General features: G+C 60.2%; 43 protein-coding genes, 4 tRNA genes, 7 rRNA genes and 1 riboswitch (2 of these 55 running past the window's edge). Of the genes, 30 read left to right on the plus strand and 24 right to left on the minus strand.

Going from position 1 to position 57,671, the window contains the following annotated elements:
- Positions 1–1,167 (minus strand): 16S ribosomal RNA (locus tag KY495_RS05060) (it extends 362 nt beyond the left edge of the window).
- A gap of 530 nt (positions 1,168–1,697) precedes the next feature.
- Between KY495_RS05060 and KY495_RS05065 the strand changes: the two genes are divergently transcribed.
- Complete coding sequence (locus tag KY495_RS05065) at positions 1,698–3,806, plus strand: TonB-dependent receptor (RefSeq protein ID WP_219882658.1); 2,109 nt, start codon at positions 1,698–1,700, stop codon at positions 3,804–3,806.
- A 3-nt stretch (positions 3,807–3,809) separates the two neighbouring features.
- On the opposite strand, the gene KY495_RS05070 is transcribed toward KY495_RS05065, so the two are convergent.
- On the minus strand, positions 3,810–5,267 hold the full coding sequence (locus tag KY495_RS05070; RefSeq protein WP_219882659.1) for a DUF3482 domain-containing protein: 1,458 nt from the start codon (positions 5,265–5,267) through the stop codon (positions 3,810–3,812).
- Positions 5,264–6,703 (minus strand): DUF2868 domain-containing protein, encoded by a 1,440-nt coding sequence (locus KY495_RS05075; RefSeq protein ID WP_219882660.1) that lies wholly within the window; start codon positions 6,701–6,703, stop codon positions 5,264–5,266. Before KY495_RS05075 ends, KY495_RS05070 begins: the two co-directional genes overlap by 4 nt.
- 142 nt (positions 6,704–6,845) lie before the next feature.
- On the opposite strand from KY495_RS05075, the gene cobT reads away from it, so the two are divergent.
- The 15 genes from cobT to KY495_RS05150 all read left to right on the plus strand — a co-directional run bounded on the left by cobT (position 6,846) and on the right by KY495_RS05150 (position 21,520).
- Complete coding sequence (gene cobT / locus KY495_RS05080; protein ID WP_219882661.1) at positions 6,846–7,880, plus strand: nicotinate-nucleotide--dimethylbenzimidazole phosphoribosyltransferase; 1,035 nt, start codon at positions 6,846–6,848, stop codon at positions 7,878–7,880.
- 2 nt (positions 7,881–7,882) lie between these two features.
- On the plus strand, positions 7,883–8,650 hold the full coding sequence (locus KY495_RS05085; protein ID WP_219882662.1) for an adenosylcobinamide-GDP ribazoletransferase: 768 nt from the start codon (positions 7,883–7,885) through the stop codon (positions 8,648–8,650).
- Between the two features lies 1 nt (position 8,651).
- Entirely contained in the window at positions 8,652–9,191 is a 540-nt protein-coding gene (locus KY495_RS05090; protein ID WP_219882663.1) for a histidine phosphatase family protein, read from the plus strand.
- Positions 9,186–9,405, plus strand: a riboswitch (cobalamin riboswitch). (Overlaps the previous gene by 6 nt.)
- A 135-nt stretch (positions 9,406–9,540) precedes the next feature.
- The gene (locus KY495_RS05095) at positions 9,541–11,400 is read left to right on the plus strand and encodes a TonB-dependent siderophore receptor (protein ID WP_219882664.1); all 1,860 of its coding nucleotides are present in this window, start codon (positions 9,541–9,543) and stop codon (positions 11,398–11,400) included.
- Between the two features lie 10 nt (positions 11,401–11,410).
- The gene (locus KY495_RS05100; RefSeq protein ID WP_219882665.1) at positions 11,411–12,436 is read left to right on the plus strand and encodes an iron ABC transporter permease; all 1,026 of its coding nucleotides are present in this window, start codon (positions 11,411–11,413) and stop codon (positions 12,434–12,436) included.
- Positions 12,433–13,206: an ABC transporter ATP-binding protein gene (locus tag KY495_RS05105; RefSeq protein ID WP_219882666.1), complete on the plus strand. Its 774-nt coding sequence runs from the start codon at positions 12,433–12,435 to the stop codon at positions 13,204–13,206. The genes KY495_RS05100 and KY495_RS05105 overlap by 4 nt, the downstream gene beginning before the upstream one ends.
- Positions 13,203–13,805, plus strand: a complete 603-nt coding sequence (cobO, locus tag KY495_RS05110; protein WP_219882667.1) for a cob(I)yrinic acid a,c-diamide adenosyltransferase — start codon at positions 13,203–13,205, stop codon at positions 13,803–13,805. The genes KY495_RS05105 and cobO overlap by 4 nt, the downstream gene beginning before the upstream one ends.
- Positions 13,799–15,103, plus strand: coding sequence for a cobyrinate a,c-diamide synthase (locus KY495_RS05115; protein ID WP_219882668.1), 1,305 nt, complete (start codon positions 13,799–13,801; stop codon positions 15,101–15,103). The genes cobO and KY495_RS05115 overlap by 7 nt, the downstream gene beginning before the upstream one ends.
- Positions 15,100–15,666, plus strand: coding sequence for a bifunctional adenosylcobinamide kinase/adenosylcobinamide-phosphate guanylyltransferase (cobU, locus tag KY495_RS05120; RefSeq protein WP_219882669.1), 567 nt, complete (start codon positions 15,100–15,102; stop codon positions 15,664–15,666). The genes KY495_RS05115 and cobU overlap by 4 nt, the downstream gene beginning before the upstream one ends.
- Positions 15,651–16,595 carry an adenosylcobinamide-phosphate synthase CbiB gene (cbiB, locus tag KY495_RS05125; RefSeq protein WP_219882670.1) on the plus strand — a complete coding sequence of 315 codons (945 nt, stop codon included), beginning with the start codon at positions 15,651–15,653 and terminating at the stop codon, positions 16,593–16,595. Before cobU ends, cbiB begins: the two co-directional genes overlap by 16 nt.
- On the plus strand, positions 16,588–17,577 hold the full coding sequence (gene cobD, locus KY495_RS05130; RefSeq protein ID WP_219882671.1) for a threonine-phosphate decarboxylase CobD: 990 nt from the start codon (positions 16,588–16,590) through the stop codon (positions 17,575–17,577). Before cbiB ends, cobD begins: the two co-directional genes overlap by 8 nt.
- The gene (locus KY495_RS05135; RefSeq protein ID WP_219882672.1) at positions 17,574–18,458 is read left to right on the plus strand and encodes a cobalamin-binding protein; all 885 of its coding nucleotides are present in this window, start codon (positions 17,574–17,576) and stop codon (positions 18,456–18,458) included. Before cobD ends, KY495_RS05135 begins: the two co-directional genes overlap by 4 nt.
- A complete protein-coding gene (locus KY495_RS05140; protein WP_219884098.1) occupies positions 18,458–19,930 on the plus strand; it encodes a cobyric acid synthase in 1,473 nt (490 codons plus the stop codon). The genes KY495_RS05135 and KY495_RS05140 overlap by 1 nt, the downstream gene beginning before the upstream one ends.
- Before the next feature lie 246 nt (positions 19,931–20,176).
- Positions 20,177–20,902 carry a hypothetical protein gene (locus tag KY495_RS05145; protein ID WP_229518500.1) on the plus strand — a complete coding sequence of 242 codons (726 nt, stop codon included), beginning with the start codon at positions 20,177–20,179 and terminating at the stop codon, positions 20,900–20,902.
- Positions 20,903–20,926: 24 nt separating this feature from the next.
- The gene (locus KY495_RS05150) at positions 20,927–21,520 is read left to right on the plus strand and encodes a C39 family peptidase (RefSeq protein WP_219882673.1); all 594 of its coding nucleotides are present in this window, start codon (positions 20,927–20,929) and stop codon (positions 21,518–21,520) included.
- Between the two features lie 89 nt (positions 21,521–21,609).
- Here the strand turns inward: KY495_RS05150 and KY495_RS05155 are convergent, their stop codons facing one another.
- The 9 genes from KY495_RS05155 to KY495_RS05195 all read right to left on the minus strand — a co-directional run bounded on the left by KY495_RS05155 (position 21,610) and on the right by KY495_RS05195 (position 32,374).
- A complete protein-coding gene (locus KY495_RS05155; RefSeq protein WP_229518501.1) occupies positions 21,610–22,737 on the minus strand; it encodes an OmpA family protein in 1,128 nt (375 codons plus the stop codon).
- A gap of 23 nt (positions 22,738–22,760) precedes the next feature.
- Positions 22,761–24,104, minus strand: a complete 1,344-nt coding sequence (locus tag KY495_RS05160; RefSeq protein ID WP_219882674.1) for an ice-binding family protein — start codon at positions 24,102–24,104, stop codon at positions 22,761–22,763.
- Between the two features lie 336 nt (positions 24,105–24,440).
- Positions 24,441–24,553: ribosomal RNA gene (gene rrf / locus KY495_RS05165) — 5S ribosomal RNA — on the minus strand.
- Positions 24,554–24,713: 160 nt separating this feature from the next.
- Positions 24,714–27,587: ribosomal RNA gene (locus KY495_RS05170) — 23S ribosomal RNA — on the minus strand.
- Between the two features lie 238 nt (positions 27,588–27,825).
- Positions 27,826–27,901 (minus strand) — tRNA-Ala (locus KY495_RS05175).
- 19 nt (positions 27,902–27,920) lie between these two features.
- A tRNA-Ile gene (locus tag KY495_RS05180) sits at positions 27,921–27,997 on the minus strand.
- Positions 27,998–28,106: 109 nt separating this feature from the next.
- A 16S ribosomal RNA gene (locus KY495_RS05185) occupies positions 28,107–29,635 on the minus strand.
- Together the 16S, 23S and 5S rRNA genes with 2 tRNA genes alongside form the textbook arrangement of a ribosomal RNA operon.
- 431 nt (positions 29,636–30,066) lie before the next feature.
- Complete coding sequence (rtcA, locus tag KY495_RS05190) at positions 30,067–31,101, minus strand: RNA 3'-terminal phosphate cyclase (RefSeq protein ID WP_219884104.1); 1,035 nt, start codon at positions 31,099–31,101, stop codon at positions 30,067–30,069.
- Between the two features lie 37 nt (positions 31,102–31,138).
- The gene (locus tag KY495_RS05195; RefSeq protein ID WP_219882675.1) at positions 31,139–32,374 is read right to left on the minus strand and encodes an RtcB family protein; all 1,236 of its coding nucleotides are present in this window, start codon (positions 32,372–32,374) and stop codon (positions 31,139–31,141) included.
- Between the two features lie 169 nt (positions 32,375–32,543).
- Here KY495_RS05195 and rtcR point away from each other — a divergent pair, with 169 nt between their 5' ends.
- Together rtcR and KY495_RS05205 are read left to right on the plus strand one after the other, a co-directional pair.
- Positions 32,544–34,151 (plus strand): RNA repair transcriptional activator RtcR, encoded by a 1,608-nt coding sequence (gene rtcR / locus KY495_RS05200; protein WP_219882676.1) that lies wholly within the window; start codon positions 32,544–32,546, stop codon positions 34,149–34,151.
- 367 nt (positions 34,152–34,518) lie between these two features.
- The gene (locus tag KY495_RS05205) at positions 34,519–35,958 is read left to right on the plus strand and encodes a DHA2 family efflux MFS transporter permease subunit (RefSeq protein WP_219882677.1); all 1,440 of its coding nucleotides are present in this window, start codon (positions 34,519–34,521) and stop codon (positions 35,956–35,958) included.
- Between the two features lie 67 nt (positions 35,959–36,025).
- Here KY495_RS05205 and rrf (KY495_RS05210) read toward each other — a convergent pair.
- The 5 genes from rrf (KY495_RS05210) to KY495_RS05230 all read right to left on the minus strand — a co-directional run bounded on the left by rrf (KY495_RS05210) (position 36,026) and on the right by KY495_RS05230 (position 41,205).
- Positions 36,026–36,138 (minus strand): 5S ribosomal RNA (gene rrf, locus KY495_RS05210).
- Between the two features lie 159 nt (positions 36,139–36,297).
- Positions 36,298–39,171, minus strand: a 23S ribosomal RNA gene (locus KY495_RS05215).
- Positions 39,172–39,408: 237 nt separating this feature from the next.
- Positions 39,409–39,484, minus strand: a tRNA-Ala gene (locus tag KY495_RS05220).
- A gap of 19 nt (positions 39,485–39,503) precedes the next feature.
- Positions 39,504–39,580, minus strand: a tRNA-Ile gene (locus KY495_RS05225).
- A gap of 96 nt (positions 39,581–39,676) precedes the next feature.
- A 16S ribosomal RNA gene (locus tag KY495_RS05230) occupies positions 39,677–41,205 on the minus strand.
- A gap of 474 nt (positions 41,206–41,679) precedes the next feature.
- Here KY495_RS05230 and KY495_RS05235 point away from each other — a divergent pair.
- Positions 41,680–42,657: a DUF2157 domain-containing protein gene (locus tag KY495_RS05235; protein ID WP_219882678.1), complete on the plus strand. Its 978-nt coding sequence runs from the start codon at positions 41,680–41,682 to the stop codon at positions 42,655–42,657.
- Positions 42,654–44,246 (plus strand): GDYXXLXY domain-containing protein, encoded by a 1,593-nt coding sequence (locus KY495_RS05240; protein WP_219882679.1) that lies wholly within the window; start codon positions 42,654–42,656, stop codon positions 44,244–44,246. The genes KY495_RS05235 and KY495_RS05240 overlap by 4 nt, the downstream gene beginning before the upstream one ends.
- Positions 44,247–44,299: 53 nt before the next feature.
- Here the strand turns inward: KY495_RS05240 and KY495_RS05245 are convergent, their stop codons facing one another.
- Positions 44,300–45,076 (minus strand): enoyl-CoA hydratase, encoded by a 777-nt coding sequence (locus KY495_RS05245; protein ID WP_219882680.1) that lies wholly within the window; start codon positions 45,074–45,076, stop codon positions 44,300–44,302.
- 300 nt (positions 45,077–45,376) lie between these two features.
- On the opposite strand from KY495_RS05245, the gene KY495_RS05250 reads away from it, so the two are divergent.
- On the plus strand, positions 45,377–45,880 hold the full coding sequence (locus tag KY495_RS05250; RefSeq protein ID WP_219882681.1) for a MarR family winged helix-turn-helix transcriptional regulator: 504 nt from the start codon (positions 45,377–45,379) through the stop codon (positions 45,878–45,880).
- A gap of 159 nt (positions 45,881–46,039) precedes the next feature.
- Here KY495_RS05250 and KY495_RS05255 read toward each other — a convergent pair whose 3' ends face one another.
- On the minus strand, positions 46,040–47,281 hold the full coding sequence (locus KY495_RS05255; protein WP_219882682.1) for a murein transglycosylase A: 1,242 nt from the start codon (positions 47,279–47,281) through the stop codon (positions 46,040–46,042).
- A 22-nt stretch (positions 47,282–47,303) separates the two neighbouring features.
- On the opposite strand from KY495_RS05255, the gene KY495_RS05260 reads away from it, so the two are divergent.
- Entirely contained in the window at positions 47,304–47,456 is a 153-nt protein-coding gene (locus tag KY495_RS05260) for a hypothetical protein (RefSeq protein ID WP_219884419.1), read from the plus strand.
- Between the two features lie 9 nt (positions 47,457–47,465).
- Here KY495_RS05260 and apaG read toward each other — a convergent pair whose 3' ends face one another.
- Positions 47,466–47,840, minus strand: a complete 375-nt coding sequence (apaG, locus tag KY495_RS05265) for a Co2+/Mg2+ efflux protein ApaG (protein WP_219882683.1) — start codon at positions 47,838–47,840, stop codon at positions 47,466–47,468.
- 135 nt (positions 47,841–47,975) lie between these two features.
- Here apaG and rpe point away from each other — a divergent pair, with 135 nt between their 5' ends.
- The 4 genes from rpe to KY495_RS05285 all read left to right on the plus strand — a co-directional run bounded on the left by rpe (position 47,976) and on the right by KY495_RS05285 (position 50,746).
- Complete coding sequence (gene rpe, locus KY495_RS05270; protein WP_219882684.1) at positions 47,976–48,647, plus strand: ribulose-phosphate 3-epimerase; 672 nt, start codon at positions 47,976–47,978, stop codon at positions 48,645–48,647.
- A 303-nt stretch (positions 48,648–48,950) separates the two neighbouring features.
- Complete coding sequence (locus KY495_RS05275) at positions 48,951–49,241, plus strand: hypothetical protein (RefSeq protein ID WP_219882685.1); 291 nt, start codon at positions 48,951–48,953, stop codon at positions 49,239–49,241.
- Between the two features lie 12 nt (positions 49,242–49,253).
- Positions 49,254–50,141 (plus strand): DUF692 family multinuclear iron-containing protein, encoded by an 888-nt coding sequence (locus tag KY495_RS05280; protein ID WP_219882686.1) that lies wholly within the window; start codon positions 49,254–49,256, stop codon positions 50,139–50,141.
- A complete protein-coding gene (locus KY495_RS05285; protein WP_219882687.1) occupies positions 50,138–50,746 on the plus strand; it encodes a hypothetical protein in 609 nt (202 codons plus the stop codon). The genes KY495_RS05280 and KY495_RS05285 overlap by 4 nt, the downstream gene beginning before the upstream one ends.
- Here the strand turns inward: KY495_RS05285 and KY495_RS05290 are convergent.
- Positions 50,709–51,884, minus strand: a complete 1,176-nt coding sequence (locus KY495_RS05290; protein WP_219882688.1) for a hypothetical protein — start codon at positions 51,882–51,884, stop codon at positions 50,709–50,711. The two genes, KY495_RS05285 and KY495_RS05290, sit on opposite strands and share 38 nt — an antisense overlap.
- Before the next feature lie 210 nt (positions 51,885–52,094).
- Between KY495_RS05290 and KY495_RS05295 the strand changes: the two genes are divergently transcribed.
- Positions 52,095–52,496: a VOC family protein gene (locus KY495_RS05295; protein WP_219882689.1), complete on the plus strand. Its 402-nt coding sequence runs from the start codon at positions 52,095–52,097 to the stop codon at positions 52,494–52,496.
- Between the two features lie 179 nt (positions 52,497–52,675).
- Positions 52,676–53,962, plus strand: coding sequence for an MFS transporter (locus KY495_RS05300; RefSeq protein ID WP_219882690.1), 1,287 nt, complete (start codon positions 52,676–52,678; stop codon positions 53,960–53,962).
- A gap of 64 nt (positions 53,963–54,026) precedes the next feature.
- Here KY495_RS05300 and KY495_RS05305 read toward each other — a convergent pair whose 3' ends face one another.
- Positions 54,027–54,443, minus strand: coding sequence for a hypothetical protein (locus KY495_RS05305; RefSeq protein ID WP_219882691.1), 417 nt, complete (start codon positions 54,441–54,443; stop codon positions 54,027–54,029).
- Positions 54,444–54,735: 292 nt separating this feature from the next.
- Between KY495_RS05305 and KY495_RS05310 the strand changes: the two genes are divergently transcribed.
- Entirely contained in the window at positions 54,736–55,122 is a 387-nt protein-coding gene (locus KY495_RS05310) for a hypothetical protein (protein WP_219882692.1), read from the plus strand.
- Positions 55,123–55,137: 15 nt separating this feature from the next.
- Here KY495_RS05310 and KY495_RS05315 read toward each other — a convergent pair.
- A protein-coding gene (locus KY495_RS05315) for an IS3 family transposase (RefSeq protein ID WP_219882693.1) occupies positions 55,138–56,288 on the minus strand; the annotation gives its coding sequence in 2 pieces (ribosomal slippage) (positions 55,138–56,048 and positions 56,048–56,288; 1,152 coding nt in all).
- A gap of 275 nt (positions 56,289–56,563) precedes the next feature.
- Between KY495_RS05315 and KY495_RS05320 the strand changes: the two genes are divergently transcribed.
- Positions 56,564–56,995 carry a DUF1493 family protein gene (locus KY495_RS05320; RefSeq protein ID WP_219882694.1) on the plus strand — a complete coding sequence of 144 codons (432 nt, stop codon included), beginning with the start codon at positions 56,564–56,566 and terminating at the stop codon, positions 56,993–56,995.
- A gap of 257 nt (positions 56,996–57,252) precedes the next feature.
- Here the strand turns inward: KY495_RS05320 and KY495_RS05325 are convergent.
- Positions 57,253–57,671, minus strand: a protein-coding gene (locus KY495_RS05325; protein ID WP_219882695.1) for an IS3 family transposase (it continues 669 nt past the right edge of the window). Within the gene, positions 57,253–57,671 belong to an annotated coding region that runs on past the window's edge; the region does not span the whole gene.

The raw sequence follows: 57,671 nt of genomic DNA on the forward strand, positions 1-57,671 counted from the left end.
TTCCTCCGGTTTGTCACCGGCAGTCTCATTAGAGTGCTCTTTCGTAGCAACTAATGACAAGGGTTGCGCTCGTTGCGGGACTTAACCCAACATCTCACGACACGAGCTGACGACAGCCATGCAGCACCTGTGTTACGGCTCTCTTTCGAGCACACCTCGATCTCTCAAGGCTTCCGTACATGTCAAGGGTAGGTAAGGTTTTTCGCGTTGCATCGAATTAATCCACATCATCCACCGCTTGTGCGGGTCCCCGTCAATTCCTTTGAGTTTTAATCTTGCGACCGTACTCCCCAGGCGGTCTACTTCACGCGTTAGCTGCGTTACCAAGTTAATTAAAACCCGACAACTAGTAGACATCGTTTAGGGCGTGGACTACCAGGGTATCTAATCCTGTTTGCTCCCCACGCTTTCGTGCATGAGCGTCAATCTTGACCCAGGGGGCTGCCTTCGCCATCGGTGTTCCTCCACATCTCTACGCATTTCACTGCTACACGTGGAATTCTACCCCCCTCTGCCAGATTCTAGCCTTGCAGTCTCCATCGCAATTCCCAGGTTGAGCCCGGGGATTTCACGACAGACTTACAAAACCGCCTGCGCACGCTTTACGCCCAGTAATTCCGATTAACGCTTGCACCCTACGTATTACCGCGGCTGCTGGCACGTAGTTAGCCGGTGCTTATTCTTCAGGTACCGTCATTAGCAAGAGATATTAGCCCTCACCGTTTCTTCCCTGACAAAAGAGCTTTACAACCCGAAGGCCTTCTTCACTCACGCGGCATTGCTGGATCAGGCTTGCGCCCATTGTCCAAAATTCCCCACTGCTGCCTCCCGTAGGAGTCTGGACCGTGTCTCAGTTCCAGTGTGGCTGGTCGTCCTCTCAGACCAGCTACTGATCGATGCCTTGGTAGGCCTTTACCCCACCAACTAGCTAATCAGATATCGGCCGCTCCAGGAGCATGAGGTCTTGCGATCCCCCACTTTCATCCTTAGATCGTATGCGGTATTAGCGTAACTTTCGCTACGTTATCCCCCACTCCAGGGTACGTTCCGATATATTACTCACCCGTTCGCCACTCGCCGCCAGGTTGCCCCGCGCTGCCGTTCGACTTGCATGTGTAAGGCATGCCGCCAGCGTTCAATCTGAGCCAGGATCAAACTCTTCAGTTCAATCTCTGTTTGTCGGGCATTTCTGCCCGAATTCGTCCCATTGGTCCGAATTCGCTCACTCAAAATACTGACAGGCCACTACTTTCGTAGCGCCTATATTTCTTTCTTGTGAACATTTGATAATTTAAGTATTCAACATCGCTTGCGCTCTGTTGGCACCTTCATCAAACGCCCACACTTATCGACTGTTAATTTTTAAAGAACTTATTCGGTACTGCCTTGCTGCAGGCTACGAAGCGTTGTGTTCGTTGCAGCAGAGAGGTGAGATTATGCAGCGTTTCGCGATTCTCGTCAACTCCCTTTTTTACTACAGCGTCGTTTTCGACACTCCCTGACAGCTTGCTAACTACTTGATTTCGTTAACGTTTCGTTCGGGGAGGCGAACTATAGCAAAGCCGCATCAGCGTTGGCAAGCCCTTTTTGTGAACGGGAATAAATTTCCCGCACGCTACTTATTAGCCATAAACAACGCGATTTCCCGAGGCCAGTTATATTGCGGCAGGCATGACATTTCTATATCCGGAGATCCAATGAAGCATTCGCTACGGCGCAACGTTATCGCTGCGATGGTCACATCAGCTGGCACACCCTTTATTGCGGCGCAGTCGCAGCCTGTTGATGTGGTCGTGATCACTGGCAGCCGCATCGAACACAGCAGCTTCGATCTGCCCGCCGCTATCGACGTGGTTGACGCCGCCCGCATCAACGCTGCCCAGATGCGGGTGAATGCCTCAGAAGCCCTGGCGGCAGTCCCTGGACTGGTTGCACAAAACCGTCAGAACTACGCCCAGGACCTGCAGATTTCATCACGCGGCTTCGGTGCCCGCTCCGCCTTTGGCGTGCGCGGCGTGCGACTGGTCGCAGATGGCATCCCGGCATCCATGCCCGATGGCCAAGGGCAGGCAGCCACTTTCAATCTGGATGCGGCAGAGCGCATCGAAGTGCTGCGCGGCCCGTTCTCCGCCATGTATGGCAATCACGCCGGGGGCACGGTCGTGTTGTTCACACGCGACGGCAAGGGCCGTCCCAGCGTGGACACCACGGTGTCCGGCGGCAGTTATGGCACGCGCAAGGCGGACATCCTGGCGCAGGGAGAATCCGAAGGTGTCGGCTACGTCATCGACACCTCGCGCTTTCAGACCGACGGCTACCGCGATCACAGCGCCGCAACACGCGACCAGTCATTCGCAAAGATCACGGTAAAGCCGTCGCCAACCAGCCGCATGACCGTTACCGCCAGCGCCCTGGTGCAGGACGACACCCAGGATCCGTTGGGCGTCACATGGGCCACGTACCAGCGCGACCGACGCGCCGGCGAGACCGACGCCAACGACACGGCCACACCAAAGCGCACGCTGGCCGAACGTTACAACACGCGCAAGAGCATCAATCACAAACAGGCCGGCGTTTCGTTCGACCAGCACTTTGGCGATGATCGACTGCGCTACATGATCTACGGCGGCAACCGGCAGGTAATCCAGTACCTGTCGATCCCGCGCTTCGTGCAGACAGCGGCCACCCAGTCCGGCGGCGTCATCGACTTTGACCGCGACTTCCATGGCGCGGACCTGAACTGGCTGCGCAAGGTGCCGCTCGCCGGCGGAACGCTCAGTACTACCATCGGCATCGATTATGGATACTCGCACGACGACCGGCAGGGTTACGAAAACTTCGTCGGCGCCCAACTGGGCCTCCTCGGCCGCCTGCGGCGCGACGAGGCTAATACGGTAAGGAGTCTCGATCCCTATTTGCAGGCCGAATGGCAAGGCGGTTCCTGGGTCCTGACGGCGGGCCTGCGTCACAGCCGCATGTCGGTCGGTGTGGCCGACCATTACCTGGCCAACGGCGACGACAGCGGCGAAGTGAACTTCCGCCACACGACGCCTCTGCTGGGAATCCTTTACAAGCTCACCCCCACGCTGAACGTCTACGCCAGCGCGGCGCGCGGCTTTGAAGCGCCCACCTTGAACGAACTATTCTATTCCGGCGCCGGCGCGGGCTTCAATTTCGGCCTGCGGCCGGCGAAGAGTGCACACCTTGAAGCGGGTATCAAAGCGTATGTGGGAGAGCGCAGCCGCGTCAACGCCGCCCTGTTTCAGGTCAGGACGAGCGACGAACTGGTGGTCGACATCTCCGGCGGCGGCCGCACCAGCTATCGCAATGCCAGCAAGACGCTGCGCCAGGGGGCAGAGCTTTCACTCGACAGCAACCTGGCCAAGGGTGTCAGCGCGCGCCTTGCCATGACGGTCATGCGCGCCGTGTTCGACGCGCCCTTTGCCGACGTAGTCAAAGACAATCGCTTGCCCGGTGTACCGAAAGCGAACCTGTTCGGCGAACTGGCATGGAACAACACCAGTGACACGCTGGGCGCTGCCATCGAGACTGTCGCCAGCAGCAAAATCTACGTTGACGACGCCAATGACGACACCCCGGCGCCGGGATACGCGGTCTTGAATGCGCGGGTGCAGGCCAGGCAGAACATGGGCCGCTGGCGCCTGAAGCAGTTCGTACGCCTGAACAACCTCACCGGCAAGCAGTATGTCGGCTCACTCATCGTGGGAGATGGTAACCGGCGCTATTACGAAGCGGCGCCCGGCCGCAACTGGCTCGCCGGCTTCAGCGCGCAGTACACCTTCTAGCATCTACAGCAGCACGCCCGGGTACAGCTTCGCCAGCGTGAGGCTGGTTACCCGGGTAAGCACATCTTCGAGCTGGAAGACTGCCTTGTCATCCCCCTGGCGCAGCTGCTGCCACAGGGCAGGCAGTCCAGCACCATGCAGCGCCACCGCAGCTTCGACTTCCGTCTGCCAGAAAGCCGGGGCCTCCCCTTCCACGAAGTTGCCGCGTCCGCGCCCGAAATGCGCCACCGCCAGGTAGCGCAGCACGGTGGCCACCAGCAGCGTCTGCAGGAACTCGTCGGCAAAGGCGACGGTGGTCTGATTGCGCTCGGTCCGGGTATTGAAGCCCCATGCGGCACCGGCCATCGTCAGCGCACCCACGATGCCGCCAAGGAGAGCGCCGGCGCCGAAGGTCAATCCTCCTGCCGCCAGGTCGGCCGACAGGCCCGTGGCCGCACCGGACACGATTGCACCGAGCAATCCCGCCTGTGCCTTGTTGACCGGCGCATTGACCTTGAAATTGTCACGCAGCCGAGCATTGATCTTGGGTGCGTCACCCGGGTCGAGCTGGTACAACTTGAGAATGCGCCGCGTGGTCTCGCCAATCTGCACGTTAAGACGCTCCACCAGCTCCGCCATCGCCTTCTCGTTGACCTTTTGCTGCGAGGCGCCGGACAGGCCCACCGCCTTCATGGCCGATTGCAGGAACGTTGGATCAGCGCCAGCTGCCACCGACTGCCTGTCGCCCGCTGCTGCCGCCAGCAGCTCGGCGCTGGCCTGCATCGACTCGGCGAAGCGCTGCTGGTTATTGGCCTGCCATACTGCCAGCAGCCGTGCGTAGCCGGCCTGGCTGTCAGGCTCGAGCAGCTTGCCGATCGCTTCGTAAAACACCCGTTCATGCACCCAGCAGCGGGCAAACGCATCCATGGCCAGCACGCTGCGCACGATGCCATACTGGTCCAGGTGCTCCTGCCAGCGCGCCTGCTCCGCTTGTTCCTCGGCCGCCGGGCGCGGTCGCCCCAGCTGATTGAGCAGGACCACGACCGGCTTACCGAGCCACTCCAGGATCTTCATTTCCGCCGGCAGGTAGCCGGCATCGCGCGGCGACTCCGACGAATTGACCAGGTACAGCACCACATCGGCCGATTCCTTGGCCGTGCGCAGGGCTTGCTGGCTGAGCCAGAACGGCTTGTCGCGATAGCGGTCAAAGACCTCGCGCAGGAACCAGCCGATCGGGTTGCCGGCCATGGCCAGGCGCCGCAACAGCCGCACCGAGTCGCCAAAGCCCGGGGTGTCCCACAGTTCCAGCACATCGCCCTGCTCCGTGCGCAGCAGTGTGTGCGACTCGGCCAGCACCGTCACGTGGGCGGCGTCGCGCACCTCGCCCACATCCATGCCCACCAGCGTGCGGGCCAGCGTGGTCTTGCCGTTATTGGTATGCGAGATCAGCGCAAACTGAATGGTGACGGGATTGTCGTTCATGGCGCCTTCGATACGGGCAACTGGTCCACGGGACGCTGCTGCGGGTGAATAAGATTGACAACGGTGACCGGTACCTTGTGATACTGGCAGAACTGCTGCCAGTGGGCCACGCGCTCGGCCAGCCGTTCCGGCTCGCTGCGTTCGGCCAGCGACGATTCATCGAGCAAGGCCGCCACACCGCGCCGGCTGGTGCGCACCAGATGATCGAGGAAAGCGCCGTGATTTTCCTTTTCCGGCGTGGCCGCAAGATTGAACAGCACGGCGGTAACGGCAATGTCAGGATCGTCCAGCCGCACTTCCTTGAGCGATTCAATCGCTTCCTCGCCATAGGGCGAAGGTGGCCGCAGCATCACGCGCGCCTGCTCGCCAAGCAGCATGGTGGCCACCTCGGAAAGGCCGCGGTCGCGCGCCTCGTCCACGGTGAAGCTGTAGGGCAGCACGCGCAGCACGGCCGGCACGCTGACGCCAGCCTGGCCGCCCAGCTTGCGGAAATACGGCTGCTCCAGGTCCAGCGGGAAGTGCGAAGCGAGGCGGCGCGCCTTCCAGTGGGCCACGGCCGCCAGCACCAGCCGCGGCAGCACCACCAGCAGGAACAGCGTGGCGCCGTACAAGTGCACCCAGCGCGCGCCACCCGACGGCGACTGCGCCTGGGAGAAGCGCAGCGCCTCGATCTCATCGAGCGTGAAGCCTTCGAGCGGGAACAGCGCCAGGGCCGGTGCAAACATGACCGACAGGATCTGGTGTACCTGGCCGGCGTCCAGAAACGTGCTTTCCCACCCTGCGCGGTACTCCGACAAGAAGCCACGCGCGTACAGCGACAGCATGGCGCCCAGCGCAAAAAAGGCGGCCGCCAGGTGCATGGCACGGGCCATGCGCGCACGATTAAGCGGGGCACTGAGTGCGGTCCATTGCGCGGTGAATTCGGCCAGACCCGATGACAGCGCATGCGGCAGCTTGCGTGGCAGCGAAGCGCCGCGCGACGTCACCCGGCGGCTCCAGCCCGTGGAGCGCGATGGCACGAACATCCAGATCAGCAAAATGACATACACCAGCAGATTCCAGCCGATGATGGCCAATAGCGGCGCGGACAGGAGGTCGACCCGGTGCGGATCGCTGATGCGGTCAAGCCCGGCACCCAGCAGCAAGGCCACGAACGGCAGCGCCAGCGACAGACCATGCAGGCCGCTGCGGCGCGCCAGGAAGGTGGACAGGGCCGGCGTGCGTTCGCGCAGCCGCTTGAGGATCTGTTCGGAGCGCTGCTGCAGGAAGTGTTCCGACGTGACCTCCGACTTGTTTTCGGCCGCCTGCCACTGCGCCAGCTCGCGCGCACTGCGGCTGGCGTACATGCGGTCATCCTCGCTGAGCACCTCGCATTTGGAGTCCATGGTTTCAATCGCCCGGACCAGCACCACGTCCCTTGCCACCTGTTCGTTCATGTTTTTCCTGTTCTTGTATGAAACGACAATATTGAAGGTCCAATTGTGCCGCACTTTGCCCCTGCGTGGCGATACACGGCCAATCGTGGCAGGCCCTGTGCTATCTTAGCGCGCGAAAACATTGCAACCAAAACACTAGATCATGATATTTCCTGACATCGCGCCGATCGCCAACCCGGACCTGTCCGGCAAACTGCAGCACGCCATTGACGTCAAGACCAAGCCGCCCGGCAGCTTGGGGACCCTGGAAACGCTGGCGCACCAGATTGGCCTGATCCAGCAGACGGTCGACGTGCGTATTGATTCACCGGCAATCATCGTGTTCGCCGCCGACCACGGCGTGACCGAAGAAGGCATCTCCGCGTTCCCCCAGAGCGTGACCTGGCAAATGGTGGAGAACTTCCTGGCAGGGGGCGCGGCCATCAACGTCTTTGCGCGCCAGAGCGGCTGCGCGCTCCAGGTGGTGGACGCCGGCGTCAATCATGATTTCGGACCGCGCGCCGGCCTGGGCGACCGCAAGGTCGGCAAGGGCACGGCCAACTTCGCCAACGGTGCCGCCATGACGGCCTCCGAATGCGCCACAGCCCTGGCGCGCGGCGCGGAGCTGGCGCAAGCGGTACCCGGCAATGTGCTGGGATTTGGCGAAATGGGCATTGGTAATACCACTGCCGCCGCAGCGCTGATGCACAAGCTGACAGGCGTGCCGGTGGCTGACTGCGTGGGTGCCGGTACCGGCTTGTCGCGCGAGGGCGTGCTGCACAAGCAGCGCGTGATCGAGGCGGCTGCCGCACGTCACGCAGGCGTGACCGAAGCACTGGATATCCTGGCCACCTTTGGTGGCTTTGAAATCGCCATGATGGCCGGCGCCATGCTGGGCGCGGCCGCGCAGCGCAAGATTGTGCTCATCGACGGTTTTATCGTCACCAGCGCCCTGCTGGTGGCAGCCAGGCTGCAGCCGGCGATCCTGGACTATTGCGTGTTCTCGCACTGCTCGGATGAACACGGGCACCGCCGCATGCTGGCCGAACTGGAAGCGAAGCCCTTGCTCAATCTTGGCCTGCGCCTGGGCGAAGGCACCGGCTGCGCGCTGGCCGTGCCGCTGCTGCGGGCAGCGGTCAACTTCATGCGCGAAATGGCCACCTTCGAGTCGGCCCAGGTCAGCGGAAAATCGGAATAAGCATGCACCAGCTGCGCCTGTTCTTCATTGCCCTGCAGTTTTTTACGCGCATACCGATTCCACGCTGGGTGGGATTCGAGCAGGCCTGGCTGCACCACGCGTCGCGCTATTTTCCGCTGGTGGGGCTGGTCGTGGGAGCTGTGGCAGCTACCGTGTACCTGGCTGCATCGCAGCTGTGGCCGGCGCCGGTGGCCGTGCTGCTGTCCAGCGCCGCCTCGATCTACCTGACCGGTGCCTTTCACGAGGATGGCTTTGCCGACATGTGTGACGGCTTTGGCGGTGGGCTGACGCGCGAGCGCGTCTTGGAGATCATGAAGGACTCGCGCATCGGCACCTACGGCGCCGTCGGCGCTGGCCTGCTGATCGCGCTCAAATGCACGCTGCTGGCGCACCTGCCTGTAGCGGCAGCGGTGGCCGCCCTGCTGGTGGCCCACCCGCTCTCGCGCCTGGCCGCGGCAAGCCTGATCTGGCGCCTGCAGTATGCGCGCGATGACGGCAAGGCCAAACCGCTGGCGCAGGAGATGAGCAGCGCCGAATTTTCCATAGCGCTGGCGTGCGCCATGCTGCCCCTGATCGCCGCCGGCACCCTGGGCTACCTTGCGTGGGCTACCCTCGCCGCATGCGTGGCGGCGGCAGCCGTCGTAGCCGCATGGCTGGGCATCAAGTGCGTGCGCCGCATTGGCGGCTACACGGGCGACTGCCTGGGCGCCGTGCAGCAGGTGAGCGAAGTGGCGATTTACCTGTGCATCGCTGCCAGCCTGGCTGACTGAATTGGAACTGCACCTGGTCCGCCACCCGGCACCGCTGGCCGCACCGGGCATGTGCTACGGCCGCACCGACGTCGCCGTCGCGCCGGAGGATACGGCGGCCGCAGTGGCACGGCTTCGTCCCCTGCTGCCGGTGGCGCCGCTGTTCACCAGTCCCCTGCAGCGCTGCGCCATGCTTGCACACTCCCTGAGCGGCCAGGCAATCGTTGACGCGCGCCTGTCGGAGATTGATTTTGGCAGCTGGGAGATGCGCCCCTGGGACAACATCGCCCGCGACGAAGTCGATGCCTGGGCCGCCGATGTGGTGCACTACCGCCCCGGCGGCGGGGAAAGCGTGCTGCAGATGGCGCAGCGGATCGCGCACTTCCATGACGCGCTGGTGCTGCAGCGAATCGAACGCGGCACCGTCATCTGCCATGCCGGCAGCATCCGCCTGCTGGCCGCCCGCCATCGCGGCCTGGACCCGCAAGCGATGGCGCTTCATGCAGCGGCCACGCCCCATGCCATCGCCTACGGCGAGATCGTCGTGCTGCCCGGTGTATAATTGATACGTTTTGGTGCCCGCGTACGTGTCCACGTGCGCAGTTAAACGGGAAACACGACGCCAGTCATGGCCAACGTGTGCTGCCCCCGCAACGGTAAGCAAGTGTCGTGCAGTCGACGACGATCCGCCTCACACAGCCACTGTGCATTCGCATGGGAAGGCGAGGCCGGACCACTTGCCAGCCCGGATACCGGCCAGGACAGGTGGAAGTGTGCGCACGGGGATGTTCGCAACGCAGCCTGGCCGTGTCTTCGTGCCGGTCGCGCCGTTGTCTTGTCTTCAGAGCGCATTTCTGTTCAATCTGGCCCACGGGGAAGTCGGCCGGTTGCTTACTTACTGAAGATTTGCCATGACCTTTCCTGTATCACCCCGCGCGTCCATGACCGCGCTCGCGCTAGCCATCGTATCCCCCTTTGCCCAGGCCGACATGGCCTCCGCGCCCATCGATGCCATTGTCATCACCGCGTCGCGCGTCCCCCAGGCTGCAGCCGACGTGCTGAGCGACCATGTGCTGCTCTCGGCCGACGACATTGCCCGCTCGGGCGCCACCAACGTGATCGACCTTCTGCAGCAGCAGCGCGGCATCGAAGTGGCGCGCAATGGCGGGCCTGGCACCAACGCATCCGTATTCTTGCGCGGGGGCGACTCCAAGCAGACCGTGGTGCTGGTCGATGGCGTGCGTATCGGATCGTCCACCACCGGCATTGCCAACTGGAGCGCCCTGCCCCTGGCCAATATCGACCGTATCGAAATCATCTACGGCCCCCTCGCCACCATGTACGGTGCCGATGCGATTGGCGGCGTGATCCAGGTATTCACCCGCCGTGGCGCGGGCGAGCCACGCCTGGCGGCCGGCATCAGCGCAGGCAGCGAGAAACACCGCGCCATGGACGCGTCCATCCACGGCGGCACCGGCCGCATGCATTTTGCCGTCACCGCCGCGCACGATGAGGAGGAAGGATTCTCGGCCACCGTCCCAGGGCAGTTCTCGTATAACCCGGATAATGACGGCTACGCGAAAACCAGCGCCAGCGCGCAGGCGGGCTACAGGTTCGATGAGCGCCATGAAGCAGGCCTGCTGTTCATGGCAAGCCGCATGGACGCCCAATATGATGCAGGCGCCGGCAGCTTTGACGCCCGCAGCGAGCAGGAATTGAACAACGTGGCGCTGTACACGCGCCACCAGTTCACGCCGGTGTGGCAGCTGCGACTGCAGGCGGCACGTGCCGACGACAAGGCGCGCACCTTCGCCAACCCGTCTGCCACCGGTATCAGCAGCGTCGATACGCGCCAGACCCTGTACAGTGCCCAGAATGACATTGCGCTCGGCCGCGACCTGCTGCAGGTGTTGCTGGAACGCCGGGAAGAGGACGTCGTGGCCAGCTCCACGGCGGGCCTCACGCGCGGACGCACCACCAATTCGGGCGCGGTGTCGTACTCGCTCAGGCGAGGTGCGCACATTGCCACCGCCAGCGCGCGACTGGACGACAGCTCCCAGTATGGTTCGAAGAGCACGGGCGGCCTGGGCTACGGCTACCGCATCACGCCTCACCTGCGCGCCAACGCGAGCATCGGCAGCAGCTTCCGTGCGCCGACCTTCAATGAGTTGTACTTCCCGCGCTATGGGATTGCCAGCAACCGCCCTGAAACCGGGCGCAATGCGGAGGCAGGCCTGGCGTACAACGGCGGCGCAGTGGAAGCGTCGACAGTCTATTACCGCAACCGCCTCACGGACCTGCTGGTCAATGCCCCGCGCTGTCCAATCGAAGTGGCCACCCATCCCTTTGGCTGCGCCTATAACATCAACGAAGCGACGCTCTCGGGTCTTTCCATGGGTGCGCGCGCGACGCTGGGCCGGGTGGACCTGCGCGGCACGGTCGATTTCCAGAATCCGCGCGATGACACCACCGGCAAGCAGCTGGTGCGCCGTGCGCGCCGCCATGGCAACCTGTCGGCCGAATATGCGGGAGCCACTTTCTCGGTGGGCGCCTCCCTGCACGCTTCGGGCAAACGCTTCGATGACCTGGCCAATCGCACGGTGCTGGGCGGCTATGGTGTACTCAACGTGCACGCCAGCTGGCGCTTTGCCCCTGACTGGAGTGCCTTCATCCGCGCCAACAATGTCACCGGCAAGCGCTATGAACTGGCCAGGGGTTATGCTACCGCCGGATCACAGGTTTTTGCCGGCCTCCGGTACGGCACCCGTTAAGGAGTAGCGCTTGCACCCGTTCTTTCGTCGTATGCGCCACCGCGCCGCGGTGGTGATCTCTTCCCTGGCAATCCTGTCGCTGGCCAGCCTGGTGGTGGCCGGCATGACCGGATCGGTGCCGGTGCCGCTGGCCGACATGCCGGCCGCGCTGGGGGAGCTGGCGCGCGGAAGTAACGGGACGCTGGCCGCAACCCTGCTGGAACTGCGCCTGTCGCGCGCGCTGGTGGCGTTTGTGACCGGCGCGGCCCTGGCGCTGGCCGGCGTCATGATGCAGGCATTGCTGCGTAATCCCCTCGCCGATCCCTATGTACTGGGTATCTCGGCTGGCGCATCGGTGGGCGCCCTCGCCTCGCTGCTGTTCATGGCGGCGCTGTGGGTGATCGACGCGGCGGCCTTTGCGGGCGCGGTGGCGGTGTCGATGATGCTGTACCTGCTGGCGCGGCGCGACCTGCGCGGCGGCGGCGCGGCCGAAGGCGGCACTTCGCTGCTGCTGCTCACCGGCGTCATCCTGTCGTCGCTTTGCATGGCCATGGTCACATTGATGCTGTCGATTGCGCCGGAGAGCCGCCTGCGCAGCATGGTGTTCTGGATGATTGGCGACCTGGCGGGGGCGCCTCTGCGCTGGGTCCCGTGGCTTGTGCTCTTTGCCGGCATCGTCTTTGCGCTGCGTAGCGCACGCTCGCTCAATGTCCTGGCGCTGCACGCGGAAGCCGCTTCCACGCTCGGCATCAATGTCGGCGCCCTGCGCAAGGGGCTGTTTTTCTGCTCCGGACTGCTGACCGCAAGCGCGGTCACGAGCGCGGGCAGCATTGGCTTTGTGGGGCTGATCGTGCCGCATGCCTGCCGCTTTGCCTGCGGGCCGGACCACCGGGTGCTGATCCCCGCCGCCACGCTGGCAGGCGGCAGCTTCCTGGTGCTGGCCGATACCCTGGCACGCACCGTGCTGGCGCCGCAGCAGCTCCCGGTCGGCGTGGTCACGGCGCTGATCGGCGCGCCCGTATTCCTGTACCAGCTTCACAGGCTGCACCGCAAATGATCGATACCCGCAACCTGAGACTCACTGTCGGCAGCCGTACTCTGGTCGACAACCTGGACTGGCACGTGGCACCGGGCGAATGCTGGTGCGTCATTGGCCGTAACGGTGCGGGAAAGAGTACGCTCATGCGCACCCTGGCCGGCCTGCGCGATCCGGACGGCGGCACCGTGTCCATCCTGGGCAAGCCGATCGACAAGTGGCCGCTCACCGACCTGGCGCGCCAGCGTGCCTACCTGGCACAGTCGCGCAGCGATGCCTTTGCCTACAGCGCCATCGAAACGGTGTTGTCGGCCCGCCATCCCTACCACGCCAACCGCTACTGGGAAGGCAGCGACGACTATCTCGCGGCGCGCGCGGCGCTCGATTCAATGGAGGTGCTGGACCTGGCCGAGCGCGATGTGCGCACGCTCTCTGGCGGGGAGCGCCAGCGCGTGGCCATCGCGGCCATGCTGGCCCAGGATACGCCGCTGCTGCTGCTGGACGAACCGGCCAATGCCCTCGACCTGGCGCACCAGGTCAGCGTAATGCGCCTGCTCACACGCCTGTGCCGGGAACAGGGCAAGACCGCCATCATGATTGGACACGACCTGGGACACGCACACCAGGCGTCCACCCACGCCCTACTCCTGATGGGCGACGGCGAATGGCTGGCAGGACCGGCCGACGAAGTCATGTCCGCGCCCATCCTGAGCCGCTACCTGGGCCACCCGATTGAAGTCATCAGCCACGGCACGCGCCGGCTGTTTATCGCCACTGAGGAAGACGAATGAACGATATCAACGAGCGGCACCGCGTCCGCATGGAACGCAAGAAGGCCATCATCGACGCCAAGATCGCAGCGGCGGACAAGGACATTGGCATCATCATTGTCAACACCGGCAACGGCAAAGGCAAAAGTTCGAGCGGCTTCGGGATGGTGGTCCGCGCCATGGGCCACGGCATGAAGGTGGCGGTGGTGCAGTTCATCAAAGGCGCCATGTCGACTGGCGAAGAAAAATTTTTGCGGCGCTTTCCCGAGGAAGTCAGTTTCCACGCCATGGGCGAAGGCTACACCTGGGAGACCCAGGACCGCGAACGCGATATCGCCAAGGCGCAGGAAGCGTGGGCCATGGCAAAAGGATTTCTGCGCGATCCTAGGATCGGACTGGTGCTGTTCGATGAACTGAACATCGCGCTCAAGTACCGCTACCTGGATGTGGACGCCGTCATTGCGGACCTGCTCGAACGCCCGCCCATGCAGCACGTGGTCATCACGGGCCGCGGCGCGCCGGATGAACTGATCGAAATTGCGGACACGGTCACGGAAATGAACGTGGTCAAGCACGCGTTCAAGGCCGGTATTGCCGCGCAGGCGGGTACGGAATGGTAGGCACCGCATCGGCCCGGGTGCTGCTTGTGTCGGCCGTGGCATCGGGCCAGGGCAAGACCAGTGTGACGGCGGCGCTGGCGCGCAAGCTGGTGCAGCGCGGGCAGCAGGTACGGGTATTCAAGTGCGGCCCGGACTTTATCGACCCGATGCTGCTCGCGCGTGCCAGCGGCGCGCCGGTGGACTCGCTCGACCTGTGGATGGTGGGACTGGCAGAATGCCGCAGCCGCCTGGCCCAGGCCGCCCGCGAGGCAGACGTGATCCTGATCGAAGGCGTCATGGGCCTGTATGACGGCACGCCTTCATCGGCGGACCTGGCGCGCGAATTCAAGGTGCCGGTAATGGCCGTGATCGATGCATCGGCAATGGCGCAGACGGCGGGCGCGCTGGTGCAAGGCCTGCGCGACTATGGCCCGGTTGACATGGCCGGGGTGATTGCAAACCGCATTGCCAGTCCAGGCCACGCAGCCATGGTGGCCGCCTCGCTGCGCGGTATCCCGCTGTTTGGCACCCTGGGCCGCCAGGACAAGTCGCTCCCCGAGCGCCACCTCGGCCTGGTCATGCCGGCGGAGCAGGACGACATCGAAGCGAGCATCAACGCGCTGGCGGACGGCTTCGCGTTTGACGATGCTGCGTGGGACAGGCTGGCGCCGATCAGCTTTGAGCTGTCCCACATCGCGTCGCCTGTTGCGCCAATGCTCGAGGGCGTCACGGTTGCCATCGCGCGCGATGCGGCCTTCGCCTTCCTGTATCCCGCCAACCTGGCGACATTGTCGGCAATGGGGGCGCGGTTGACGTTCTTCTCTCCCCTTGCGGACGAACCGGTGCCACCGGGCGCCGACGCCGTATGGCTGCCGGGTGGCTATCCCGAGCTGCATGGCGCCGTCCTGTCGCAGGCGCAAAGCTGGAAGCAGTCAATGGCCGCTGCGCACGCCCGGGGCGTGCCGATCCTGGCCGAATGCGGGGGCATGATGGTGCTTGCCGATTCACTGGTCGACCAGCATGGCGACAAGTGGCCAATGGCTGGCCTGCTGCCGGGCCAGGTGGCCATGCAGGAGCGCCTCGCGGGCCTGGGATCGCAGGGCCTGGACACCTTGCACGGCGTCCTGCGCGGGCACACCTTTCACTATTCGCAGCTGGCGACGTCCGAGCTTCCCGCCTCCCATACATTAAAGCATCCGTCCGGCGCGCAGGGCGAAGCCGTGTATCGAAAGGGTTCGCTCACGGCATCGTACTTTCACGCCTATTTCCCTTCCTGCCCCCAGGCTGTCGCGGCGCTGCTGACAGGGAGTTCAGCGTGACGCTCACGCTGGTTCTTGGCGGCGCTCGTTCGGGCAAGAGCGGGTATGCGGAGCACCGCGCGGCCGACACGGGCCGCGAGGTGCTCTATGTCGCCACCGCGCGTGCCTGCGATGGCGAAATGGCCGGCCGCATCGCACGCCACCGGGCGCAGCGGCCCGCTCACTGGGCCACGGTGGAAGAGCCGGTGCATCTGGGCGATGCACTGGCCACGCATGCTTCGCCTTCCCGCGTCATCCTGATCGATTGCCTGACCCTGTGGCTGTCCAATGTGCTGTTTGCGGGGAGCGAGCCGTTTCCCGAGGTTGGCGAGATTGAGCTGCCACATTCGTTTGTCGCCGAGCGGGCGGCATTGCTGTCAGCACTGGCCAGCGCCAAGGGCGATATCATCCTGGTGTCGAACGAGGTAGGGATGGGCATTGTGCCCATGGGTGCGGCCACGCGCATGTTCATGGATGAAGCCGGGCGCCTCAATCAGGCGCTTGCCGCTGTGTGCGGCGAGGTGGTCTTTGTCGCCGCAGGTCTGCCTTTGGTATTGAAAGCATCATCATGCTCGCCGGTCTGACGATCCCTGATTTGGCGCTGCTCATGCTGTGCGGCGTTGCGCTTGACTATGCGTTTGGCGAAACGCCGCGCTGGCACCCGCTGGTCGGATTTGGCAAGGTGGCAGCCTGTATCGAGCGCCACGCCAACCGGGGAGCGGGCCGTATCGGGCGCGGGATTGCGGCCTGGATGCTGGCAGTCTTGCCCGTCACCGCGCTGGCCTATGCCGCATGCGATATGGCCGGCGCCGCACTGCATGTCCTGCTGCTCTACGTCTGCCTGGGCCTGCGCAGCCTGCGTGACCACAACCTGCCAATCGCCTGTGCGCTCGCACGCGGCGACGTGGCGCTGGCACGCCGCCTCACCAGCCGTATCGTCAGCCGCGACACATCCCAGGCGACAGAAGCCGATCTGGCCAAGGCGAGCACCGAGTCCCTGCTGGAAAACGGGAACGATGCCGTCTTTGGCACCCTGTTCTGGTTTGTCATTGCAGGTGGTCCCGGCGCGGTGCTGTACCGCCTTGCCAATACCCTCGATGCGATGTGGGGCTACCGTTCCAGCCGCTACCTGCATTTCGGCCGCGCCGCGGCGCGCCTGGACGATGCGCTCAACTTCATCCCGGCCCGGTTGACGGCTCTCTCCTACGTTTTACTGGCCAATGACCGGCGCACAGCGTGGCGCTGCTGGCGCGAGCAGGCCCGCGCGTGGCCCAGCCCCAATGGCGGCCCCGTGATGGCGAGCGGCGCCGGTGGCCTGGGCGTGGCGCTCGGCGGGGCCGCCGTGTACGACGGCATAACTGAGCAGCGCCCGCCGCTGGGAAAGGGCCGGGCCGCGGGCGGACACGATATCGCACGCGCCTGGGAGCTGGTCCAATCGGCCGCGCTACTGTGGCTGGCCATTGCATGCGCGGCGGGCCTCACGATGTATCTTGTGGGAGCACGGCATGCTTGAACATGGAGGCAATCTGCGGCAGGCAGCGGAACGATTCGGGCGTCCGCTGGCCGATTGGATCGACCTGTCGACAGGGCTAAATCCGCATGGCTACCCGGCTCCCGCAGTTGCCGCCGCGGCCTGGCACCGCCTGCCGGAAAGCGACCCGGCGCTGGTTGCGGCAGCGTGTGCATACTACGGCGCGCCCTGCATGCTGGCCGTGGCCGGAACACAGTCTGCGATCCAGGCGCTGCCCGCGTTGCGCCCGTCCTCGCGCGTGGTCGTGGCAGCGCCGTCGTATGCGGAGCACGCTCACCACTGGGGCATGCATGGCCACACGCTGCGCCAGGTTCCCTATGCCGCCCTGGCGGCGGAGGTGGGCAACTGCGATGTCATGGTCGTATGCAATCCCAACAATCCGACCGGGGCCGTGGTGCCTCGCACCGAGCTGCTTGAATGGTCGGCGCAGCTGGCAGCGCGCGGCGGCTGGCTGATTGTCGACGAAGCGTTTGCTGATACCCAGCCGGGGATGAGCGTGTCATCGTGGGCCAGCGAGCCCGGACTGATCGTGCTGCGTTCTATCGGAAAATTCTTCGGTCTGGCCGGGGTGCGCGTGGGCTTCGTGGCTGCGCATGAAGCCTTGCTGGTGCAGCTGGCCGATGCACTCGGTCCGTGGACCGTCAGCGGTCCGGCGCAGCAGGTTGCCGCGGCGGCCCTGCATGACAGCGCCTGGCAGCGCGATACGGCCAGGCGCCTGGAGGTGGAAGGCAGGCGCCTGCGGACGATGCTAAGAGAAGCAGGACTGCACTCGCAGGGCACGGCCCTGTTCCAGTGGTGGCCGGAAGAGCGTGCCGAAGCATGCTGGGAGCACATGGCCAAACGCGGGATCTGGGTTCGGCTGTTCGCACACGCCGCGCGTGGCATCCGTATTGGCTTGCCCGCAGACGAGGCTGCATGGCGTGCGCTGGAACAGGCATTAAGAGAGTGGAGAAGGATGACATGATAAAGATACTGCTGGCGGCAATGACCGCCGCCACCGCCCTGCACGCGGGCGCCGCCATCACCGTCATTGATGACGATGGCCGCCCCGTGACGTTGCAAAAGCCGGCGCAGCGCGTCATTGCCATGTCGCCGCACGTGACGGAGCTGCTGTATGCGGCCGGCGGCGGCGAAAAAATCGTGGCCGGCGTGGACTACAGCGACTATCCGGAAGCGGCCAGGCGGCTGCCGCGCGTAGGCAGCAATCGCCTGATCGACATGGAGCGGGTGATTGCGCTCAAGCCGGACCTGATCGTCATCTGGCTGCACGGCAGTTCCGAGCGGCAGATCGAACAGATACGCACCCTGGGCATTCCGATGTTCCACAGCGAGCCGAAAAAGCTCGAGGCGATCGCCGACAGCGTGGCGCGCATGGGCAAGCTGATGGGAACCGAGCCGGTTGCCAACGCTGCTGCCGCCGGCTTGCGCCAGCAGCTCGCGGCGCTGCAGTCGCGCTTCGGCGGGCGCGCGCCGGTGCGGCTGTTCTACCAGGTATGGGACAAGCCGCTTTACACGCTCAGCGGCGGCCACATCGTCAGCGACGCGATCGGCATATGCGGCGGCGAAAATATCTACGCAAGCCTCAAGGTAACCGCGCCCATTGTCAGCATCGAGTCGGTACTGGAAGCCGACCCTGAAGTCATTGTCAGTACCGATGAACGCAGCGATGTGGGCGGCGGCGTCGGGATCTGGAAAGAGTTCACCAGCCTGACTGCCGTCAAACGCGACAACCTGTTTCGCCTCGATGGCAACCTGCTCAATCGCTCGGGGCCACGCATGATTGCGGGCGCTGCCCAACTATGTGATCGGCTCGAGCTGGCGCGCCAGCGCAGGAAGGGCAAATGATGCCCTTCCCTTTCCACACGCTGATGGTCCAGGGGACGACGTCCGACGCCGGCAAAAGCACGGTGGTCGCCGCCCTTTGCCGGCTGCTGAAAAACCGGGGCGTGCGCGTGGCCCCGTTCAAGCCGCAGAACATGGCGTTGAACAGCGCAGTGACGGCCGATGGCGGCGAGATTGGCCGCGCCCAGGCGCTGCAGGCGATTGCCGCCGGCGTGGCCCCACATACTGACATGAACCCGGTACTGCTCAAGCCTTCCAGCGACACGGGCGCCCAGGTTGTCATTCACGGAAAAGTACGCGCAGAGATGAATGCGCGCGACTATCACCAGTACAAGACGATTGCGATGGGTGCCGTGCTGGAATCGTACGGCCGCTTGCGCAGCCAGTACGAATGCGTGATCGTGGAAGGCGCAGGCAGTCCGGCCGAAATCAATCTGCGCGATCGCGATATCGCCAACATGGGCTTTGCCGAGGCGGTGGATTGTCCGGTGATCCTGGTGGCGGACATCGACCGCGGCGGCGTGTTCGCCCACATCGTGGGCACCTTGGCCTGCCTGTCGCAGAGCGAACGCGATCGTATCATCGGCTTTGTCATCAATCGCTTTCGCGGTGACATCGCGCTGCTGGAACCCGGCAACGCGTGGCTTGAGCGCCAGACCGGCAAGCCGGTGCTCGCCGTGCTGCCCTACCTGCAAGGGCTGTTCCTCGATGCGGAGGACGCGGTGCAGCCGGTGCAGGCCTCGCGCGGCGCCTTCAAGGTGGTGGTGCCGTCGGTGCCCCGCATGAGCAACCATACCGACTTTGATGCACTGCGCGTGCATCCGGACGTGGACCTGAGCTTCGTGCGCCAGGGGGAAGCCAAGCCGGCCTGCGATCTGCTGATCCTCCCGGGCAGCAAGAACACGCGCGGCGACCTGGCCTGGCTGCTGGAGCAGGGCTGGGGCGACTTCATTGCGCGCCACCTGCGCTACGGCGGCAAGATCATTGGCATTTGCGGTGGTTTTCAGATGCTGGGCAACACAGTGCGCGATCCCCATGGCGCGGAAGGGGCGCCGGGTAGCTCGCAGGGACTGGGCCTGCTGGACCTGGAGACCGAGCTGACGCGCGAAAAGCGGCTGGCGCAAGTAAAAGGCATGTGCGCCTTTGCCGAGGCGACGGTGGCAGGCTATGAAATCCACATGGGCGTCTCGCATGGCACCGCGCTGGACGTGCCGGCGTTCCTGATCGATGGCCGTCCCGAGGGCGCACTTTCGCATGACGGCCAGATACTGGGCAGCTATCTGCATGGCATGTTCGACACCCCGTCCGCCTGCAGTGCGCTGTTGCGCTGGGCCGGTCTTGGGTCCGACACGGTTGTCGACACCGGCGCGCTGCGTGAACAGAGCCTGGAACGCATTGCGGCGGTAAGCACACCCTTGTATGACGCCTTGTGTGGCGATGCGCATGCGCCACGTTACCAGGAAGAGCGTGCCTGATTGACACAGTTAGGGTAGTTTCAGCGGCAATGTTGCCTAAATCAGCACATATTTCCGCGTGTGAATTGCCTCACCCGATAAATACATATATTTTCCTCAGTTCTTTTGCCGGATCGATCCACGACAGTCGGCAGCGTCGTGATCGCACTGGTAAGAGCGGCTCGTTTCGGTCCCTGCGGACACGTGAGAGCAATTAGCGGCGCTGGCAGCGCAGGCTATTCCATTTCAACTGAGGAGACTTCATCCATGCCATCAATCTTATCCATGCGCCGTACCCTGCTCGCAGTCTTGCTGGGCGGCGCGGCGCTCAGCTGCGCCGTGCCCGGCAGTGCGGCCCAGCCAACCGGGGCGGCGAAGCAGGCGGACAAGCACGCCGCAGCCGAGGCGCTGGCCGCTGCACAACGCGACTTCACGCAATTTGCTGCCTTCCAGCTCAATCAGAAAGGCGGCCTGCCAGACGGCTTTCCGCTGCAAGTGAAGGACGTGCAGGAACTGAAGCAGGCGAAGGTCAGCTATGGCTTTGCCGTCCACACGGTTGACCCTGCCGACCTGCTGGCCGGCCGCGGCACGATGCGGGCTATGGCCAAACCGGTCAATCAATTTCGCTTTGTGATCACTGTGCGCGATCGCGCGGTCGGGCTGGCCACTGTCGAGAAAATAAAGGGCCGCTACGAAACCGTCGCCTATGGCGCCGCAGTACTGGCCAAAGACCTGGACCTGGCAAGCCGGCAGCACGGTAACGCCGACAAGTCGAACCTGCGCCTGCTGCGCATATACCAGGCCCGCTCGGACTTCCTGGAAGTGGACAGTGAGGATGGCCGCGGCCGTTTCGCGCCGCTGCACTCGGCGCGCGCATCGCTCCCGCTGCCGGCGGCCATGCTGGGCCAGCCAAGCAGCAGACTGCTGGATGAAACCGAACTGATGCAACCACTGCGCGCAGTCGTGAAACAGACCATGGCAGCGCCGCTGTAAGCGTCGCAGAGATAAGGAAAGACTATGAAAATCAATGTCAGGAAAATGATTGTCGGCGCCGGCTTGTTGTTGGCGCTGCCGGCGGCGCTCGCGCAGTGGAAATCCTTGAGCATTCCGCTCGTCACGCAAGAGCACAGCCAGTGGTGCTGGTCGGCCTCGAGCAAGGCGATCTTGAACTTTTACGGCAAGAATCCCAGCCAATGCCAGATCGTGAACTGGGCGTTCGGCCTGAACTACGCCTGCGGCAACAGCAACTTTTACTGGAACAGTTACGCCAATCAGCCGAACAATATGTACGGCAGCAATGGCAGCGTGCAAAACATCCTGTATGCGTGGGGTGTGCCGAATACTGCCTATGCTACTGCATCGTCGTGGTCCAGCGTGGTCTACGACATCAATGCCAACCGCCCGTTCGTCATTCGCTATGGCTGGACCAACGGCGGCGGCCACATCATGGTGGGACGCGGCTATCAGACCTATAACGGTGTGAACTACATCCAGATCATGAATCCCTGGCCGGGCGAGGGACAGACCTGGCGCACGTACAGCTCGGCCGTGTACGCGTCCGATCATCGCTGGACGCACACGCAGCGGATGAACATCAGCCGGGCATACTGACCGGCGCTGCCGGTTGGCGATCACCGGCGAAAAAAAACCGCCGGCGGGGCACACTGCCCCCCGGCGGTTTGTTTCAGGTCTGGCGTGAATTATCTGGTGCGGGTGCCGACCACTTCCACTGTCACACGGCGATTGCGGGCCCGGCCTTCTTCTGTCGTGTTATCCGCCACGGCCTGGCTTTCGCCCTTGCCTTCGGTGTAGACACGCGACGAATCAATGCCTTTGGTCACAATGTAAGCCTTCACTGCCTCGGCGCGGCGCTGCGACAGCTTCTGGTTGTAAGCGTCGGAACCGATGGAATCAGTATGGCCCACGGTCACCATGACTTCCGTGTTCATGCCCTGCAGCTTCATAAGCAGCTCATCGAGCGCGGCTTTGCCGGCCGGCTTGACGATGGACTTGTCGAAGTCAAACAGCGCTTCCGCGGCGAATGACACTTTTTCCGACACAGGCTGGGGCGCGACCGGCGGCTGGGTTTGTACCACGACGACAGGCGCCACCGGCTCCACAGGGGGAGGCGTATAGGCCAGCGGCGCGGCGGCCGGACGGCCAAACTTCCAGACCAGGCCCACGCTGGCCATGTCGACATCGCCGCGATTACCCACCGCATCGTTCACCCGGTAGCGTTCGTACTCGCCACGTAAGGCCAGCGCTTCGCTGAATTTATATTCCATACCCAGGCCGAGCTTTGGGCCGACCTTGCTCTGCTTTGCGTGCGGAGCAGTTACGGCGTTAAGGCGGTTGCCGCTGAAGTCCGTCCGGGCGCGGGTGTAGGCAGCGCCGACGCGGCCGATGATGGACAGGCGTTCCGACAGAGGCAGCTGGCCGACCAGGTCGAGATTTACCCCACTGAACGCGGCTTTCGCGCCCAGGCGGCCATCGCTGGTAACAGCGTCATAGCTGAACCGGCCCAAGTCATAATAGCCGGCTTCCAGTGCCAGGTAACGGTTGAGCTGTTTGCCGATGAATACCTTGTAGGCTGGGCTATCTTTTTCATCCCCGGCAAACGAGACAATGGCCGAGCCATTGGCGCGCAAGGCACTTTCGATGCTGGCCTGGTCGATGGTGGCACGGGTGGCACCGATGCCGGCGCCGGCGTACCAGGCGTGGTTGGCCCAGTCGGGATTGACGAACGGTTCTGCTGCTTTCACAGGCTGGCTGGCGAGCATCGCACAGCCGATGACGCTCAGGGCGCCGAATTGTTGAGCTAATTTCATGATCTGCTTTCTGGAGTGGGTGCTTATTTGGCGATCTGGTTATTGCGCAGCGTGACGGCTGCGGCGCTGAGCACCCGGCCGGTCAGCAGTGTGGTGTTGTCGCCCACGGTGATGGCGGCGGACTGGCCAAGGATCGAACCCTTGAAGACGCTGTTGGCGCCGAGGGTACTTGGACCTACCGGCACCCAGAAAGCGTTCTCCGCAGTTGCCCCCCCGGTCAGGGCGACGATCGAGTTGGCTGTCGTGTTCAAGGTCGAGGCAGTACGGAAGATGTACAAGCCAGGGCCATTCATGGTGAATGTGCCTGTAATGCTGATGGCGCCGGCATAGCAGTACACGCCGGGCGTGAAGACCTGGCCGCCGAGGTCAACGCCGGAGGCCGAGTTGACGGTGCAAGTGCGGCTATTGGCATCAGTAATGGCAACCTGCAGGTCTGCCAGTGCGCCGTCCAGGATGGCACCGGACTTGTAGTTCGTGAAGCCAGGGGTCTGGACTGGATCAACGGTCTGGGACGGGGAACCGACATCGCCGGCGATCAAGGTGGTGCCGCCGGAATTGTTGGTCAGCGAGGTGCCGGCCAGGACGGCGAAATTGGTTGCGCGGCCGAGGTCAAGAAGCACGGTAGGCGTCACGGGAGGTGGCAGCGGCGTGACTGGTGGCAGCGGCGTGACTGGCGGCGGCAGTGGCTCGCCAGGCGGCGGCGTCACAATGACTGGTGCCGTAACGTTCAGCAACGCCGTGCCCGTGGTTGCGCCCGAGGTTGCGCTTACCGTGGTCTGACCGGCCGCCAGGCCGGTAGCGATGCCAGATTGCGCAATTGTTCCGACAGTCACCGCGGACGACGACCAGATCACGGCGTCGGTGATTACCGCAGTCGCGCCGTTGGAATACGTTGCGGTAGCGCTGTATTGCTGTGTTGCGCCAACTGTAATCGTGGCGGTCGGCGGGGTGACAGCAATACTGGACAAGGTGACAGGGGGCGGCGCGACAACGGTCAGCGTGCCCGAGCCGGACTTGCTGTCGAAGGTTGCGCTGATGGCGGCACTTCCGGCAGCCACACCCGTGGCGTTGCCGGTAGCAGAGCCGACAGTGGCGATCGCAGGCGAGGCGGACGACCATGCTGACACGGCGGTCACATTACGCGATGAGCCATCGGCATAGTTCGCTGTGGCGGTGAATTGTTGGCTAGCGCCGATGTTCACGCTCGCCGTCGCCGGAGTCACCGCAACACTCACGAGCGCGGCGGCCGGAATGCCCAGGATAGGGTCGCGGCCGGCGTCACTGCCGCCGCCGCAGGCGGTCAGGAACGAGGTCAGCAACATGCCTCCCGCGCAAATGAGTGTTCGGGTACTCTTCAAGATGTTCATTTTGTTTCCTTCGCGTTATTCAACGCATCAATGTGTACTGCTCGGAACCCACTATGGACTGTTGCAACGCAACAAAGGGTTCGCTAACGTACGGAGTCGTTGAATAATGGAAATACACCGAGGTAGAACAACACATTCGGGTGTTAACATGTAGAAACAGAATGATTCCGCCGGGAGCGACGCAGAAATGCGCTGGCAAGGCGTTGCGGCCATGAAACCGGCCTCATGCAGCGAGGGGAAAGCAAGAGGAGTCAAAGCCGGCAGCAGAGCGGCTAAATCTCGGGGCGAAAAAAAACCCCGAAGCATCTCTGCTCCGGGGTTTTTCTCTTATAACTAGCCTGACGATAACCTACTTTCACACTGGTTGCAGCACTATCATCGGCGTAAAATCGTTTCACGGTCCTGTTCGGGATGGGAAGGGGTGGTACCGATTTACTATGGTCATCAGGCATAACTTGTACAGGTAACAGCTCCACGACGGGGCAGCTGCACCTTGAATCTGGAAGAAGTAAGTTTTTGTATTCGTAGTAATGAACTACGGGGTAGTGCTCGAGATATCAACAACAAGGCAACACGCGCAATTCTTATCTCTGCACCTGCTAAGGTTATAGGGACAAGCCGTACGGGCAATTAGTATCAGTTAGCTTAATGCATTACTGCACTTCCACACCTGACCTATCAACGTCCTGGTCTCGAACGACCCTTTAAAGAGCTCAAGGCTCTGGGAAATCTCATCTTAAGGCAAGTTTCCCGCTTAGATGCTTTCAGCGGTTATCTCTTCCAGACTTAGCTACCCGGCAATGCCACTGGCGTGACAACCGGTACACCAGAGGTCTGTCCACTCCGGTCCTCTCGTACTAGGAGCAGCCCCCTTCAAATTTCCAACGCCCACGGCAGATAGGGACCAAACTGTCTCACGACGTTTTAAACCCAGCTCACGTACCACTTTAAATGGCGAACAGCCATACCCTTGGGACCGGCTACAGCCCCAGGATGTGATGAGCCGACATCGAGGTGCCAAACTCCCCCGTCGATATGAACTCTTGGGAGGAATCAGCCTGTTATCCCCAGAGTACCTTTTATCCGTTGAGCGATGGCCCTTCCATACAGAACCACCGGATCACTATGTCCTACTTTCGTACCTGCTCGACTTGTCAGTCTCGCAGTTAAGCACGCTTATGCCATTGCACTATCAACACGATGTCCGACCGTATCTAGCGTACCTTCGAACTCCTCCGTTACACTTTAGGAGGAGACCGCCCCAGTCAAACTGCCTACCATGCACTGTCCCCGATCCGGATAACGGACCAAGGTTAGAACCTCAAACAAACCAGGGTGGTATTTCAAGGATGGCTCCACGAGAACTGGCGTCCCCGCTTCAAAGCCTCCCACCTATCCTACACAGATTGGTTCAAAGTCCAATGCAAAGCTACAGTAAAGGTTCATGGGGTCTTTCCGTCTAGCCGCGGGTAGATTGCATCATCACAAACATTTCAACTTCGCTGAGTCTCGGGAGGAGACAGTGTGGCCATCGTTACGCCATTCGTGCAGGTCGGAACTTACCCGACAAGGAATTTCGCTACCTTAGGACCGTTATAGTTACGGCCGCCGTTTACTGGGACTTCAATCAAGAGCTTGCACCCCATCATTTAATCTTCCAGCACCGGGCAGGCGTCACACCCTATACGTCCACTTTCGTGTTTGCAGAGTGCTGTGTTTTTATTAAACAGTCGCAGCCACCAGTTTATTGCAACCCTTTCGCCCTACTGAAGTAAATCAGCCAAGCTACCGGGGCGTACCTTTTCCCGAAGTTACGGTACCAATTTGCCGAGTTCCTTCTCCCGAGTTCTCTCAAGCGCCTTAGAATACTCATCTCGCCCACCTGTGTCGGTTTGCGGTACGGTCTCGTATGACTGAAGCTTAGAGGCTTTTCTTGGAACCACTTCCGATTGCTTCGGGTCACAAGGACCCTCGTCTCAACCCCTTGAATTCCGCGCCCGGATTTGCCTAAGCGCCTTCTATGAGCCAAAAACCAACTATTCCAACAGTTGGACAACCTTCCGCGATCCGTCCCCCCATCGCATCATACGACGGTGCAGGAATATTAACCTGCTTCCCATCAGCTACGCATCTCTGCCTCGCCTTAGGGGCCGACTCACCCTGCTCCGATGAACGTTGAACAGGAAACCTTGGGCTTACGGCGTGGGGGCTTTTCACCCCCATTATCGCTACTCATGTCAGCATTCGCACTTCTGATACCTCCAGCATCCTTTACAAGACACCTTCACAGGCTTACAGAACGCTCTCCTACCATATCCTTACGGATATCCGCAGCTTCGGTGACTGGCTTAGCCCCGTTACATCTTCCGCGCAGGACGACTCGATCAGTGAGCTATTACGCTTTCTTTAAATGATGGCTGCTTCTAAGCCAACATCCTGACTGTTTTAGCCTTCCCACTTCGTTTTCCACTTAGCCAATCTTTGGGACCTTAGCTGGCGGTCTGGGTTGTTTCCCTCTTGACGCCGGACGTTAGCACCCGACGTCTGTCTCCCAAGCTCGCACTCATCGGTATTCGGAGTTTGCAATGGTTTGGTAAGTCGCAATGACCCCCTAGCCATAACAGTGCTCTACCCCCGATGGTGATACTTGAGGCACTACCTAAATAGTTTTCGGAGAGAACCAGCTATTTCCAAGTTTGTTTAGCCTTTCACCCCTACCCACAGCTCATCCCCTAATTTTTCAACATTAGTGGGTTCGGACCTCCAGGGCGTGTTACCGCACCTTCATCCTGGCCATGAGTAGATCACTTGGTTTCGGGTCTACACCCAGCGACTGTCGCCCTATTCGGACTCGATTTCTCTACGGCTTCCCTATATGGTTAACCTTGCCACTGAATGTAAGTCGCTGACCCATTATACAAAAGGTACGCAGTCACGGAACAAGTCCGCTCCTACTGTTTGTATGCACACGGTTTCAGGATCTATTTCACTCCCCTCCCGGGGTTCTTTTCGCCTTTCCCTCACGGTACTGGTTCACTATCGGTCGATTACGAGTATTTAGCCTTGGAGGATGGTCCCCCCATATTCAGACAGGATTTCTCGTGTCCCGCCCTACTTGTCGCATACTTAGTTCCACACATCGCATTTCGTATAAGGGGCTATCACCCTCTATGGCCGGAGTTTCCAATCCGTTCTACTATGCGTCATGCTAAATCATGCAGGCTCTTCCCATTTCGCTCGCCACTACTTTGGGAATCTCGGTTGATTTATTTTCCTGCAGCTACTTAGATGTTTCAGTTCGCCGCGTTCGCTTTGCATACCTATGTATTCAGTATGCAATGACCTAAAAGGCCGGGTTTCCCCATTCGGAAATCTGCGGATCAAAGTGTGTTTGCTCACTCCCCGCAGCTTATCGCAAGCTACTACGTCCTTCATCGCCTGTAATCGCCAAGGCATCCACCATGTGCACTTATTCGCTTGTCCCTATAACGTTAGCCTCTCCCGCCGACTAAGCAGAAAAGACGTTACAGAGATAAGAATGTACAGCGTTGTTGCTTTGTTTGTTGATACTGTGATTACTACCCTGCCAAACCGTTTTCACGGATTGACATAAAACTTTACTTCTTCCAGATTGTTAAAGAACGAAACAGCAATGATCTCTAAAAGATCAAACCTAAACCACACAGGCTTACATTTGGACTTTCAGGAGATAGTAGAGTGATGGTGGAGGATGACGGGATCGAACCGACGACCCCCTGCTTGCAAAGCAGGTGCTCTCCCAGCTGAGCTAATCCCCCAAGGATCTAACGACCGCGTTGGTAGGGCTGGTTGGACTCGAACCAACGACCCCCGCGTTATCAACACGGTGCTCTAACCAGCTGAGCTACAGCCCCGACTTGGACACTGCTACTGTTTCTTCTAATTTCAACAGTCGATAAGAGTGGACGCTTAATGAATATCCCTCTAATGGGACCACACATTACTGTGCGTGTGCAACTCTAGAAAGGAGGTGATCCAGCCGCACCTTCCGATACGGCTACCTTGTTACGACTTCACCCCAGTCACGAATCCTACCGTGGTAAGCGCCCTCCTTACGGTTAAGCTACCTACTTCTGGTAAAACCCGCTCCCATGGTGTGACGGGCGGTGTGTACAAGACCCGGGAACGTATTCACCGCGACATGCTGATCCGCGATTACTAGCGATTCCAACTTCATGTAGTCGAGTTGCAGACTACAATCCGGACTACGATACACTTTCTGGGATTAGCTCCCCCTCGCGGGTTGGCGGCCCTCTGTATGTACCATTGTATGACGTGTGAAGCCCTACCCATAAGGGCCATGAGGACTTGACGTCATCCCCACCTTCCTCCGGTTTGTCACCGGCAGTCTCATTAGAGTGCTCTTTCGTAGCAACTAATGACAAGGGTTGCGCTCGTTGCGGGACTTAACCCAACATCTCACGACACGAGCTGACGACAGCCATGCAGCACCTGTGTTACGGCTCTCTTTCGAGCACACCTCGATCTCTCAAGGCTTCCGTACATGTCAAGGGTAGGTAAGGTTTTTCGCGTTGCATCGAATTAATCCACATCATCCACCGCTTGTGCGGGTCCCCGTCAATTCCTTTGAGTTTTAATCTTGCGACCGTACTCCCCAGGCGGTCTACTTCACGCGTTAGCTGCGTTACCAAGTTAATTAAAACCCGACAACTAGTAGACATCGTTTAGGGCGTGGACTACCAGGGTATCTAATCCTGTTTGCTCCCCACGCTTTCGTGCATGAGCGTCAATCTTGACCCAGGGGGCTGCCTTCGCCATCGGTGTTCCTCCACATCTCTACGCATTTCACTGCTACACGTGGAATTCTACCCCCCTCTGCCAGATTCTAGCCTTGCAGTCTCCATCGCAATTCCCAGGTTGAGCCCGGGGATTTCACGACAGACTTACAAAACCGCCTGCGCACGCTTTACGCCCAGTAATTCCGATTAACGCTTGCACCCTACGTATTACCGCGGCTGCTGGCACGTAGTTAGCCGGTGCTTATTCTTCAGGTACCGTCATTAGCAAGAGATATTAGCCCTCACCGTTTCTTCCCTGACAAAAGAGCTTTACAACCCGAAGGCCTTCTTCACTCACGCGGCATTGCTGGATCAGGCTTGCGCCCATTGTCCAAAATTCCCCACTGCTGCCTCCCGTAGGAGTCTGGACCGTGTCTCAGTTCCAGTGTGGCTGGTCGTCCTCTCAGACCAGCTACTGATCGATGCCTTGGTAGGCCTTTACCCCACCAACTAGCTAATCAGATATCGGCCGCTCCAGGAGCATGAGGTCTTGCGATCCCCCACTTTCATCCTTAGATCGTATGCGGTATTAGCGTAACTTTCGCTACGTTATCCCCCACTCCAGGGTACGTTCCGATATATTACTCACCCGTTCGCCACTCGCCGCCAGGTTGCCCCGCGCTGCCGTTCGACTTGCATGTGTAAGGCATGCCGCCAGCGTTCAATCTGAGCCAGGATCAAACTCTTCAGTTCAATCTCTGTTTGTCGGGCATTTCTGCCCGAATTCGTCCCTTTGGTCCGAATTCGCTCACTCAAAATACTGACAGGCCACTACTTTCGTAGCGCCTATATTTCTTTCTTGTGAACATTTGATAATTTAAGTATTCAACAGCGCTTTCGCTCTGTTGGCACCTTCATCAAACGCCCACACTTATCGACTGTTAATTTTTAAAGAACTCGTATTCGGTACTGCCTTGCTGCAGGCTACGAAGCGTTGTGTTCGTTGCAGCAGAGAGGTGAGATTATGCAGCGTTTCGCGATTCTCGTCAACTCCCTTTTTTACTACAGCGTCGTTTTCGACACTCCCCAACTGGCTGTTAACTACTTGATTTCGTTAACGTTTTCATTGGGGAGGCGAACTATAGCAAAGCCCTCGCACCGTCCGCAAGGGTTTCCCAAAATATTTATCGGGGACACACTTTGACCAGATGGCGATCACTGCGGCCGGCCTGCCGATCCACATCAAAGGTGATCGCCACGGGTAGAAATCGGGCGATGACCTCTGCGTTAGTAATGGCATGCTGTGACACGGTGTCTGCACTGAACTCTCCGCCTCCTGCCAGGGCCATGGGCAGCATGAGCTGGTCTGCGAGATGCTCACCAACGGCGGCGCCGGACGCGATATAGCGCCGCGCTTCATCCATGACATTTTTTGCGACAGTTTCGGCACGCACCATCTTTTCACCGAGCGCGGTGAATACTTCCGTCACGTTCTCCGATTCAAGCGTGATCATGAGCGCATTACCCGGCCCCTGCTCACCAGGCAGGCCGCGTATCAGTAGCTGCGACTCGTTCCACCCCATGCCTTTGCCGATTACCTGCAATTCCCGCGCTGCGACATCCATGGGAATGCCTGCAAAAATAGCCTCGGCAAAACCTGCGACCCGCGCGCCGGGCTCCAGGAGCGATAACTGTCGCAATGCCGCGCACGGCCTTATGCGGGCCTGCATGATGCCGCCACCGGCAGGATAGAAACCGGCGCGCACCAGCTCAATATCCACCGACGCGCCCATTTTGTTCAACAACGGCACATAGGCGCGCGTGAGGAAGTGCGCCGGCGGCGCCATGCCGTTATGCGTCCCGCCGCTGATCCGGACCGTGGACGGCCCGTCCGCATACAACAGCGCCAGTACCACGGTCTGCAGCACCAGCGTGCAGCTGCCGGCCGTGCCGATGGCAAACTGGTATTCGCCCGCCTTGATACCGCGCGGAGAAAACGTCAGCGCCGTCGAGCCCAGTTCTGCACCACTTACCACCGCATTGCTCACCTGGGCAGCCCCCTGCACCGCAACCAGATGCTGGCGCATCAGGCCCGGCTTGGGGCGGTTGGCACGGATATTCGTCATGCGAAAAGGCTGACCCGTAATCATGGCCAGGGTCAGCGACGTTCTTAAAATCTGGCCGCCACCTTCGCCGGTAGCGCCATCAAGTTCAATCATCATGTTTTTCTTCTTTATTGTTGTAGTGCGGTCGCGCCTACCCTTTTACACACACCACCTGCTTGAGGGTATGCACTACTTCCACCAGGTCGCGCTGGGCATGCATGACCGCGTCGATATCCTTGTACGCCATCGGAATTTCGTCAATCACGTTTGCATCCTTGCGGCACTCCACGCCCTCGGTCGCCTTGACCTGGTCTGCCAGCGTAAAGCGGCGCTTGGCCTCGGTGCGGCTCATGGTACGCCCGGCGCCATGGCTGCAGCTATTGAAGCTGTCCGGATTACCCTTGCCGCGCACGATAAAGCTTTTCGCACCCATGGACCCCGGAATAATCCCCAGCTCACCCGGCCGCGCCGATACCGCGCCTTTGCGCGTCACCAGGACATCATTGCCGAAGTGGTGCTCCTTCTGCACATAATTGTGGTGGCAGTTCACAGCTTCCACGTGCGTGTCGAAGGGCTTGGTGATCACGGTGCGCACCGCCGCGATCAGGTTCTGCATCATCACTTCACGGTTGGTACGCGCAAAGCGCTGCGCCCAGCTGACCGCTTCCACGTAATCGTTGTAGTGCTGCGTCCCTTCCGACAGGTATGCCAAGTCCTGGTCGGGCAGGTTGATGAAATGGCGGCGCATATCCTGCTTGGCCAGCTCGATAAAATAGGTGCCGATGGCGTTCCCCACGCCGCGCGAACCGGAGTGCAGCATGAACCATACAGCGCCCTGCTCGTCCAGGCACACTTCCACGAAGTGGTTACCGCCCCCGAGGGTCCCCAGGTGACGATAGTTATTGGTGTTCTTCAGCTTGGGCGTCTTGAGGCAGATGGCGTCAAATTCATCCTTGAGCTGCGCCCAGGCCGCATCCACCGCCGATGGCGGGTTTTGCCACGAACCCTCATCGCGCCCACGAAAGCCACGGGTTTTCGGCGACATCCCGTGCGGAATGGCGCGTTCGATGGCGCTGCGCAGCTTGCCCAGACTGTCCGGCAGATCTTCAGCGCGCAGCGTCGTCTTGGCAGCCATCATCCCGCAACCGATGTCCACGCCAACGGCAGCCGGAATCACGGCCCCCAGCGTCGGCACCACGCTGCCGATGGTTGATCCCTTACCCAGGTGCACGTCGGGCATCACGGCGATGTGCTTGTAGATAAATGGCATTTTGGCCGTGTTAGCGAGTTGCGCCTTGGCCGACTCTTCAACCGGCACGCCCTGGGTCCACATTTTGACGTGGCGGCCATCTGCAACGTTCATGACATCGTAATTATCGTTTTTCATTTTTTTTGTTCCTCATTTATCGTTTTGGTATCCGTACCATTGCAAGCGCCGTGCCAGGTAGCGGACGGGCGGCTAAGTGCTTGATTTCAATCGTTATCAAAAAAATTGAGTCGGCTCTGCACCCCAGCGAATACAATGCTGTTTTATCCTGTCATATAAATTGTTATCCATGAAAAAGAAGCGGCACGTCGTCATTGGTTTCCTTGGCACACAACTCGACAGTGGCAAGGGGCCGGCCCGTTGGGAAAAATGGCGGCCCAGCGTGGCACTCACCCAGCACCAGGACGTGGTCATCAACCGCTTTGAGCTGCTCTACAACGGGCCTCAGGAAGCGCTGCTGGCCCAGCTTGTCGAGGATATTGGCGCGGTCTCGCCAGAGACCACCGTGCGCCCGCATGCGATACCCATCAAGGATCCATGGGACCTGGAGGATGTGTATGGCGCCTTGTTTGATTTCGCCAGGTCGTACAGCTTCGACCCGGATGAAGAAGACTACTGGATCCACATCACCACGGGCACCCACGTGGTCCAGATTTGCCTGTTCCTCCTGACCGAGGCGCGCTTTCTCCCCGGCCGTCTGGTCCAGACCTCCCCCGCAAAGCGGCAGGGCAACCGCGATCCCGGTACCTACGCCCTGATCGACCTTGACCTGTCACGTTACGACCAGATCGCACAGCGCTTCTCGCGCGAACAAGCCGAAGGTGTCGACTTCTTGAAGTCCGGTATCGAGACGCGCAATGCGAGCTTTAACACCATGATCGACGAGATCGAGCGTGTCGCCATCAAGTCACGCTCGCCCATGCTGCTGATGGGCCCCACCGGCGCCGGCAAATCCTTCCTCGCCCGCCGCATCTATGAACTGAAGAAAGCGCGCCACCAGCTTGACGGGCGCTTCGTGGAACTCAATTGCGCCACGCTGCATGGCGACGGCGCCGCCTCGACTCTGTTCGGCCACGTGAAAGGCGCCTTTACGGGCGCTGCCACCGACCGACCAGGCCTGCTCAGATCCGCACACAAGGGATTGCTGTTCCTCGACGAGATTGGAGAACTGGGCGAGGATGAGCAGGCCATGCTGCTCAAGGCCATCGAGGACAAGCGGTTTCTCCCGGTTGGCAGCGACAACGAAGCGCAAAGCGATTTCCAGCTCATCGCCGGCACCAATCGCGATCTGGCGCAGGACGTGGTGGCAGGACGCTTTCGCGAAGACCTCTTCGCCCGTATCAATTTATGGACCTATGCGCTGCCCGGACTGGCTGAGCGGCCGGAAGACATCGAACCGAACCTGGCCTGGCTGCTTGCCCGCTTCACCGAGGAACACGGGCAAATGGTTCGCTTTAATCGCGAGGCGCGCGAGCGCTACATGCGTTTCGCAACATCGGCCCAGGCGCGATGGGCCGGCAATTTCCGCGATTTGTCAGCTTCCGTTACGCGCATGGCGACACTGGCGGAAGCGGGCGGCATTACCGATGCCATCGTGGACGGCGAAACCGAGCGCCTGCGCCGCCTCTGGCGCCACTATCAACAGCCGCTGGTGCAACCAGCCGTCGACCTGGAAGCCATCCTTGGCGCAGAAGCCGTGGGCAGGCTTGACCTGTTCGACGCTGCCCAGCTCTCCACGGTCATTGAAGTCTGCCGTCAGTCGCGCTCTCTCTCGGACGCCGGCCGCAAACTATTCAATGTGTCGCGCGAGGCGAGGAGCAAGCCAAACGACGCCGACCGGCTCAAGAAGTATCTGGCACGCTTCGGGCTCGAGTGGCATCAGCTCACCACACCCTGACAACGATGGTAGTGGTGCTGCGCACACCGTTTGGTATCAAAAAGCGAAAAGAGTGGATCTATCCCTGCCTACCTGGGCTTGCGCAGTTGACCTTGCCGCCGGGCTCCACCTTCCAGCACAATTATGTGAAATGAAAATGGCAGTACAGCTGCCTAGGAAGCAATCAGGCGAGCGCATCAGGCAACCGCGAGATCACGCCCGGCCGTCTGCAGGGCTTTTGTGCGTGGCGCGTCGGGCCGACAGGGGATTGACCCGGTTTCGCGTGCCGCGGTCTGCGTGCTATGTGGTCTGCGGTACAGAGAAAACAGGGGGCTTCACCATAATGAGGGACCGTGCCCGAGGGCGGGCCGCCTTCAAGTGAGCTCCTTTGTCCAGTTCCGCCGTCAAGACCTATTTGCCCTGGGTGGTCGCTGCCGCGCTCTTCATGGAGCAGCTCGACACCACCATCGTCAATACGGCCATACCCAGCATCGCTGCCAGCCTCGGCGTGACTCCCCTGAGCCTGAAGTCCATTGTCAGCAGCTACATCCTGAGCCTGGCGGTTGGCATACCGATCAGCGGCTGGATGGCCGACCGCTTCGGCACCAAACGGGTCTTCGCGGCGGCGATTGTCGTGTTCACGATTGCATCGGTGCTGTGTGGAATGGCTGTGAATACGCCAATGCTGATTGCGGCGCGGATGCTCCAGGGACTCGGCGGCGCCATGATGATGCCCGTGGGAAGGCTCACGATCATCCGCACCTTTTCCAAAGGCGAGCTGCTCGGCGCGATGAACTTTGTAATCATCCCCGCCTTGATCGGCCCCTTGATCGGACCAACGCTGGGTGGCTTGATCGTGCACTGGACTTCATGGCGCATGATCTTTTTCGTCAACGTACCGGTGGGACTGATCGCGCTGTACATGGTCTACCGGCACATGCCGGACTACAAGGCGGAAAAGCACCGGCCACTCGACGTGCCGGGACTGCTGCTGTTCAGCTCAGGCACGGCCATGCTGTCGTGGCTGCTGGAAGTCTTCGGCGAGCACACACTATCCACCCCGGTGATTGGCCTCTTGTTTGCGATGGCTATCGGTCTCTTGCTGGCCTATGTACTGCATGCCCGGCGTGCCGCATTCCCGCTGCTGCGGCTGGCACTGTTTCGCGTGCGGACGTTCAGGATTTCCGTCGGCGGCGGTTTTGTCACCCGCATGGGCATTGGCGGCCTGCCTTTCCTGCTGCCACTGCTGTACCAGGTGGGAATCGGCCTTCCGGCATGGCAATCGGGCTTGCTGATGATGCCCGCCGCCCTGGCCGCCATGGGCATGAAGTTCGCATCGCAGCACTTGCTCAGGCTGTTTGGCTACCGGCGCATTTTGATCGTGAACACCGTGTGCATTGGCGTCACGATCGGCCTGTATGGATTGGTCGATCGCGACACGCCATTTGCTGTGATTGTGCTGATCTCGATGATGCAAGGCTTTTTCAATTCCATGCAGTATTCCAGCATGAACTCGCTTGCCTACGCGGACATCAGCGATGCCGACTCCAGCATGGCCAGTACCATGTCGAGCTCATTCCAGCAATTGTCGATGAGTTTTGGCCTGGCAGCAGGGTCGCTGGTGGCAGCATGGTATCTCGGCAGCGTGCCCCAGACTGATCAGGCAATGGTGACCTCGGCATTGCACCGCGCGTTCTGGACCTTGTCGGTACTGACCATGCTATCCTCGCTCACGTTCTGGCGGCTGCGGCCGGAAGACGGTGAAAGCATCAGCAAAGGACAAATCAAGGAATTGCCGGGGGCACCGCCCATTGCCACGCCATTGTAGGTGCCAAGCACGCAGACGAAAAAAAACCCCGAAGCATTTCTGCTCCGGGGTTTTTCTCTTATAACTAGCCTGACGATAACCTACTTTCACACTGGTTGCAGCACTATCATCGGCGTAAAATCGTTTCACGGTCCTGTTCGGGATGGGAAGGGGTGGTACCGATTTACTATGGTCATCAGGCATAACTTGTACAGGTAACAGCTCCACAACGGGGCAGCTGCACCTTGAATCTGGAAGAAGTAAGTTTTGTATTCGTAGTGATGAACTACGGGGTAGTGCTCGAGATATCAACAACAAGGCAACACGCGACATTCTTATCTCTGCACCTGCTAAGGTTATAGGGACAAGCCGTACGGGCAATTAGTATCAGTTAGCTTAATGCATTACTGCACTTCCACACCTGACCTATCAACGTCCTGGTCTCGAACGACCCTTTAAAGAGCTCAAGGCTCTGGGAAATCTCATCTTAAGGCAAGTTTCCCGCTTAGATGCTTTCAGCGGTTATCTCTTCCAGACTTAGCTACCCGGCAATGCCACTGGCGTGACAACCGGTACACCAGAGGTCTGTCCACTCCGGTCCTCTCGTACTAGGAGCAGCCCCCTTCAAATTTCCAACGCCCACGGCAGATAGGGACCAAACTGTCTCACGACGTTTTAAACCCAGCTCACGTACCACTTTAAATGGCGAACAGCCATACCCTTGGGACCGGCTACAGCCCCAGGATGTGATGAGCCGACATCGAGGTGCCAAACTCCCCCGTCGATATGAACTCTTGGGAGGAATCAGCCTGTTATCCCCAGAGTACCTTTTATCCGTTGAGCGATGGCCCTTCCATACAGAACCACCGGATCACTATGTCCTACTTTCGTACCTGCTCGACTTGTCAGTCTCGCAGTTAAGCACGCTTATGCCATTGCACTATCAACACGATGTCCGACCGTATCTAGCGTACCTTCGAACTCCTCCGTTACACTTTAGGAGGAGACCGCCCCAGTCAAACTGCCTACCATGCACTGTCCCCGATCCGGATAACGGACCAAGGTTAGAACCTCAAACAAACCAGGGTGGTATTTCAAGGATGGCTCCACGAGAACTGGCGTCCCCGCTTCAAAGCCTCCCACCTATCCTACACAGATTGGTTCAAAGTCCAATGCAAAGCTACAGTAAAGGTTCATGGGGTCTTTCCGTCTAGCCGCGGGTAGATTGCATCATCACAAACATTTCAACTTCGCTGAGTCTCGGGAGGAGACAGTGTGGCCATCGTTACGCCATTCGTGCAGGTCGGAACTTACCCGACAAGGAATTTCGCTACCTTAGGACCGTTATAGTTACGGCCGCCGTTTACTGGGACTTCAATCAAGAGCTTGCACCCCATCATTTAATCTTCCAGCACCGGGCAGGCGTCACACCCTATACGTCCACTTTCGTGTTTGCAGAGTGCTGTGTTTTTATTAAACAGTCGCAGCCACCAGTTTATTGCAACCCTTTCGCCCTACTGAAGTAAATCAGCCAAGCTACCGGGGCGTACCTTTTCCCGAAGTTACGGTACCAATTTGCCGAGTTCCTTCTCCCGAGTTCTCTCAAGCGCCTTAGAATACTCATCTCGCCCACCTGTGTCGGTTTGCGGTACGGTCTCGTATGACTGAAGCTTAGAGGCTTTTCTTGGAACCACTTCCGATTGCTTCGGGTCACAAGGACCCTCGTCTCAACCCCTTGAATTCCGCGCCCGGATTTGCCTAAGCGCCTTCTATGAGCCAAAAACCAACTATTCCAACAGTTGGACAACCTTCCGCGATCCGTCCCCCCATCGCATCATACGACGGTGCAGGAATATTAACCTGCTTCCCATCAGCTACGCATCTCTGCCTCGCCTTAGGGGCCGACTCACCCTGCTCCGATGAACGTTGAACAGGAAACCTTGGGCTTACGGCGTGGGGGCTTTTCACCCCCATTATCGCTACTCATGTCAGCATTCGCACTTCTGATACCTCCAGCATCCTTTACAAGACACCTTCACAGGCTTACAGAACGCTCTCCTACCATATCCTTACGGATATCCGCAGCTTCGGTGACTGGCTTAGCCCCGTTACATCTTCCGCGCAGGACGACTCGATCAGTGAGCTATTACGCTTTCTTTAAATGATGGCTGCTTCTAAGCCAACATCCTGACTGTTTTAGCCTTCCCACTTCGTTTTCCACTTAGCCAATCTTTGGGACCTTAGCTGGCGGTCTGGGTTGTTTCCCTCTTGACGCCGGACGTTAGCACCCGACGTCTGTCTCCCAAGCTCGCACTCATCGGTATTCGGAGTTTGCAATGGTTTGGTAAGTCGCAATGACCCCCTAGCCATAACAGTGCTCTACCCCCGATGGTGATACTTGAGGCACTACCTAAATAGTTTTCGGAGAGAACCAGCTATTTCCAAGTTTGTTTAGCCTTTCACCCCTACCCACAGCTCATCCCCTAATTTTTCAACATTAGTGGGTTCGGACCTCCAGGGCGTGTTACCGCACCTTCATCCTGGCCATGAGTAGATCACTTGGTTTCGGGTCTACACCCAGCGACTGTCGCCCTATTCGGACTCGATTTCTCTACGGCTTCCCTATATGGTTAACCTTGCCACTGAATGTAAGTCGCTGACCCATTATACAAAAGGTACGCAGTCACGGAACAAGTCCGCTCCTACTGTTTGTATGCACACGGTTTCAGGATCTATTTCACTCCCCTCCCGGGGTTCTTTTCGCCTTTCCCTCACGGTACTGGTTCACTATCGGTCGATTACGAGTATTTAGCCTTGGAGGATGGTCCCCCCATATTCAGACAGGATTTCTCGTGTCCCGCCCTACTTGTCGCATACTTAGTTCCACACATCGCATTTCGTATAAGGGGCTATCACCCTCTATGGCCGGAGTTTCCAATCCGTTCTACTATGCGTCGTGCTAAATCATGCAGGCTCATCCCATTTCGCTCGCCACTACTTTGGGAATCTCGGTTGATTTATTTTCCTGCAGCTACTTAGATGTTTCAGTTCGCCGCGTTCGCTTTGCATACCTATGTATTCAGTATGCAATGACCTAAAAGGCCGGGTTTCCCCATTCGGAAATCTGCGGATCAAAGTGTGTTTGCTCACTCCCCGCAGCTTATCGCAAGCTACTACGTCCTTCATCGCCTGTAATCGCCAAGGCATCCACCATGTGCACTTATTCGCTTGTCCCTATAACGTTAGCCTCTCCCGCCGACTAAGCAGAAAAGACGTTACAGAGATAAGAATGTACAGCGTTGTTGCTTTGTTTGTTGATACTGTGATTACTACCCTGCCAAACCGTTATTCACGGATTGACATAAAACTTTACTTCTTCCAGATTGTTAAAGAACAAAACAGCAATGATCTCTAAAAGATCAAAGGTAAGCATCAGTGCTTAGCTTTGATTTCTTAGCGGTACCAGGTATTTGGTGGAGGATGACGGGATCGAACCGACGACCCCCTGCTTGCAAAGCAGGTGCTCTCCCAGCTGAGCTAATCCCCCCGTGGGTGGTACTTGAAACTGGTAGGGCTGGTTGGACTCGAACCAACGACCCCCGCGTTATCAACACGGTGCTCTAACCAGCTGAGCTACAGCCCCAAATGCTGTTCTTCTTGTTCAACAGTCGATAAGAGTGGACGCTTAATGAACATCCCTCTAATGGGACCACACATTACTGTGCGTGTGCAACTCTAGAAAGGAGGTGATCCAGCCGCACCTTCCGATACGGCTACCTTGTTACGACTTCACCCCAGTCACGAATCCTACCGTGGTAAGCGCCCTCCTTACGGTTAAGCTACCTACTTCTGGTAAAACCCGCTCCCATGGTGTGACGGGCGGTGTGTACAAGACCCGGGAACGTATTCACCGCGACATGCTGATCCGCGATTACTAGCGATTCCAACTTCATGTAGTCGAGTTGCAGACTACAATCCGGACTACGATACACTTTCTGGGATTAGCTCCCCCTCGCGGGTTGGCGGCCCTCTGTATGTACCATTGTATGACGTGTGAAGCCCTACCCATAAGGGCCATGAGGACTTGACGTCATCCCCACCTTCCTCCGGTTTGTCACCGGCAGTCTCATTAGAGTGCTCTTTCGTAGCAACTAATGACAAGGGTTGCGCTCGTTGCGGGACTTAACCCAACATCTCACGACACGAGCTGACGACAGCCATGCAGCACCTGTGTTACGGCTCTCTTTCGAGCACGCCTCGATCTCTCGTGGCTTCCGTACATGTCAAGGGTAGGTAAGGTTTTTCGCGTTGCATCGAATTAATCCACATCATCCACCGCTTGTGCGGGTCCCCGTCAATTCCTTTGAGTTTTAATCTTGCGACCGTACTCCCCAGGCGGTCTACTTCACGCGTTAGCTGCGTTACCAAGTTAATTAAAACCCGACAACTAGTAGACATCGTTTAGGGCGTGGACTACCAGGGTATCTAATCCTGTTTGCTCCCCACGCTTTCGTGCATGAGCGTCAATCTTGACCCAGGGGGCTGCCTTCGCCATCGGTGTTCCTCCACATCTCTACGCATTTCACTGCTACACGTGGAATTCTACCCCCCTCTGCCAGATTCTAGCCTTGCAGTCTCCATCGCAATTCCCAGGTTGAGCCCGGGGATTTCACGACAGACTTACAAAACCGCCTGCGCACGCTTTACGCCCAGTAATTCCGATTAACGCTTGCACCCTACGTATTACCGCGGCTGCTGGCACGTAGTTAGCCGGTGCTTATTCTTCAGGTACCGTCATTAGCAAGGGATATTAGCCCTCACCGTTTCTTCCCTGACAAAAGAGCTTTACAACCCGAAGGCCTTCTTCACTCACGCGGCATTGCTGGATCAGGCTTGCGCCCATTGTCCAAAATTCCCCACTGCTGCCTCCCGTAGGAGTCTGGACCGTGTCTCAGTTCCAGTGTGGCTGGTCGTCCTCTCAGACCAGCTACTGATCGATGCCTTGGTAGGCCTTTACCCCACCAACTAGCTAATCAGATATCGGCCGCTCCAGGAGCATGAGGTCTTGCGATCCCCCACTTTCATCCTTAGATCGTATGCGGTATTAGCGTAACTTTCGCTACGTTATCCCCCACTCCAGGGTACGTTCCGATATATTACTCACCCGTTCGCCACTCGCCGCCAGGTTGCCCCGCGCTGCCGTTCGACTTGCATGTGTAAGGCATGCCGCCAGCGTTCAATCTGAGCCAGGATCAAACTCTTCAGTTCAATCTCTGTTTGTCGGGCATTTCTGCCCGAAATCGTCCCATTGGTCCGAATTCGCTCACTCAAAATACTGACAGGCCACTACTTTCGTAGCGCCTATATTTCTTTCTTGTGAACATTTGATAATTTAAGTATTCAACATCGCTTGCGCTCTGTTGGCACCTTCATCAAACGCCCACACTTATCGACTGTTAATTTTTAAAGAACTCAATTCGGTACTGCCTTGCCGCAGGCTACGAAGCGTTGTGTTCGTTGCAGCAGAGAGGTGAGATTATGCAGCGTTTTGCGATTCTCGTCAACTCCCTTTTTTACTACAGCGTCGTTTTCGACACTCCCTGACAGCTTGCTAACTACTTGATTTCGTTAACGTTTCGTTCGGGGAGGCGAACTATAGCAAAGCGGCTTTGTGCTTGGCAAGTGTTTTTCTTGCGGAATGTGGGTAGACTCTGCCCATTGCATTTTATGAAAGATGCCGAAATGAATGCTCGACTCGCGGCGGCGGAGCTCGCTGCTCGCTACAAACTCTCTCCGGATGCAAAATCGCGCCTTCAAGCAATCGCCTCCTCGCCCCGGGAACCTGCGGAGTTAAAGCCCAGAGTGCTGGCCGGAGCGGCCATCCTCGGCGCGGCGCTCGGTGGCATGGGTGTCATTTTCTGGATCGCTGCAAATTGGGAGTCGCTCAGCCGGTTTGGCAAGTTCGCCCTGCTGCAGGCGCTGGTGGTGACAATGTGCATAGGTGCAATCTGGCGCCCGCAGGCGCGGCGCCCGCTGGGCCTGATTGCCATGCTTGGCATTGGCGCACTGTTCGCTTACTTTGGCCAGACCTATCAGACTGGCGCCGATCCCTGGCAGCTGTTTGCACTATGGGCCGTGCTGAGTTTGCCGCTGTGCATCAGTACCAGGCACGATACCACCTGGGCACCATGGGCGCTCATTGCGCTCACTGCCATCGGGCTGTGGGTCAATGCCAATGTTGGGTGGGCCTTTAATCTTAGCGGGTCGGATCTGGGTGTCCATTTCGCTGCCTGGTCGGGTTCCTTGCTGCTGTGCTTTGCTCTCGGCCCCTGGCTGCGGCACTGGACCGGTGCCGGCATATGGTCCTTGCGCGTCGCAATCACCCTGACAGCATTCCTGATTGCGCTCCCTGCCGCAGCCGCCCTCTTTCAATCGGACATTGCAGCGCAATATTGGCTCGGTCTGACCTTGCTGGGTGGGGCAGCGCTTGTTTTCGCGCACCCCGGCACGGTCGACATCTTTGCCTTGAGCGTGCTGGGTCTGGCGCTCAATGGGCTGCTGGTGGGGGCCATTGCGCATGCCGTTCTCGACACGCGCTCGCCTGATCCCGTGCTCGGCTTTCTCGTGATCGGCGCCGCCGCTGCGGTGCTCCTGTCGCTGACCGTCAAGGCCATCCTGAAGCTGTCGCGCGACCACGAAGAGGAGGGAGCCACACCATGAGCGTCGACCACCTCATCCAGGCCGGCATTTCGCAGGGCCTTCTGCCGCCCGACGCGGCCGCATCTACGCAACAGCAGCGGCCGTGGCCGGTCATCGTACTGACCGCACTAGGCGGCTGGCTGGCAGCGCTGCCTTTGCTGGCCGCAGTCATCTTCCTGTTCGATGACTACCTCCGGCGCGGTTCCGGGCCGTACATCGTCGGGCTGGCCGCCATGGCGCTGGCGGTCTTTGTACTGCGCCGCAAAGATATGCCGCTGTTCCTTGAACAGCTCGCCATTCCGGTCTTGCTTGCCGGCGGCGGCGCCCTGGCGTTTGGCCTCGACAACGATGTTTCCAATGGCGTGTTGTTCTCCATCATGGCGCTGCTGGCAATCGCCGTCGCGGCAATGGTCCCGCAGCGCTGGCTGCGCACTTTGCTGGGCGCCACCGCATGCGGCATGCTGCTGGCGGCCATGACCACCGGCCATGGACGCAATGAGACCTTCTCGTTCATCCTCGCCCTACATGTCGCGCTGCTGCTGTGGATTTGCAGCCAGCTGATCACGCCCCGCCTGGCGACGGACGAAAACAGTCTCGACATCGCCTACGCACTCGACGCCGCCGCCACGGGCTGGGTCACTGCCATCCTCGCTGGCCTGGCAATCTTCTCGGGCAGCACCTTCCTCGCCAGTTCCATTCTGCCCGGAGACGATGGTGGATTCGGATTCGGCACGCGCGCAGGGCGCGATGTCCTCTGGAATGGCATCTCCGCGCTTGCCGCAGCGGCTGCCGCGCTTCACCTCGCGCGCACCTGGCCCACGCTCAAGCAGCCATGGGCTGCCGCCGGGGTGCTGGCCGCGGTCGGACTGAGCTTCTTCATGCCTTCGCTCGGCGCCACCGTCCTGATCCTGGCCATATGCGTCACCGGCGGGCGCTGGGCGGTGGCCGGCGCCGCAGGCCTGGCAGCGGCGTGGATCATTGGCGCCTTCTACTATCAGCTCAGCATGCCCCTGGCAAGCAAGGCGATGATCATGCTTGGCACCGGGATCATGCTGGGAGGCAGCGCATGGTTTGCACTACGGGGCAAGCTAAAAACGGACACGATGAAGGCCGGCGCCCGTGACCGGCTGCGCGCTTCGGCCGGCATCGCGCTGACTGCAGTGGCAGTGCTGGTCGTGGTCAATGCATCCATCTGGCAAAAGGAAGACCTCATCGCCAAGGGCAAGCCAGTGTTCATCGAGCTGGCGCCGGTCGATCCGCGCTCCCTGATGCAGGGCGACTATATGACCTTGAACTTTCTCGTACCGGACAATGTGAGCGCCCCGCCAGGGGCGGGACGGATGCGCGATACGCTGGTGGTAGGCAAGGTCGATGCGCGCGGCGTGCTGACCATTACCCGGCGCGACGACGGCACGCCGCTGGCCAGTGATGAAATGCGGATCCTCATCAAGACCGACGGCCCCCGCACCCGGATTGCGACCGACGCCTGGTATTTCCGCGAAGGCGATGGAGGCCGTTACGAAAAAGCGAAATACGGCGAATTCAGAGTGCTGGGCGACGGCCGCGCGCTGCTGGTGGGGCTGCGCGGTCCGGCGCTGGAAAAACTGTAATACATGCAAAAGGGCCGGCTGTGACGCCGGCCCTTTCATCAGGTTGGCAGGCCTTACAGCCCGTCGAACTTAGGCGCTCGTTTCTCCAGGAATGCGGACATCCCCTCCTTCTGGGCCGGCGTGCCAAAGCCTGCGTGGAAATAACGGCGCTCGTAGCGTACGCCCTCGGTCAGCGTGGTCTCGTAGGCCCGGTTCACGCAATCCTTGATTTGCATGGCAACCGACAGCGGCATCGCCGCGATGGTGGTGGCCACGGCAATTGCCTCCTCCATCAGCTTGTCGGCCGGCACCACGCGCGACACCAGCCCCGTGCGCTCGGCTTCTGCCGCATCAATCATGCGCGCGGTGAGCAACATGTCCATGGCCTTGGACTTGGAAATGGCGCGCGGCAGGCGCTGGGTGCCGCCTGCGCCCGGTGTCACGCCAACCTTGATTTCCGGCTGGCCAAATTTGGCGCTATCGGCAGCGATCAGGAAGTCGCACATCATGGCCAGCTCACAGCCGCCGCCCAGCACGTAGCCGGCTGCCGCACCAATGACGGGCTTGCGCACATTGAGGATGTGCTCCCAGTTGCGGCCAATATAGTTGCCGCCATAGGTATCGGTGTAGTCGTACTCGGCCATCGCGGCGATATCGGCACCAGCGGCAAACGCTTTTTCGCTGCCGGTCAGCACGATGCAGCCGATATTGTTGTCCGCATCGAACTTGTAGAGCGCATCGCCGAGCTCGTTCATCATGTTGTCGTTCAAGGCATTGAGCGCCTTGGGGCGATTGAGGCGAATTACTGCAACGCGGCCGTGCGTTTCGATCAGCAGGTCTGAATAATCCATGGCGTTCCTTTAGTAGAGATACTGAATCGGCAATTGTAGCCGCTGCGCGTCACTTTGCCACTGATGGAAGCTTGCCTCCCCCACACCGACCCAACCCGATGGGATGGGAAACGGAACGATGTAAGGTGACCCACCTCTACCATATGACCTTCGCTGCCGCTGATCGTCAGTACCGGCATGGCCAGCAGCAGCTGCGGCGCAGGCAGGCTCGCCCGTTAACCGGCGAACGCCGGGACATGGAAATCACAACAATCCAAAATAATTCTGGTCGCCTTACATAAGCCCTTATAAAATCAAGCAATGAAAGCCACCCTCGGAACCCAGCTGCGCCACCTGATCGAATTGCTCGATGGCGCCGTTGGTGCGGCCTACGAAGAAGCCGGGCTGCACTACCGGCCGCGCTACACGCCCGTCATGCGCGCACTCATCGGTGGCGAGCCTGCGACGGTGGGCGGGATTGCCGAAACGGCCGGCATTACCCAGCCGGCTGCAACCCAGACGGTGGCGCTCATGATCAAGGATGGCCTGGTCGCCGTCGAACCGAGTCCCCATGATGCGCGACAAAAGCTGATTCGCTTGACACAGCAAGGGCGCGAGCTGGTGCCAGCACTGCAGACGTGCTGGCGCGCAACCGCCCTTGCTGCCGAATCGCTCGATGCGGACCTGCCCTTTCCGCTGGGCGAAGTGCTGGCCGACGCCATCGACGCCCTGCGCGCGAAATCGTTTGGTGAGCGCATCCGTGAAGCGCGGACCCATTTACAGACCGGCAGCGCCATCAGCCCTCCCGGCACCGAGGCCGTATGACAATGGCTCGATCGCCGAGCAGCTGAGGGCGCAATTGCCGCGCGACCTGCAGCACATTACGCAAGACAAGCACCTCAACGTGTTCCATGGCAAACGGCCTTGCCGCATCGGCGCCCTCACGGGCGAAGGCGCCACTCGGCTGCCGCGTAAGCGAATACGCTACTGGGGTGACTGCCTCGGCACCAGCACCCACAGCCGGCCCGGCTGCTTCATGCGGCCGGCGTTGTCCATCGCTTCGTTGCCAAAGCCAAAGAAAAAGTCGGCCCGCACCGCACCGCGAATTGCACCCCCGGTGTCCTGCCCCATCACCAGCCGGCGCAGCGGCACCTCGCTCGCCGCTTCGGTAGTGGCCAGGTACACTGGCGCTCCGAGCGGCAGCAAGAGCGGATCAATGGCAATCGAGCGTCCTGGCGTGAGCGGCACGCCCAGCGCCCCTTTCGGGCCCACGCTTGGGTCGGGCAAGCGTTCTTCGCGGAAGAACACAAAGCTCGGGTTAGCATTGAACAATTCCTGGCGCCGCGAAGGGTTTTCTGCGATCCACGCTTTGATGCCCTGGGCCGTAGCCTGTTCCGCTGTCAATTCACCCTGTTCGACCAGCCAGCGCCCGATCCCCTTGTAGGGATGGCCGTTCTGATCGGCATACGACACCCGGACAGTTTCACCCGTGTCGGCCAGCTGGACCCGGCCCGAACCCTGCACTTCCAGGAAGAACGCTTCGACCGGGTCATCCACATACAGCAATTCCTTGCCGCGAATCGCCGCCTCGCCCATTTCTGCGCGCGTGCTGTACGGCACGATTTTCTTGCCAACCAGGCGCCCGCGCAGTCGCTTGCCTTTCAGGTCCGGATAGACACTGGCAAGGTCGACGGTCAGCAGATCGTCAGGTACGCCGTACAGTGCCGTCTGATAGGCGCCGCCGCGCTTGCGCGCACCGCGCAGGGCCGCCTCGTAGTAGCCGGTGACCAGGCCGGTGTCGGCACCATCGGCCGCGCGCACCTGGTTGGGCACAAACCATGATTCGAAATAACGCCGGATACCTGCGCCGTCGGCAGCGCCTACCGAGCGCGCCGCCGCACAAGCATTCTTCCAATCATCCTTCCTGGCCAGCACGCTGCACGAGGCAAGAAAGGCCGGCCAGGCCTGGCGCACATCATCATCCTGCCAGCCCGGCAGGGCCGCGAAGGTCGATGGCGTCAGTACCGGCGCGGCTGGCGTTGGCGGCACCGGGGTCGCCGGTACCTCCCCGGGCGGCAGCGGCGTGGCAATGACCGGTGGCGGCATCGTGACGGGCGGGCGCGCAGGCGGCGCTGGCACGGGACGCGGCTCGGGCGTGGTACACGCCGCCAGGGCCAGCGCGACGACTCCGACTGAAACGGGTAAACTGCGGCGTGTAGAGACCATAAGGATTGATATGTGGATATTGATGTTGGAAGCAGGCGTTGCGTTTTTCCTGCTCGTGTTTATCGTGTGGTGGACCATGTACGCGGACAAACCGAAAGACCACCACTCCAAAGCCCTGCCGCCGGCCGATAAGGCCGAGCCGCCCGAACTGCCGCCACCGTCGGGCAACGGCTGATACAAGCAGTCAATGCAGGGTGCGTGGCAGCGAGAGCACGAATTCGGGAATCTTTGCCTCGAAACGGTGTCCATCTTCCGCCACGCAAAAATATTCGCCGGTCATGGAACCTTGCGGCGTGGGCATTTGCGTACCGCTCGTGTACTCGAACTGTTCACCTGGCCTGAGCAATGGCTGGTGACCCACCACGCCCAGGCCCCTGACCTCTTGCACGTGATTGTTGGCGTCCGTAATCACCCAGTGCCGGGAAATCAGCTGCGCCGGGACAGTGCCGGTATTCTTGATGGTAATCGTATAGGAAAATACATAATTGGACTTGCCGGGGTCGGACTGTTCGGCCAGGTACTGGGTCCGAACGGCGACATCGAAATCATAAGCTGCCATCTTGTTCCTCTGTAAAAGCCTGCGCTAACTATCTGTCATCGCATGATACCTTGCAGCGCAAAAACAGGTACACCCCAATGGTGGCCGGTGCCAGGGCGTAAAATAGCGCATCTTCATTCACTGCACGACTCTGCCATGACCACATTCCGTATTGCTCCCAGCATCCTGTCCGCCGACTTTGCCCGCCTGGGAGAAGAAGTGCGCAACGTCGTTGCCGCCGGCGCCGACATCATCCACTTTGACGTCATGGACAACCACTACGTGCCGAACCTGACCATCGGCCCGCTGGTGTGCGAAGCCATCCGGCCGCACGTACAGGTGCCGATCGACGTCCACCTCATGGTCAAGCCGGTCGACCGCATCATTCCCGACTTTGCCAAGGCGGGCGCCAACATCATCACCTTCCACCCGGAAGCGTCGGAACACATCGACCGCTCGCTGCAGCTGATCCGCGACCATGGCTGCAAGGCCGGCCTCGTCTTCAATCCCGGCACCCCCATGCACTACCTCGACCACGTGATGGACAAGATCGACATGATTCTTATCATGTCGGTCAATCCCGGCTTTGGCGGCCAGTCCTTCATCCCCGAAGCCTTGAAGAAAATCGCGATGGCCCGCCGCATGATTGACGAATCCGGCCGCGACATCATGCTGGAAGTCGACGGCGGCATCAAGATCGAGAACATTGCCGCGGCGGCGGCGGCCGGTGCCGACACCTTCGTGGCAGGCTCCGCCATTTTCGGCAAGCCCGACTACAAGGCCGTCATCGACGCCATGCGCGCCCAGCTGGCGCAGAGCGGCAAGTAATCCCTGCCGGCCCGTGTTTGGCGGGCCCTACAGCGGCGGCACGCACCGCCGCCGCTGCCATTTCCCCTTCCTCTTACTGTCGAGTTGCTATTTCGCGAATGTGACAATGCGTGACAGTCTGACGGTATTTACATTGCATACTGATTCCACGCCCAACACACATCCCGCCACTGCCTGCACAGCCAGCGCCGTGTGAAGGACGCCGCAGTAGGGACGATTTTTCTTTCCGGTTCGAGAAAAACCTGTCCTCCTCAGTTGACCGGGAAGACCCCGCACCGCCGGGGTCGCAAGAAAGGGAATGTCATGGATACAGTTCAAAACGACAGCGCTCACAAAGAGCTCGCCCAACGCCCAAAAATGGGCAACAACCACGTGCGCATTGTGGTGCAGGAAGGCCGGGTAACGCTGGAAGACCTGCACAAGGCGCTTGACGTCGCCGTCAAGCAAATGGTGCCGAAGGGAGGCTGCAACTGCGGGCTCACTGGCTTCGACATCAGCTTCCTGCGCGGCGACCCGGTCTTCAGCAAGGCGCTGACGCAGATCCCCAATATCCAGGGCGCGCTGATCGAGCATGTCGCCGGCGTACGTCACTAGCCGGTGGGCGCCGTGACTGCCGCCTCGCCGACGTCACGCGCCAGTTCACGCCCGGGCATTGCCCTGGGCGTGAGCTACGAAGGCCGCGACCCGCACCTGCTGGAGCTGATGCTGCCCCATGTGGACTACATTGAAGTGACGCCGGAGACCATGGCCGAGGTCAGGGGCGACGACATCGTGCTCAGCCCGGAAATCCTGGCCGAACTGAAGAACATCGACAAGGAGGTGCGCATCATCGTGCATGGCGTGAGCCTGTCGATTGGTTCGCACGATGGCTGGTCGCCGGCCTACCTGCGCCTGCTGGACGAACTGATGGAGCACGTCACGGTACAGTGGCACAGCGAGCACCTGGGCTACACCCGCGTCGACGGCGAGCACCTGGGCATCATGCTGGCCATGCCTAAGACCGAGCAGGCACTGGACCTGGTGACCGAGCGTATCGGCGAGCTGCAGCGGCACTACGGCATTCCATTTTTGATGGAAAACATCGTGCGCGTGGTGCCCGACTGCCAAGGCGACTATTCCGACGCGGGCTTTCTGAACGCGATCACTGCGCGCACCGGGTGCGGACTGATCCTCGACATCCATAACCTCGAGTGCGACGAACACAATCACGGCCTCGACATCGCCACCTTCCTGGACGAGCTGCATGGCGAACATGTGCGTGAACTGCACGTGGCCTGTGGCGTTGTCCACAATGGCTTCATGCTCGACGTCCATTCCCGCCTCACGCGGCCCCGCACCGCCGCGCTGGCGCAGGACGCCATCCGCGAGGTGGCCACCAGCGCCCAGGTTGTGGTGTACGAATTCATGCCGGAAGCCGTCCCCGGGCTTGGCCATGCGGCAATCGGACACGAACTGTCCCAGCTGCGCCAGCGCTTTTCAGGAGCCACACCATGAACCACCTGGCGAACCACCAGCGCATTCTGCTCGGCCTGATCCGCGATACGTACACGCCCCGCCCGCACGACGACGCCTATTTCCATCACGTGGCCGCCAGTGCAGACTTGCAGGAAGCGCGCGGCAATATCTTTCTGTGGCGCGTCTACGTGCTGGAACGCACCTGCGTGCTGACCGTGGAATTGTTGCGCCAGCGCGGCGAGCTCGACACGACCTTGCGATCATTCATGCGCACCTGCAACCTCTCGCCCTTTCGCGAGTACCAGCCGCTCGCGTTCCTGGAGGCGCTGGCCGATCACGGCGATGCCCTGCTGGTCTCCGTGTCGCAGTTTGAACTGGCCTTGCTCAAGGTGCGCGCGGGCGCCCCGGGAACTTACCGGGTGGCGTGGACGGTGGACCCGCACGGCGTGCTGCACTGCCTGGCTCAGCGCCTGCCGTTCTTGGCCTGCATCGATGGCTGCCGCTACGTGACGACGGTGGCGGGCGCGCTGCCGCACGGCTTTACGGTGGAGCTGGTCGAGGCACCTGGCGACGACACGATGCATGGGCCCGGAGCGGGCAGCGGTGTCAGCGCACCAGCTGAAACGATTGAAGAATCGTATTGAGGTGCGGCGGCCGGGCGGTTCCTGCCGGAATCGTCACCATCACCATGCACAATTTGTCGCCATTGAAAGCGAAGCGGGCAAACCGCTCGGTACCGTCGGGCAGGCGCGCATGCACTTCGCGGCCGCGGGCACCCCGCAGCGCTATCGCATTGGCCGCAACCAATGTGCCGTCGGCACCCACCACGAGCTGCTCACGATAGGCAAGTTCATCGGCCGTGTTGGCGGGCATGCGCTCGCCGAAGCGGATCACCGACATTTCGTACAGTCCCTGGGGACCGTCATAGCGGTAGTAATTTGCGGCCAGGCCTTCCATCTGCGCCACCTGGTCGGGCGACAGTTCCACTTCCTCCGCCATCCCCGGCAGGTGAACGCTGAAGCTGTGATCGGGCGGCGCGAAGGCATGCAGCACCGCCGCCGTGACGGCCGGACCGGCAGCCTGCGCGACACTGTGCCGCACCGGCACTGCCGCTTCCACGGGCGCTGCAGGTGGCGGGGCCGGGGCCGGTTCCCCGCCCAGCACCCACAGCATGCCAATGCCGGTCACGGACAGGACCACTGGCACAAAATAACGGGCATCGCGCACGTCTTCACACCACAGCCGCAGGCGGGTGGCCAGCTTTGGCACCGGCAAGGGCGCCGCCGGCGTGGCATCGCGCACGCGCAGTACCGGAAACGGACCGCCGGGCGAGGCTGCCTCGAGCATCTGGCGAATCACGACGCGGGCCTTGGTCTCTTCGATACCGCTACGCAGCCAGGCGCCGCGCTTCTTGGAAATATTAAACACGCTGTCGCGCAAGACCACGCGCATGGCGCTCTGGCCGTCCAGGCGCAGCAGCAATTCCAGGCCCGACAAGGCGACCAGGCCATCGCCCTGCTCCAGGTCCAGCCGTTCGCGCACCTCGGAAATAATCAGGACCGGGCGACGGCTATCCATGTCGCGCTCGAAATGAAGCAGGTAATGCTTGGGATTGTCGTCCGGCGAGCGCAGAATGGGCACATAGAACTTGCGCTTCAGAAACGCCGTCCAGGCCGGCTTCATCGATCCCTCGGCCTGGGCTGCCAGCGCCACGTCACCCCATTCCAGCGTACCGCTAGCGGGGCCGGAGGAAGGCTTGACCTGTTCGAGGAATGCGCTCATGGATTGCCGAAAAGAATTAACTAGCGTTCGAACCCACAAGCTTACGTGAAAGCGCAGCGCGAGTCTACTTTCCGTCGAGCAAACATTGAACGAGAGCCGCGCCACTGCGCACATATTATTTTTGCCCCGTTGTCGAATTGCGCTTGCATCGTCCGTCGCGCTGGTAGCAGGATGACTGCTGCCCTTCCCCATTACTCCCAGGAGCCCCTCATGCACAAGCAAGTCTTCATCAATCTGCCCGTCAAGGACCTTGAGAAATCAAAGGCGTTTTTCGCCGCCCTTGGCTACACCTTCAATCCGCAGTTCACCGACCAGAATGCCGCGTGCATGATCATTGCCGAGAACAGCATCTACGCCATGCTGCTGGTCGAAGAATTCTTCAAGACCTTCACGGACAAGCCCATCGTGAACGCCCACGAAGGCACCGAAGTGCTCAACTGCCTGTCCTGCGACAGCAAGGAAGAGGTCGATGAACTGGTGGCCAAGGCGGTGGCAGCGGGCGGCAAGGCACCGCGCAAGGCCCAGGACCATGGCTTCATGTATGCCCACGGCTTCGAAGACCTTGACGGCCATATCTGGGAACTGGCCTACATGCGGGGCATGCCTGAGTAAAGGGCTTCCGGCCAGCGCGGCCTGGACAGGGCCGTGCGTGGCAGCATGGCGCCCGGGCGGCCGCAGTGCAATTTTCTTTCCGCCGGTTACGCGCTGAACTATACTCGCCATCATTTCCCTGTTGATGGCCGATAAACCGTCCCGGCACCAAGTCGGGACCACCGTGCACCCGCAATTTCATGACCACCCTTTCCCCTTTCGCAGCGCCCTCCCCGCACATCCGCCGCAGCCAGCAAGTGGCGCTGGTATTGTTGGTTGTCACCGGCGTCATCAATTATCTGGACCGCGCCACGCTGGCCGTTGCCAACGAATTCATTCGCGCCGACCTTGGCCTGTCGCTAGGCCAGATGGGCGTGCTGCTGTCGGCCTTCTCCTGGAGCTACGCGCTGTGCCAGCTGCCGGTAGGGGCGCTGGTGGACAAGATCGGGCCGCGCTGGCTGCTTGGCATCGGTCTGGTGGTGTGGTCGCTGGCGCAGGCAGCAGGAGGACTGGCCGCCACCTTCGGCTGGTTCGTGGTCGCGCGCATCATTCTTGGCATTGGCGAAGCGCCGCAGTTCCCGGCCGCGGCCCGCGTGGTGAGTAACTGGTTTCCCGTCCGCGCACGGGGTACACCGACCGGCATTTACAATTCGGCATCGCCCCTGGGTGTGGCGCTGGCCCCATTATTGCTCTCGCCACTGATCGCCGCTACCAGCTGGCACTGGGCGTTTTATGTCACGGGTGGCATGGGACTGGTCGCTGCCTTGATCTGGGTGTCGCTCTACCGCGACCCCGACCACACCAAGATGACGGCGGCAGAACGCGCTTATCTGGAAGCGCATGACGGCGCTGACGCTGCGCCGAAAACCAGTTTCGCGTCCTGGCGCGCCCTGTTCCGCCATCGCGCAACCTGGGGCATGATGCTCGGCTTTTTTGGTTCCGTGTACCTGAACTGGGTGTACCTGACCTGGCTGCCGGGTTACCTGCGCACCGAGCGCCACATGGACCTGGCACAATCGGGCATCGCCGCCTCGATTCCGTTTTTCTGCGGCTTTGCCGGCGCCTTGATTGCCGGCTGGGCGTCGGACCGCGTCACCCGCCACGCCGCCGACCCGGTGGCCGCGCGCCGCAATGCGGTGGTGGTCTCCATGCTGGGCATGGTCGCCTTTACCATTCCTGCGGCGCTGGTCGAAAGCAATGTTGCCGCGGTGGCCTGCATTTCCATCGTCATTTTCCTGGCCAACGCCTCATCGGCCTGCGCCTGGTCGCTTGCCACGGTGGTGGCGCCGCGCAGCAGGATTGCCTCGCTCGGGGCGATCCAGAATTTCGGTGGTTTCCTGGGCGGGGCGCTGGCGCCGATCCTCACTGGCTACATCGCCCAGTCATTCTCGTTTGTCCCCGCCCTGCTGACAGGCGCGGCCATCGCGTTTTGCGGCGCCATGTCGTATCACTTCCTGGTGGGCAGGCCGATTCCGGAGCATGATTGATCTGCCCCAGCCACGGGCCTGGCTTCAGAGGGGGACTCTTGCCCCATGAAGCCAGCCCGCTGGTTCAGTAGGCGTAGCGATTGTCAGGCCGGCGATCGCGGCGATTTGGCACGCCGTCACCGTCCATGTCGCGGTCGTAGCGGTTTTCGATGCCGTCGTTGTCCAGGTCGCGGTCATAGCGGTCCCGGACGCCGTCGCGGTCGAGGTCGCGGCGGCCACGGCGGTCATCCATGCCATCGCCATTCCGGTCAATCCAGCGGCGTGGCGCAACATAGCCGCCGCGATGGTAGCGGGCACTTGGCGCGTAAGCGTAGCGTGGCGCGTAGTGGCGCTCGCGCACGTAGCGGTCATGGCTGACATAACGCGCAGGTGCATGATCGCTCACGATCAGCTGGACGCGGGTCTGGGCAGTGGCAGACAGGGGCAGCAAGGCGGCTGCACCCATGGCAGTGGCAATTGCGAGGCTGAGAAGGCGTTTCATGTTGGATCTCCGGTCGAAAGTTCGATGAGTCCAATATAGTGCCGCCGCGCCTGCCATGGTAATGCTGATTCAGTTTTTTACATGTGACACAAAGTTTGCCAACCATTGCGGCAGCCTGACCGCAGTTGACGCGTCTCAAGCGGATGCCGGTGTCATGTTGTTTTAATCGAGCTTTCCTCAACTGCGCAGATCCTTTAAGGCGTCGCGGCTTTTTCGTTGGCAGTTTTGCTTACGCCCGATCTCAAGGACGCCGCGTGTCTCGACAAGGCCGTGAAATCTCTAGGAATATGACATGCAAAATCAAATCGTAGCGCTCCGGCAGTTTGACGGCACAGTCAAGCTCCTGAAATTAAATCTGGCAACTGGCGAGCGCGAGATCAACCCCGCTGAGGACGTGGAAAAAGGCAGGATTGCAAGGGGCATATACGAGGCCGAGGGCGAAGGCGCCGAGCTTGAGACGGTGGCAATGGTGGCCACGCCTGGGGGGCCCCTGCTGATGCTGCAGGACCAGCCCTATCACCCCAGCGTGGAAAACACAAAGATCGTAGTCCAGGACGATGGCCAGCTGTGCCATTTCATGGTGTTCGACCAGGATGAGCCAATTTTTTGCCTGTTCTATGAACCGAAATTTGGCATCGGCTTGCACCCTTATGTTAATGAACGCGAAGACATCGATTGAATCGCCACGAGTTTGCTAGACACTTGCGAGCCGTTGGAAATACTGCTTTTCATATTCGACAGGCGACAAGTCATTGCTGAAGCTGTGTCGGCGCTTTGGATTGTAAAACATCTCGATGTAATCAAACACATCCTGCTTCGCGTCGTCCCGAGTGCCATAGATTTTTCGTCGAATCCGCTCACGTTTCAGTAGCTGGAAGAAGCTTTCAGCGACCGCGTTATCGTGGCAATTCCCACGCCGACTCATGCTTTGAGTGAGGTTATGCTGGTCGAGGAAGTCTCGCCAGTCGTAGCTGCTGAACTGACTTCCCTGATCGGAATGCACCATTACCGTATTCTTCGGCTGCCGTCGCCAGACGGCCATCAGAAGCGCGTTCATAGCCAGCTCCCGGTCAATGCGTGAACTCATCGACCAGCCAATCACCTGTCGCGAGAACAGATCGAGGACGACGGCCAGATAGAGCCAGCCTTCATATGTGCGGATGTACGTGATGTCCGTCACCCAGACGCGATTCGGTTCTTCAACGTTGAACTGGCGCTGCAGGTGATTGGGCGCCACGAGAGATGGCGCACCGCCGCGTTTATATTTGCGCTTGGCGTAGCCGGTTTGTGAACGAATCCCGGCCGATTGCATCAGCCGGTGGACGCGGTTGATGCCGCATTGCTCCCCAATTTCACGCAGATCGTCGCTGACCTTGCGGTAGCCATACACGCTGCCGCTCTCAAGCCAGGACTCTTTGATGGGCACCAGCAGGCGCTTGTCTTCCCTGGCTCGCTTGCTCTCGGGATTTAGGCGCCAAGCATAGAAACCACTCGGATGCACCTCGAGCACCTTACACAGCCGCGGCACGGGGAATTGGTCCTGTAACTCAACAATTAAGGTGTACCTCACCCGGACGTCTTGGCAAAGTACACCGCGGCCTTTTTCAATATGTCACGCTCCTCCGTGACACGCTTGAGTTCGGCCTTCAAGCGACGCATTTCATCACTCTGCGCGTCGACTGCTTTGCGCTCCTCTTCAGGAACGCCGTAGCGTTTCACCCAGGCGTACACGCTGTGGATGCTCACCCCCAGCCGCTCTGCAACTTCGCTGACGGGGTGCCCACGCTGCGCTACTTGCTTTACCGCAGCGATCTTAAATTCTTCCGTATATCGTTTCCCGCTCATATCCACTCCTTTAGCCTAGAATTACGGCTCAGAAGTGTCTACAGAACTCGTGGCGATTCATGGTACATTTGGCGCACATGCCAGCAAACCGCGAACCGGGGCAGCTGGCGGTGGAAAGTCGGGTATGTCGACCTCCGTCGCGAGTCAAATTAACCATGCTATGTCAGATAACGGCTGGTATTCCAAAGAAACGCAGCATAAAGTGACCAAGCAAGCGCGGCGGGTTTCGCGGTTTCTTCCATGGGTAACGAGCGCGTTCGCTGCATATGAGTTATATGATGCTTTCACCTGTAACTAACCCTGTTAATGACGATCCGTTGCCCGAACGGCTGATGGAATACTTAAAATGTTGCGGTACAAGTAGCCGTGTCATCTCGAAATGCACGCTGGAGACGAGGCTATATCACGATCTAGATATTTATGGCGAGATAGCAGAAGATTATCTAGAGGTTCTTTCGGAAAAATTTGGAGTTGATCTTAGTGGTTTTCACTTTGATGATTTTTTCCCCCAAGAATGGCCGCAGGGGAATTCTTGGGCCGAATCTTTGCTGCTTAAGGTGTTTCCTGGAATTGAGCGGCTGTACCGTAAGCCAAAACTCTATGCACCGATAACAATGCGCATGCTCAATACAGCCCTGGAGAAGAAGCGATTATGTGGCTTGCCTCAAGTCGGTGGACCACAATGCAATTTGGATTCACAGCAGTGAGAGTGGGAGCCGCACGGCGGCCGGGGGCGGCAGAGTTAGTCGCAGTAGGCGGCGGGTCAGCGCGAGGCACGGGGTCAGCGAGGCACGGGGTCAGTGCCCACAAACTTACACGAACTGAGCGGTAAGGCAGGAGCGGGCCGTATCTCGTCTGTATGGGATACGGCAATAAGTTGGCGTTGGTCGTAGCTTCTTTGTATCTCGTCCGTAGCCCGTCGTATGGTAATCCCCCCATTAATGATGGGCGCCAAAAGTAGAGGCTATGCGGCGAGGGCCAATTTTTGAATCGGAGTGATGCCGCCAAGGGCCATGTGTGGCCGGTCGTGATTGTAAGTCCATAACCAGCGCGTGGCAAAGTCCTGAATCTCATCAAGGGAATCGAACAAATGATGTGCCAGCCAGTCGTAGCGTACAGTGCGGTTGTAGCGCTCGACGTAAGCGTTTTGCTGCGGCTGTCCAGGCTGGATGAACGCGATCTCGATGTCATGCTTGGCGGCCCACATCTTGGTCGTCTCGCTGATGTATTCGGGACCGTTGTCGCAACGGATAATGCGGGGCTTGCCACGCCATTCGATCAGTTGATTCAGTGACCGTACGATGCGCTCCGATGGCAGCGAGAAATCGACGTCGATGATCAAGCCTTCGCGGTTGAAGTCGTCGATGACGTTGAACAGACGAA

Source organism: Massilia sp. PAMC28688 (assembly GCF_019443445.1).
In the GTDB taxonomy this organism is placed as follows: domain Bacteria; phylum Pseudomonadota; class Gammaproteobacteria; order Burkholderiales; family Burkholderiaceae_D; genus Telluria_A.

Excerpts from the sequence above, each read along its gene's own strand:
- apaG (WP_219882683.1), bottom strand. The coding sequence starts at position 47,840 with ATGGCAGCTTATGATTTCGATGTCGCCGTTCGGACCCAGTACCTGGCC.
- KY495_RS05300 (WP_219882690.1), top strand. The coding sequence starts at position 52,676 with ATGACCACCCTTTCCCCTTTCGCAGCGCCCTCCCCGCACATCCGCCGC.
- KY495_RS05290 (WP_219882688.1), bottom strand. The coding sequence starts at position 51,884 with ATGAGCGCATTCCTCGAACAGGTCAAGCCTTCCTCCGGCCCCGCTAGC.
- KY495_RS05160 (WP_219882674.1), bottom strand. The coding sequence starts at position 24,104 with ATGAACATCTTGAAGAGTACCCGAACACTCATTTGCGCGGGAGGCATG.
- KY495_RS05065 (WP_219882658.1), top strand. The coding sequence starts at position 1,698 with ATGAAGCATTCGCTACGGCGCAACGTTATCGCTGCGATGGTCACATCA.
- KY495_RS05135 (WP_219882672.1), top strand. The coding sequence starts at position 17,574 with ATGATAAAGATACTGCTGGCGGCAATGACCGCCGCCACCGCCCTGCAC.
- rpe (WP_219882684.1), top strand. The coding sequence starts at position 47,976 with ATGACCACATTCCGTATTGCTCCCAGCATCCTGTCCGCCGACTTTGCC.
- KY495_RS05115 (WP_219882668.1), top strand. The coding sequence starts at position 13,799 with ATGGTAGGCACCGCATCGGCCCGGGTGCTGCTTGTGTCGGCCGTGGCA.
- KY495_RS05150 (WP_219882673.1), top strand. The coding sequence starts at position 20,927 with ATGAAAATCAATGTCAGGAAAATGATTGTCGGCGCCGGCTTGTTGTTG.
- KY495_RS05310 (WP_219882692.1), top strand. The coding sequence starts at position 54,736 with ATGCAAAATCAAATCGTAGCGCTCCGGCAGTTTGACGGCACAGTCAAG.
- KY495_RS05140 (WP_219884098.1), top strand. The coding sequence starts at position 18,458 with ATGCCCTTCCCTTTCCACACGCTGATGGTCCAGGGGACGACGTCCGAC.
- KY495_RS05075 (WP_219882660.1), bottom strand. The coding sequence starts at position 6,703 with ATGAACGAACAGGTGGCAAGGGACGTGGTGCTGGTCCGGGCGATTGAA.
- KY495_RS05155 (WP_229518501.1), bottom strand. The coding sequence starts at position 22,737 with ATGAAATTAGCTCAACAATTCGGCGCCCTGAGCGTCATCGGCTGTGCG.
- KY495_RS05275 (WP_219882685.1), top strand. The coding sequence starts at position 48,951 with ATGGATACAGTTCAAAACGACAGCGCTCACAAAGAGCTCGCCCAACGC.
- KY495_RS05305 (WP_219882691.1), bottom strand. The coding sequence starts at position 54,443 with ATGAAACGCCTTCTCAGCCTCGCAATTGCCACTGCCATGGGTGCAGCC.
- KY495_RS05250 (WP_219882681.1), top strand. The coding sequence starts at position 45,377 with ATGAAAGCCACCCTCGGAACCCAGCTGCGCCACCTGATCGAATTGCTC.
- KY495_RS05295 (WP_219882689.1), top strand. The coding sequence starts at position 52,095 with ATGCACAAGCAAGTCTTCATCAATCTGCCCGTCAAGGACCTTGAGAAA.
- KY495_RS05320 (WP_219882694.1), top strand. The coding sequence starts at position 56,564 with ATGATGCTTTCACCTGTAACTAACCCTGTTAATGACGATCCGTTGCCC.
- cobT (WP_219882661.1), top strand. The coding sequence starts at position 6,846 with ATGATATTTCCTGACATCGCGCCGATCGCCAACCCGGACCTGTCCGGC.
- KY495_RS05145 (WP_229518500.1), top strand. The coding sequence starts at position 20,177 with ATGCCATCAATCTTATCCATGCGCCGTACCCTGCTCGCAGTCTTGCTG.
- KY495_RS05195 (WP_219882675.1), bottom strand. The coding sequence starts at position 32,374 with ATGAAAAACGATAATTACGATGTCATGAACGTTGCAGATGGCCGCCAC.
- KY495_RS05240 (WP_219882679.1), top strand. The coding sequence starts at position 42,654 with ATGAGCGTCGACCACCTCATCCAGGCCGGCATTTCGCAGGGCCTTCTG.
- KY495_RS05245 (WP_219882680.1), bottom strand. The coding sequence starts at position 45,076 with ATGGATTATTCAGACCTGCTGATCGAAACGCACGGCCGCGTTGCAGTA.
- KY495_RS05095 (WP_219882664.1), top strand. The coding sequence starts at position 9,541 with ATGACCTTTCCTGTATCACCCCGCGCGTCCATGACCGCGCTCGCGCTA.
- KY495_RS05285 (WP_219882687.1), top strand. The coding sequence starts at position 50,138 with ATGAACCACCTGGCGAACCACCAGCGCATTCTGCTCGGCCTGATCCGC.
- KY495_RS05070 (WP_219882659.1), bottom strand. The coding sequence starts at position 5,267 with ATGAACGACAATCCCGTCACCATTCAGTTTGCGCTGATCTCGCATACC.
- cobD (WP_219882671.1), top strand. The coding sequence starts at position 16,588 with ATGCTTGAACATGGAGGCAATCTGCGGCAGGCAGCGGAACGATTCGGG.
- KY495_RS05235 (WP_219882678.1), top strand. The coding sequence starts at position 41,680 with ATGAATGCTCGACTCGCGGCGGCGGAGCTCGCTGCTCGCTACAAACTC.
- KY495_RS05105 (WP_219882666.1), top strand. The coding sequence starts at position 12,433 with ATGATCGATACCCGCAACCTGAGACTCACTGTCGGCAGCCGTACTCTG.
- rtcA (WP_219884104.1), bottom strand. The coding sequence starts at position 31,101 with ATGATTGAACTTGATGGCGCTACCGGCGAAGGTGGCGGCCAGATTTTA.
- cbiB (WP_219882670.1), top strand. The coding sequence starts at position 15,651 with ATGCTCGCCGGTCTGACGATCCCTGATTTGGCGCTGCTCATGCTGTGC.
- rtcR (WP_219882676.1), top strand. The coding sequence starts at position 32,544 with ATGAAAAAGAAGCGGCACGTCGTCATTGGTTTCCTTGGCACACAACTC.
- KY495_RS05085 (WP_219882662.1), top strand. The coding sequence starts at position 7,883 with ATGCACCAGCTGCGCCTGTTCTTCATTGCCCTGCAGTTTTTTACGCGC.
- cobO (WP_219882667.1), top strand. The coding sequence starts at position 13,203 with ATGAACGATATCAACGAGCGGCACCGCGTCCGCATGGAACGCAAGAAG.
- KY495_RS05260 (WP_219884419.1), top strand. The coding sequence starts at position 47,304 with ATGTTGGAAGCAGGCGTTGCGTTTTTCCTGCTCGTGTTTATCGTGTGG.
- KY495_RS05255 (WP_219882682.1), bottom strand. The coding sequence starts at position 47,281 with ATGGTCTCTACACGCCGCAGTTTACCCGTTTCAGTCGGAGTCGTCGCG.